The organism is Pseudomonas sp. KH_027 (assembly GCF_057838565.1).
This window is the reverse complement of record NZ_CM174470.1, coordinates 969617-1027076: the sequence shown is the minus strand read 5'-3', so window position 1 is coordinate 1027076 and position 57460 is coordinate 969617. Positions and strand designations below refer to the sequence as shown.

General features: G+C 62.5%; 52 protein-coding genes, 2 tRNA genes and 1 pseudogene (2 of these 55 cut by a window edge). 28 read left to right on the top strand and 27 right to left on the bottom strand.

Annotated features, from left to right (window positions below):
* From msrP to AC3IYG_RS04700, 5 genes are all read right to left on the bottom strand, one after another.
* A protein-coding gene (msrP, locus tag AC3IYG_RS04720; protein ID WP_489312595.1) for a protein-methionine-sulfoxide reductase catalytic subunit MsrP crosses the window boundary here: on the bottom strand, window positions 1–974 show its 5' portion. Its footprint begins 34 nt before the window's first position; 974 of the gene's 1008 nt are visible here — the first part of the coding sequence; the start codon lies at window positions 972–974; its stop codon lies off the left edge, out of view.
* A 65-nt stretch (window positions 975–1039) separates the two neighbouring features.
* Window positions 1040–1855 (bottom strand): CDP-diacylglycerol--serine O-phosphatidyltransferase, encoded by an 816-nt coding sequence (gene pssA / locus AC3IYG_RS04715; RefSeq protein ID WP_489312594.1) that lies wholly within the window; start codon window positions 1853–1855, stop codon window positions 1040–1042.
* Between the two features lie 152 nt (window positions 1856–2007).
* The gene (gene ilvC, locus AC3IYG_RS04710) at window positions 2008–3024 is read right to left on the bottom strand and encodes a ketol-acid reductoisomerase (protein WP_489312592.1); all 1017 of its coding nucleotides are present in this window, start codon (window positions 3022–3024) and stop codon (window positions 2008–2010) included.
* 47 nt (window positions 3025–3071) lie between these two features.
* Window positions 3072–3563 (bottom strand): acetolactate synthase small subunit, encoded by a 492-nt coding sequence (ilvN, locus tag AC3IYG_RS04705; protein WP_108099957.1) that lies wholly within the window; start codon window positions 3561–3563, stop codon window positions 3072–3074.
* Window positions 3564–3565: 2 nt separating this feature from the next.
* Window positions 3566–5290 carry an acetolactate synthase 3 large subunit gene (locus tag AC3IYG_RS04700; RefSeq protein ID WP_489312591.1) on the bottom strand — a complete coding sequence of 575 codons (1725 nt, stop codon included), beginning with the start codon at window positions 5288–5290 and terminating at the stop codon, window positions 3566–3568.
* 404 nt (window positions 5291–5694) lie between these two features.
* Between AC3IYG_RS04700 and AC3IYG_RS04695 the strand changes: the two genes are divergently transcribed.
* Window positions 5695–6129 carry a DUF4124 domain-containing protein gene (locus AC3IYG_RS04695; RefSeq protein ID WP_489312590.1) on the top strand — a complete coding sequence of 145 codons (435 nt, stop codon included), beginning with the start codon at window positions 5695–5697 and terminating at the stop codon, window positions 6127–6129.
* 60 nt (window positions 6130–6189) lie between these two features.
* Here AC3IYG_RS04695 and AC3IYG_RS04690 read toward each other — a convergent pair whose 3' ends face one another.
* The 3 genes from AC3IYG_RS04690 to mrcB are packed head-to-tail and all read right to left on the bottom strand — an operon-like array spanning window position 6190 to window position 9587.
* Window positions 6190–6519, bottom strand: a complete 330-nt coding sequence (locus tag AC3IYG_RS04690) for a YqcC family protein (RefSeq protein ID WP_489312589.1) — start codon at window positions 6517–6519, stop codon at window positions 6190–6192.
* Window positions 6519–7244, bottom strand: a complete 726-nt coding sequence (locus tag AC3IYG_RS04685) for a tetratricopeptide repeat protein (RefSeq protein WP_489312587.1) — start codon at window positions 7242–7244, stop codon at window positions 6519–6521. The genes AC3IYG_RS04690 and AC3IYG_RS04685 overlap by 1 nt, the downstream gene beginning before the upstream one ends.
* 15 nt (window positions 7245–7259) lie before the next feature.
* Window positions 7260–9587, bottom strand: coding sequence for a penicillin-binding protein 1B (mrcB, locus tag AC3IYG_RS04680; RefSeq protein ID WP_489312586.1), 2328 nt, complete (start codon window positions 9585–9587; stop codon window positions 7260–7262).
* A 118-nt stretch (window positions 9588–9705) separates the two neighbouring features.
* Between mrcB and AC3IYG_RS04675 the strand changes: the two genes are divergently transcribed.
* The 5 genes from AC3IYG_RS04675 to AC3IYG_RS04655 all read left to right on the top strand — a co-directional run bounded on the left by AC3IYG_RS04675 (window position 9706) and on the right by AC3IYG_RS04655 (window position 13674).
* The gene (locus tag AC3IYG_RS04675; protein WP_489312585.1) at window positions 9706–11268 is read left to right on the top strand and encodes a bifunctional aminoglycoside phosphotransferase/ATP-binding protein; all 1563 of its coding nucleotides are present in this window, start codon (window positions 9706–9708) and stop codon (window positions 11266–11268) included.
* 89 nt (window positions 11269–11357) lie between these two features.
* Complete coding sequence (locus AC3IYG_RS04670; protein WP_489312584.1) at window positions 11358–11702, top strand: pentapeptide repeat-containing protein; 345 nt, start codon at window positions 11358–11360, stop codon at window positions 11700–11702.
* Window positions 11703–11706: 4 nt separating this feature from the next.
* On the top strand, window positions 11707–12459 hold the full coding sequence (locus tag AC3IYG_RS04665; RefSeq protein ID WP_489312583.1) for a class I SAM-dependent methyltransferase: 753 nt from the start codon (window positions 11707–11709) through the stop codon (window positions 12457–12459).
* Between the two features lie 36 nt (window positions 12460–12495).
* Window positions 12496–12768 (top strand): TfoX/Sxy family protein, encoded by a 273-nt coding sequence (locus AC3IYG_RS04660; protein WP_489312582.1) that lies wholly within the window; start codon window positions 12496–12498, stop codon window positions 12766–12768.
* Between the two features lie 105 nt (window positions 12769–12873).
* Entirely contained in the window at window positions 12874–13674 is an 801-nt protein-coding gene (locus AC3IYG_RS04655) for a Crp/Fnr family transcriptional regulator (protein ID WP_489312581.1), read from the top strand.
* A gap of 385 nt (window positions 13675–14059) precedes the next feature.
* On the opposite strand, the gene AC3IYG_RS04650 is transcribed toward AC3IYG_RS04655, so the two are convergent.
* The 4 genes and pseudogenes from AC3IYG_RS04650 to AC3IYG_RS04635 all read right to left on the bottom strand — a co-directional run.
* Entirely contained in the window at window positions 14060–14938 is an 879-nt protein-coding gene (locus tag AC3IYG_RS04650; protein ID WP_489312580.1) for a ChaN family lipoprotein, read from the bottom strand.
* A gap of 9 nt (window positions 14939–14947) precedes the next feature.
* Window positions 14948–15715: a heme ABC transporter ATP-binding protein gene (locus AC3IYG_RS04645; protein WP_489312579.1), complete on the bottom strand. Its 768-nt coding sequence runs from the start codon at window positions 15713–15715 to the stop codon at window positions 14948–14950.
* Window positions 15715–16698, bottom strand: coding sequence for a FecCD family ABC transporter permease (locus tag AC3IYG_RS04640; protein WP_489313838.1), 984 nt, complete (start codon window positions 16696–16698; stop codon window positions 15715–15717). Before AC3IYG_RS04640 ends, AC3IYG_RS04645 begins: the two co-directional genes overlap by 1 nt.
* Before the next feature lie 50 nt (window positions 16699–16748).
* Window positions 16749–16955 (bottom strand): annotated as a pseudogene (locus AC3IYG_RS04635) (hemin ABC transporter substrate-binding protein); the annotation flags it as partial.
* Between AC3IYG_RS04635 and AC3IYG_RS04630 the strand changes: the two are divergent.
* Together AC3IYG_RS04630 and AC3IYG_RS04625 are read left to right on the top strand one after the other, a co-directional pair.
* Complete coding sequence (locus tag AC3IYG_RS04630; RefSeq protein ID WP_489312578.1) at window positions 16927–17589, top strand: hypothetical protein; 663 nt, start codon at window positions 16927–16929, stop codon at window positions 17587–17589. The pseudogene AC3IYG_RS04635 and the gene AC3IYG_RS04630 overlap by 29 nt on opposite strands.
* A gap of 53 nt (window positions 17590–17642) precedes the next feature.
* Window positions 17643–17966: a Rieske (2Fe-2S) protein gene (locus tag AC3IYG_RS04625; RefSeq protein WP_489312576.1), complete on the top strand. Its 324-nt coding sequence runs from the start codon at window positions 17643–17645 to the stop codon at window positions 17964–17966.
* Window positions 17967–17970: 4 nt separating this feature from the next.
* Here AC3IYG_RS04625 and sfsA read toward each other — a convergent pair whose 3' ends face one another.
* The gene (sfsA, locus tag AC3IYG_RS04620) at window positions 17971–18687 is read right to left on the bottom strand and encodes a DNA/RNA nuclease SfsA (protein WP_489312575.1); all 717 of its coding nucleotides are present in this window, start codon (window positions 18685–18687) and stop codon (window positions 17971–17973) included.
* On the bottom strand, window positions 18687–19859 hold the full coding sequence (locus AC3IYG_RS04615) for a pyridoxal phosphate-dependent aminotransferase (protein WP_489312574.1): 1173 nt from the start codon (window positions 19857–19859) through the stop codon (window positions 18687–18689). Before AC3IYG_RS04615 ends, sfsA begins: the two co-directional genes overlap by 1 nt.
* Window positions 19860–20055: 196 nt before the next feature.
* On the opposite strand from AC3IYG_RS04615, the gene dksA reads away from it, so the two are divergent.
* The 11 genes from dksA (at window position 20056) to pgi (ending at window position 32916) form a co-directional block, all read left to right on the top strand.
* Entirely contained in the window at window positions 20056–20499 is a 444-nt protein-coding gene (gene dksA / locus AC3IYG_RS04610) for an RNA polymerase-binding protein DksA (protein WP_489312573.1), read from the top strand.
* Window positions 20500–20685: 186 nt separating this feature from the next.
* Window positions 20686–21570, top strand: coding sequence for a tRNA glutamyl-Q(34) synthetase GluQRS (gluQRS, locus tag AC3IYG_RS04605; RefSeq protein ID WP_489312572.1), 885 nt, complete (start codon window positions 20686–20688; stop codon window positions 21568–21570).
* A gap of 117 nt (window positions 21571–21687) precedes the next feature.
* Complete coding sequence (locus AC3IYG_RS04600; RefSeq protein WP_010796831.1) at window positions 21688–21864, top strand: hypothetical protein; 177 nt, start codon at window positions 21688–21690, stop codon at window positions 21862–21864.
* Window positions 21848–24820 (top strand): sensor histidine kinase, encoded by a 2973-nt coding sequence (locus AC3IYG_RS04595; RefSeq protein ID WP_489312571.1) that lies wholly within the window; start codon window positions 21848–21850, stop codon window positions 24818–24820. Before AC3IYG_RS04600 ends, AC3IYG_RS04595 begins: the two co-directional genes overlap by 17 nt.
* A 4-nt stretch (window positions 24821–24824) precedes the next feature.
* Window positions 24825–26255 carry a sigma-54-dependent transcriptional regulator gene (locus AC3IYG_RS04590; RefSeq protein ID WP_489312569.1) on the top strand — a complete coding sequence of 477 codons (1431 nt, stop codon included), beginning with the start codon at window positions 24825–24827 and terminating at the stop codon, window positions 26253–26255.
* A gap of 710 nt (window positions 26256–26965) precedes the next feature.
* Complete coding sequence (locus AC3IYG_RS04585; RefSeq protein ID WP_489312568.1) at window positions 26966–28372, top strand: polynucleotide adenylyltransferase PcnB; 1407 nt, start codon at window positions 26966–26968, stop codon at window positions 28370–28372.
* Complete coding sequence (gene folK, locus AC3IYG_RS04580) at window positions 28369–28851, top strand: 2-amino-4-hydroxy-6-hydroxymethyldihydropteridine diphosphokinase (RefSeq protein WP_489312567.1); 483 nt, start codon at window positions 28369–28371, stop codon at window positions 28849–28851. The genes AC3IYG_RS04585 and folK overlap by 4 nt, the downstream gene beginning before the upstream one ends.
* A 134-nt stretch (window positions 28852–28985) precedes the next feature.
* Window positions 28986–29786 (top strand): 3-methyl-2-oxobutanoate hydroxymethyltransferase, encoded by an 801-nt coding sequence (gene panB, locus AC3IYG_RS04575; protein WP_489313837.1) that lies wholly within the window; start codon window positions 28986–28988, stop codon window positions 29784–29786.
* Window positions 29783–30643, top strand: a complete 861-nt coding sequence (panC, locus tag AC3IYG_RS04570; protein ID WP_489312566.1) for a pantoate--beta-alanine ligase — start codon at window positions 29783–29785, stop codon at window positions 30641–30643. The genes panB and panC overlap by 4 nt, the downstream gene beginning before the upstream one ends.
* Before the next feature lie 83 nt (window positions 30644–30726).
* On the top strand, window positions 30727–31107 hold the full coding sequence (gene panD, locus AC3IYG_RS04565) for an aspartate 1-decarboxylase (protein WP_489312565.1): 381 nt from the start codon (window positions 30727–30729) through the stop codon (window positions 31105–31107).
* 144 nt (window positions 31108–31251) lie between these two features.
* A complete protein-coding gene (pgi, locus tag AC3IYG_RS04560; RefSeq protein WP_489312564.1) occupies window positions 31252–32916 on the top strand; it encodes a glucose-6-phosphate isomerase in 1665 nt (554 codons plus the stop codon).
* Window positions 32917–32998: 82 nt separating this feature from the next.
* Here pgi and AC3IYG_RS04555 read toward each other — a convergent pair whose 3' ends face one another.
* The gene (locus AC3IYG_RS04555; RefSeq protein ID WP_489312563.1) at window positions 32999–34003 is read right to left on the bottom strand and encodes a GlxA family transcriptional regulator; all 1005 of its coding nucleotides are present in this window, start codon (window positions 34001–34003) and stop codon (window positions 32999–33001) included.
* Window positions 34004–34140: 137 nt separating this feature from the next.
* Between AC3IYG_RS04555 and AC3IYG_RS04550 the strand changes: the two genes are divergently transcribed.
* The 9 genes from AC3IYG_RS04550 (at window position 34141) to AC3IYG_RS04510 (ending at window position 46034) form a co-directional block, all read left to right on the top strand.
* Window positions 34141–35295: a DJ-1/PfpI family protein gene (locus tag AC3IYG_RS04550; RefSeq protein ID WP_489312562.1), complete on the top strand. Its 1155-nt coding sequence runs from the start codon at window positions 34141–34143 to the stop codon at window positions 35293–35295.
* A gap of 86 nt (window positions 35296–35381) precedes the next feature.
* Window positions 35382–37319, top strand: coding sequence for an acetate--CoA ligase (gene acs, locus AC3IYG_RS04545; RefSeq protein WP_489312561.1), 1938 nt, complete (start codon window positions 35382–35384; stop codon window positions 37317–37319).
* 84 nt (window positions 37320–37403) lie between these two features.
* On the top strand, window positions 37404–38282 hold the full coding sequence (locus AC3IYG_RS04540) for an oxygenase MpaB family protein (RefSeq protein WP_489312560.1): 879 nt from the start codon (window positions 37404–37406) through the stop codon (window positions 38280–38282).
* 100 nt (window positions 38283–38382) lie between these two features.
* Complete coding sequence (locus AC3IYG_RS04535; protein WP_489312440.1) at window positions 38383–39564, top strand: acetyl-CoA C-acetyltransferase; 1182 nt, start codon at window positions 38383–38385, stop codon at window positions 39562–39564.
* A 96-nt stretch (window positions 39565–39660) separates the two neighbouring features.
* Entirely contained in the window at window positions 39661–40677 is a 1017-nt protein-coding gene (locus tag AC3IYG_RS04530; protein ID WP_489312559.1) for a class I SAM-dependent rRNA methyltransferase, read from the top strand.
* A 95-nt stretch (window positions 40678–40772) separates the two neighbouring features.
* Complete coding sequence (locus AC3IYG_RS04525) at window positions 40773–43724, top strand: DUF748 domain-containing protein (protein WP_489312558.1); 2952 nt, start codon at window positions 40773–40775, stop codon at window positions 43722–43724.
* 155 nt (window positions 43725–43879) lie between these two features.
* A complete protein-coding gene (locus AC3IYG_RS04520; RefSeq protein WP_489312557.1) occupies window positions 43880–44185 on the top strand; it encodes a DUF2845 domain-containing protein in 306 nt (101 codons plus the stop codon).
* Between the two features lie 61 nt (window positions 44186–44246).
* Window positions 44247–44549, top strand: a complete 303-nt coding sequence (locus AC3IYG_RS04515) for a DUF2845 domain-containing protein (RefSeq protein ID WP_489312555.1) — start codon at window positions 44247–44249, stop codon at window positions 44547–44549.
* Window positions 44550–44579: 30 nt separating this feature from the next.
* Window positions 44580–46034, top strand: coding sequence for a rhomboid family intramembrane serine protease (locus AC3IYG_RS04510; RefSeq protein ID WP_489312554.1), 1455 nt, complete (start codon window positions 44580–44582; stop codon window positions 46032–46034).
* A gap of 88 nt (window positions 46035–46122) precedes the next feature.
* Here the strand turns inward: AC3IYG_RS04510 and AC3IYG_RS04505 are convergent, their stop codons facing one another.
* From AC3IYG_RS04505 to AC3IYG_RS04450, 12 genes are all read right to left on the bottom strand, one after another.
* Complete coding sequence (locus AC3IYG_RS04505) at window positions 46123–46320, bottom strand: CsbD family protein (RefSeq protein WP_489312553.1); 198 nt, start codon at window positions 46318–46320, stop codon at window positions 46123–46125.
* Between the two features lie 69 nt (window positions 46321–46389).
* Window positions 46390–46755, bottom strand: coding sequence for a BON domain-containing protein (locus tag AC3IYG_RS04500; RefSeq protein WP_489312551.1), 366 nt, complete (start codon window positions 46753–46755; stop codon window positions 46390–46392).
* Window positions 46756–46970: 215 nt separating this feature from the next.
* The gene (locus tag AC3IYG_RS04495) at window positions 46971–48389 is read right to left on the bottom strand and encodes a hypothetical protein (protein WP_489312549.1); all 1419 of its coding nucleotides are present in this window, start codon (window positions 48387–48389) and stop codon (window positions 46971–46973) included.
* A 99-nt stretch (window positions 48390–48488) separates the two neighbouring features.
* Window positions 48489–50594 (bottom strand): polyribonucleotide nucleotidyltransferase, encoded by a 2106-nt coding sequence (pnp, locus tag AC3IYG_RS04490; protein WP_489312547.1) that lies wholly within the window; start codon window positions 50592–50594, stop codon window positions 48489–48491.
* A gap of 176 nt (window positions 50595–50770) precedes the next feature.
* Window positions 50771–51040, bottom strand: a complete 270-nt coding sequence (gene rpsO / locus AC3IYG_RS04485; RefSeq protein ID WP_137820289.1) for a 30S ribosomal protein S15 — start codon at window positions 51038–51040, stop codon at window positions 50771–50773.
* A 117-nt stretch (window positions 51041–51157) separates the two neighbouring features.
* On the bottom strand, window positions 51158–52075 hold the full coding sequence (gene truB / locus AC3IYG_RS04480) for a tRNA pseudouridine(55) synthase TruB (RefSeq protein ID WP_489312545.1): 918 nt from the start codon (window positions 52073–52075) through the stop codon (window positions 51158–51160).
* Window positions 52076–52078: 3 nt separating this feature from the next.
* A complete protein-coding gene (rbfA, locus tag AC3IYG_RS04475) occupies window positions 52079–52495 on the bottom strand; it encodes a 30S ribosome-binding factor RbfA (protein ID WP_489312543.1) in 417 nt (138 codons plus the stop codon).
* Window positions 52496–52604: 109 nt separating this feature from the next.
* Window positions 52605–55118, bottom strand: coding sequence for a translation initiation factor IF-2 (gene infB, locus AC3IYG_RS04470; protein ID WP_489312542.1), 2514 nt, complete (start codon window positions 55116–55118; stop codon window positions 52605–52607).
* 25 nt (window positions 55119–55143) lie between these two features.
* On the bottom strand, window positions 55144–56625 hold the full coding sequence (nusA, locus tag AC3IYG_RS04465; RefSeq protein WP_489312540.1) for a transcription termination factor NusA: 1482 nt from the start codon (window positions 56623–56625) through the stop codon (window positions 55144–55146).
* A gap of 47 nt (window positions 56626–56672) precedes the next feature.
* On the bottom strand, window positions 56673–57131 hold the full coding sequence (rimP, locus tag AC3IYG_RS04460; RefSeq protein ID WP_489312538.1) for a ribosome maturation factor RimP: 459 nt from the start codon (window positions 57129–57131) through the stop codon (window positions 56673–56675).
* Between the two features lie 130 nt (window positions 57132–57261).
* Window positions 57262–57337 (bottom strand) — tRNA-Met (locus AC3IYG_RS04455).
* Window positions 57338–57436: 99 nt separating this feature from the next.
* Window positions 57437–57460, bottom strand: a tRNA-Leu gene (locus AC3IYG_RS04450); it runs 62 nt beyond the window's last position.

Here is a 57460-nt window from a genome sequence, read left to right as displayed (position 1 = left end):
AGACTTGCGACTTCGTCATAGCCATTGAACAGGCGCGTAGGCATGACATTGGGGCTGAACAGGCTGCTGGGCAGACGGCGCTCATGGGCCTGGGTCCAACGCGGGTGATCCACGGCCGGATTGACGTTGGCATAGAAGCCATACTCATCTGGCGCCAAGGCTTGCCAGGTGTTCTTCGGCTGCTCGCTGGTCAGGCTGATACGGACAATCGACTTGATGCTCTTGAAGCCGTACTTCCAAGGCACCACCAGACGCAAGGGCGCACCGTTCTGGTTAGGCAATACCCGCCCATACATGCCCACGGCAAGAATGGCCAAGGGATGCATCGCCTCATCCAGACGCAGCCCTTCCACATAAGGCCAGTCGATCAGCGAAAAGCTCGAGCGCTGTCCTACCATGCGCTCCTTATCGACAATGGTTTCAAAGCGCACGAACCTGGCCTGACTGGTGGGTTCGACCTGCTTGAGCAGATCCCCCAAGGAAAAGCCCAGCCACGGGATGACCATGGACCAGGCCTCGACACAGCGCAGCCGATAAATACGCTCTTCGAGTTGTAGCGGCTTGAACAGATCATCCAGCGAGTAGCGACCTGGCTTCGCCACCTCACCATCGACCATCACAGTCCAGGGTTCAGGCTTGAATTGCCCGGCATTGCGCGCTGGGTCACCCTTATCGGGCCCGAACTCGTAGAAGTTGTTGTAGTGGGTGGCGTCTTGGAATGGCGTCAGCGCCTCATCTGCGGCGGTGACCGCTTGCCAGTGAGTACCCGCCAGCTTCTGCTCGAACCAGGCCGGTGCGGTTGCAGACTCGACATTGGCATAGCGGGACACTTCGGCCCGGGCACTGCCAGGCAAGGCAAAGGTAGCGGCCAGGCCACCCGCGGCAGCCATGAGACTGCGGCGCGACAGATAGACCGATTCGGGCGTGATCTCGGATTCACGAGACGAGGAAGCGGGAGGGATCTTGATCAGCATGCTGGCTCCGCGGCTATTTAGGTGACTGATGCGCCAATAGACCGCGGAGCCAGGAGGAAATTACATCAGTCGACGGTTTTGCGGCGACGCAATTGCAACAGATATTGCACCGGCCCAGAAGCCGCATAGGCGAGGAAGATCAGCAGCAGGATACGCGGCGGGTCACTGAAAACCACCGCAAACACCAGCACCACCGCGAGGATCGCCACGAACGGCACGCGCCCCTTGAGATCGAGATCCTTGAAGCTGTGGTACTTGATGTTGCTGACCATCAACATGCCAGCACCCGCGACCAACAAGGCGATCACAAAGGACATGTTGGAGCCTTTGATCCCGAAGTCGCTGAACGCCCAGACGGTTCCCGCCACTACGCCCGCAGCAGCCGGACTCGCCAAACCGATGAAGAAACGCTTGTCGGCCGTGCCCACCTGAGTATTGAAGCGTGCGAGGCGCAAGGCCGCACCGGCGACATAGATGAACGCCACCATCCAGCCAACCTTGCCCATGCTGCCCAGCGCCCACTCGAACGCCAGCAATGCCGGCGCCACACCGAACGCCACCATGTCCGACAACGAATCGTACTCGGCGCCAAAGGCGCTCTGGGTATTGGTCAGGCGCGCGACCCGGCCATCCAGGCTATCGAGCACCATGGCGACGAAAACCGTAGCCGCGGCCACATAGAAATTGCCGTTCACGGCATTGATGATGGAGTAGAAGCCGGCGAACAGATTGGCGGTGGTAAACAGGTTGGGCAGCAGATAGATTCCGCGATGCCGGACCTTGCGACCTTCGGCATCATGCCCTTCTTCAACATGCTCATCGATTGGCAGCATGCTCTCTGCATCGGAGGCCGTATTCGGCTCCTCGGGACGTTCGTTCATGAACAATACCTTGCAACGGTTCGGATAGATTTCGACAAAGTTGGCGATTGGGGGTTCATTACCCTCCCCCAGCCATACTGGCTTTATACCAGAAGCACTGGCGCAGAATGAAAAAACGCGGCCGTGGCCGCGTTTTTCTCACATCGCAGACCTTAGTTCTTGGTCTTGTCGACGATCTTGTTGGCGGCGATCCACGGCATCATGGAACGCAGCTGCTCACCAATCACTTCGATGCCGTGGGCGGCGTTGTTACGGCGCTTGGCGGTCATCGATGGGTAGTTGGTCGCGCCTTCGCTGATGAACATCTTGGCGTACTCGCCGTCCTGGATGCGCTTGAGTGCATTGCGCATGGCCTGACGGGATTCGGCGTTGATGATTTCCGGACCGGTCACGTATTCGCCGTATTCGGCGTTGTTGGAGATCGAGTAGTTCATGTTGGCGATACCGCCTTCGTACATGAGGTCAACGATCAGCTTCAGTTCGTGCAGGCACTCGAAGTAGGCCATTTCCGGCGCATAGCCAGCTTCAACCAGGGTATCGAAACCGGCCTTGACCAGTTCAACGGTACCGCCACACAAAACGGCCTGTTCGCCGAACAGGTCGGTTTCGGTCTCGTCCTTGAACGTGGTTTCGATGATACCGGTACGGCCGCCGCCAACGCCCGAAGCGTAGGACAGGGCAACGTTCTTGGCGTTGCCGGAAGCATCCTGGTAGATCGCGATCAGGTCAGGGATACCGCCGCCTTTGACGAACTCGGAACGCACGGTGTGACCCGGCGCTTTCGGCGCGATCATGATCACGTCGAGGTCGGCACGCGGCACGACTTGGTTGTAGTGGATCGCGAAACCGTGGGAGAAGGCCAGGGTGGCGCCCTTCTTCAGGTTCGGCTCGACTTCGTTCTTGTACAGCTGCGACTGGAACTCGTCCGGAGTCAGGATCATGACCAGGTCGGCGGCAGCAACGGCGGATGGCACGTCAGTCACTTTCAGGCCATGGGCTTGGGCCTTGGCGACAGTGGCCGAACCCGGGCGCAGACCAACGGTCACGTCGACACCGGAATCTTTCAGGTTGCAGGCCTGGGCGTGACCCTGGGAGCCGTAACCGATGATGGCGACTTTTTTGCCCTGGATGATCGAAAGGTCGCAATCTTTATCGTAAAAAACTTTCATGAATTTCCCCTGTTTACTGAGGCCGCTCGGGCCGCTCGCTAAATGTTTTAGATGCTCAGCACTTTGTCGCCACGGGCGATACCGGTGACGCCACTGCGTACGGTTTCCAGGATCGAGCTGGTGCCCACGGCCTGGATGAAACTGTCCAGCTTATCGCTGGTTCCCGCGAGCTGGATGGTATAGACGCTACTGGTAACGTCGACGATCTGCCCACGGAAGATGTCGGTGGTGCGCTTGATCTCGGCGCGCTGGGCACCGGTGGCCTTGACCTTGACCAGCATCAACTCACGCTCGATGTGCGCACTTTCCGACAGGTTCACCAGCTTGACCACTTCGATCAGCTTGTTGAGGTTCTTGGTGATCTGCTCGATCACCTCATCGTGACCCACGGTGGTCAACGTCAGGCGCGACAGGGTCGGGTCTTCGGTCGGTGCCACGGTCAGGCTTTCGATGTTGTAGTTGCGCTGCGAGAACAGACCGACCACACGGGACAATGCGCCTGGCTCGTTTTCCAGCAGCAGGGAGATGATATGTCGCATGTTCAGGTCCGCTCCGTCTTGCTCAGCCACATGTCACGCATGGCGCCATCTTTGATCTGCATCGGGTAAACGTGCTCGCTGGTGTCTACCTGAATATCGAGGAATACCAGGCGATCTTTCATTGCGAAGGCTTCTTCCAGCTTCGGCTTCAGATCTTTCAGCTCGGTGATGCGCATGCCGACATGGCCATAGGCTTCAGCCAATTTAACGAAATCCGGTAGCGACTCCATATAGGAATGCGAGTGACGGCTGCCGTAGTTCATGTCCTGCCACTGGCGAACCATGCCCAAGGCACCGTTGTTGAGGTTGACGATCTTCACCGGCAGGTCGTACTGCAGGCAGGTCGACAACTCCTGGATGTTCATCTGGATGCTGCCCTCGCCCGTCACACAGGCAACGTCGGCATCCGGGAAATTCAACTTGACGCCCATGGCCGCCGGGAAACCGAAGCCCATGGTGCCCAGGCCGCCGGAGTTGATCCAACGATTAGGTTTGTTGAAGCGGTAGTACTGCGCCGCGAACATCTGGTGCTGGCCCACATCGGAAGTGACGAAGGCATCGCCATGGGTCACTTCGCTGAGGGTTTCGATTACCGTCTGCGGCTTGATGATGCTGCCGTCGCCCTTGTCATAAGGGAAGGTGCCGCGTCCGGTGCGCCACTCATCGACTTGTTTCCACCAACTGGCCACGGCCTCCTTGTTCGGGGTTTCGCCGATTTCCTTGAGGATCGCGACCATCTCGGTCAACACGCTCTCCACCGGGCCCACGATCGGCACGTCGGCTTTGATGGTCTTGGAGATCGAGGCCGGGTCGATATCGATATGGATGATCTTGGCGTTCGGGCAGAACTTGGTGGCGCCGTTGATGACACGGTCATCGAAGCGCGCGCCGACGGCGAGAATCACATCGGCATGGTGCATCGCCAGGTTGGCGGTATAGCTGCCGTGCATGCCGAGCATGCCGAGGAACTGGCGATCGGTGCCTGGATAGCCACCGAGGCCCATCAGGGTGTTGGTCACAGGCAGATTCAGCATCTGCGCCAACTCGGTCAGCGGCGCCGCAGCACCACCCATGATCACACCGCCACCCGAATACATGATCGGGCGCTTGGCCGCCAGCAGCATCTCGGCCGCCTTGCGGATCTGCCCCGAATGGCCGCGCAAGGCTGGGCTGTAAGAGCGCAGCTTGGCTTTCTTCGGGTAGACGTATTCGAACTTCTCGGCCGGGTTGGTCATGTCCTTCGGAATATCGACCACTACCGGGCCTGGACGGCCGGACTGGGCGATATAAAAGGCTTTTTTCAGGACTTCCGGAATTTCCGACGGATGCTTGATCATGAAGCTGTGCTTCACGATAGGCCGGGAGATGCCGATCATGTCGGTCTCCTGGAACGCATCGGTGCCGACCATATTGCTTGGTACCTGACCCGAGAGCACGACCATCGGGATCGAGTCCATGTAAGCGGTGGCAATCCCGGTAATGGCGTTGGTCGCACCAGGACCGGAGGTCACCAGCACGACGCCGGCTTTACCGGTGGCGCGGGCATAACCGTCAGCCATATGGGTCGCGGCCTGTTCGTGACGAACCAGGATGTGGGTCACTTCCGGCTCTTTGAACAAGGCATCGTAAATATGCAGGAGGGCACCACCCGGGTACCCGTAGATATGCTTAACGCCTTCGTCACGCAAAAAGCGGACGACCATTTCAGCGCCAGATAAAAGCTCCACGTTGTTCACCTCTAAAACGCCAGATAACCGCCCACAGCGGGACGGTCTGAATAGGTTTACTGCCAAGCAGAGCATGAGCGACGGTGGTCGCCGACTACGTCAGCTACTACTGAGCAAGTATTGGGAACGCCCCAAAGTGTTGCGGAGCTTTCCCACCCAGCGCGAGGTAACGCGTTGCGGGTGAAACAGGTCGGCGCGGGTATGCGCCTCATGTCTACTGAGCTAAAGCCTGCTTGCGGCGGACTCCACTACAGCGAACGTTGAATTGTTCGGATTAGGCGCCTGCAAGTCAAGTCATCCGTAGCGGATTCTTCAATCTGTTGCTGTGATGCAGCGCAGGATGACGAGTGGCGACTTTTGGTTATAGTAGTGTCAGGTTCAGCAGCTAACAGAAAGGACACAGCATGCGACGCATGATTCTTACGGGCAGTTTGTTGCTCGCCCTGAGCGCCACCGCCATGGCGAGCCAAGTCTACAAATGGGTCGACGCACAAGGCATTACCCACTTCGGTGCGCAACCACCGCAGGGCCAGGAGGCCACCTCGATCAACACCGTCACCGCACCGCCAAAAGCGCCCGCACCGACAGCCATGCCCACGCCCGACAGCAGCGGCGACGCGGCACAGAAGGCGATCGATGAGAAAGTCAAAAAGGATGTGGCCACCCAGGAAGCCGAGCGCAATAAGTATTGCGAGGGCGTGCGCACGAACCTGGCTCAGCTGCAGAACAATCCGCGGCTACGCACAGAGGTCGATGGCGAAACCCGTCGGCTGAGCGAAGAAGAGCGCCAGAGCCGGATCACCGAAAGTGAAAAGGCCATCACCGAAAACTGCCTGTAATCCGCTCGCGGTACAACCCCGAGCCGCACCGCCTCAGCGACACGGCCTGGGCAGCCCCACCTAGGCCGCCCCGCCGATCAGGCGATCGAAATCTCCCAGTAGTTGCAACAAGGTCTTGGCCTGCACCGCGCGGGTGCTGTAGACCACCTCGGCCATCGCCTGGATACCCGAGGCATTGGGCAGCGGCAAGCCATGCTCCACGATCGCTTTCATTCGCGGCAGAAACACCCACTGCAGCCATTCCTCGAACTCCAGGCTATCGACGCAGAACGGTTGCTCACTGGCCAAGGCTTCAGCACCGGGCGGTGTGGTCGCCCACCAACCTTGCAGGCGCAGTTCGCGCTCGATCAGCAGCAACTGCTCGGCCAGTAATGGCAGGCGCTCGTCCATCAGAGATTGACCCGGGCTCGCTCGCGAGCCTGCGTCGCACCCACCGTATTGCCCTGCCGCTCACGCGCTTGGGCAATCAGCCCCCACAGGCTCGCCTGCAAGGCTGGACGACCGTTGGCATAAGTCAGACCGCGCTGGGCGAACTGCTCCGCTTGCGCGGCGTCGCCTTGAGCCAGCCGCACCTCTGCCAAGCGGTAGAGCACCTGCGGTTCGCGAGGAGCTATGCGTTGCGCGCGCTCCAAGCTGGAGGAGGCGCCGTTCAAGTCACCATTGGTCTGCTGCTGCTGAGCGGTAGTGAGCAGTGCCAAGACCGGCCCATCGAGCTGCTCATCCGCCGCCAAACCGCCAGCGGAAGGAATCCCGCTGGGCAGCACCGGGGTTGGCGCCGTATAACCACCACTGCTCATCGGCGCGGTACTGATGGGCCCGGAAGTAATAGGCGCACTGGCACTGGAACCACTCAACGGCGCGCCGGCTGCCGGGAAGGTCTGAAGTGGCGCAGAGCTGCGGCCGCCCCCTGGCACCATCACCACCACGCCCGAGTCCTGAGGCACCGCCTGGGTTTGCACAGGGCTTGGGCGGTAAGTACCGTTGCCACCGGCTGCCGGTCTGGCGGCCGACAGCGGCGCACCGGAGTCAACGACCGGAATATCGCCGCGCGGCACACTGGCACAACCCGTCAGCAGGGTTGTAGCCACTAACGCTGGAATCAACCACTTATTCACTGAGCACCTCTTCACTTAATTCATCCAGCCACGTACCCAATCCATCACCTCGTCCACCGGGGCCTGCACACCGCAGGTGGTGCCCGGAGGCGGCTCACTGCCACGAATATACGGCATCTGCACGGCATTCGGGCAGCTCGCATCGGAGCCCTGGCCGCTGTTGGCATCGATCCAGGCCTGCACCACATTATCCGGCAACGGCATGTTCAACGGCAGCGGGTCGGCTTGCCGCATGAAACCGGTCCAGACCTGCAAGGCACCGGTGGCACCGGTCAGTGGCGTCGAGCCGTTATCGTCACGGCCGAGCCAGACCACGGCAAGCAGGTCCTGGCTGAAGCCGGCGAACCAGCTGTCCCGCGAGTCGTTACTGGTACCGGTCTTGCCGGCCAGATTCAACGAACCGGGCAACTGGTTGTAGACCGAGCGCCCGGTGCCCTCGCGCATCACGCGCTGCATGGCGTTTTGCACCAGGTAAATAGCGCCCGGATCGAAACGCTGCTGAATCTGGAACGGGTAACGCTTCAACGGCTCCCCTTCGGCGGTCAAAACGCTGCGAATGCCACGCAACGGGGTGTTGAAGCCGCCGTTGGCCAGGGTCTGATACATGGTCGCCACTTCGATCGGGCTCAGCCCGCCTGCGCCCAGCAGCATCGAGGGGAAGGCCGGCCAATCGGGTGACACGCCAAGCCGCTCCAGGGTTTTCAGCACTGTCGGCACGCCCAGCTCCAAGCCGAGCTTGGCGGTCGACAAGTTGTAGGAGTTGGCCAAGCCCTGATACAGATAAATGGTGCCGTGCGCCTTGCGATCATAGTTTTGCGGGCGCCAGACCTGACCGTCCTGGCCCTTTATCGAGAACGGCTCATCGGCCAGCCAACTGGTCAGGGTGTACTGACTCGGACGCTCCAAGGCGCTCAGGTAAACCGCCGGTTTGATCAGCGAGCCAATCGGCCGCACCGCATCCAGCGCCCGGTTGAACCCGGCGAAGCGCGGTTGTCGGCTGCCGATCATCGCCTGGATTTCACCGCTCTCCGGGTTGGTCACGACCATAGCCGCCTCCACCTGATCGACACCCTTGCGCCCGGACAGCCCCTTGAGCGTCGAACCCAGCGCACCTTCGGCTTTCTGCTGCAGGATCGGATCGAAGCTGGTGAAAATGCGCAGGCCTTCCTCGGTCAAGTCTTCGTCGCGATAGTCCTGGCGCAACTGGCGTTTGACCAGATCGAGGAACGCCGGGTAGGAACTGTCGGCCAGGCTGCCGCGCTTGGTCACCCCCAACGGCATCTTCTTCGCGGCCTCAGCCACCTCCGGCGTCACCACGTTCTGCGCTGCCAGCAGGTCAATCACCAGGTTGCGACGCTCCAGCGCCCGCTCCGGGAAGCGGCGCGGATTGTAGTAGGACGGGCCCTTGACGATGCCGACCAACAGCGCGATTTGATGCAATTTGAGCTCAGCCATCGGCTGACTGAAGAAATACTGGCTGGCCAGGCCGAAACCATGCACCGCGCGCTGGCCATCCTGGCCGAGGAAGACCTCGTTGAGGTACGCCTCGAGAATTTCCTGCTTGTTGTAATGCAGCTCCAGCAACAGCGCCATCATCGCCTCGGTGGCTTTGCGGCTGAGGCTGCGCTCGCTGGTCAGGTAGAAGTTCTTCACCAACTGCTGGGTCAGCGTACTGCCGCCCTGACGCATCTGCCCGGCACTGGCATTGACCCAGAACGCCCGGGCGATGGATTTCGGCGAGACCCCCAAGTGGTTGAAGAACTCCCGATCCTCGACCGCCACCAGGGTTTCGACCAGATAGGGTGGCGCCTGATCCAGCTTGATTAGGATGCGATCCTCATGGTGCGCCGGATAGAGGCCGCCGATCAGCAACGGCTCCAGCCGCGCCACGGCAAGCTCCTGGCCGCTGGCCTGGGTAAGCCCGGCAACGTAGTCCCCGGAGAACTTCACCCGGATGCGCTGGGCAGGCTCGGCACCTTCATAGAACTGGAAGCCGCGCGTATTCAGCTCGACATTGTTGCCCGCCACCGATGCCGCGCCGGGGCCGTTGGCGGCGCTTTCACGTCGGTAGCCGAGGGCGTCCAGCTCCGTGAGGAAGTCGCTCTTGGCCAATTTCTGGCCGACGAACAGTTCCAGCGGACGGGCGTAAACCTTGGCGGGCACCGTCCAGCGCTTGCCGGAGAATTTCTCCTGCACCACGGCATCCAGGTAAACGGCGAAACCGGCCAACACCACCAGCCCCACCAGACTGAGCTTGAGCAGCCAGCCAAACCAGGGGCGCATGCCGCCGGAACGGCGTTTGGGTTGCGAACGAGAAGAACGAGAAGATCGGGTACGAGTCATGGCGGCGCATTATACGCACTTTGCCTGGTGCAGACAGACGCCTCCTGGCGGTTTGCACAGCCGCGCACAGTCGCCATAATGACGACCTTATAACCATCCCGAAATTCAAGGATAGACCGTGACCCAGCCCCTGATTGCCGCCCTGCAGAACCCGGCCCTTTACCCACACCCGGTGGACGGCTTCCAGGTCATCGAGACGCACATCTCCTGGGTGCTGCTGACCGGCCCCTTTGCCTACAAGATCAAAAAACCGGTGAATTTCGGCTTTCTCGACTTCACCGAACTGGCCGCGCGCCAGCACTTCTGCAACGAAGAGCTGCGCCTCAATCAGCGCCTGACCCAGGATCTGTACCTGGAAGTCCTGCCAATCACCGGCAGCCTCGAAGCGCCACAGCTCGGCGGTGCGGGCCCGGCCATCGAATACGCCCTGAAGATGCGCCAGTTCCCGCAGAGCCAGCTGCTCGGCGAAGTTCAGGCCCGTGGCGAGTTGAGCAGCGTGCATATCGACGCCCTCGCCCAGCAGATCGCCAACTTCCATCTGGTCGCGCCACGGGTCGCCCTCGAGCATCCGCTCGGCACCCCGGCCGCGATCATGGAGCCGGTCACCCAGAACTTCGAACAGATTCGTCCGATGCTCTCGGAGAAAGCTGACCTGCTGCAGCTGGATGCCCTGCAAGCCTGGGCGGATGCCAGCTTCGCGCGGCTCGAACCCCTGCTTGCCCAGCGCAAGGCCGAAGGCTTTATCCGCGAATGCCATGGCGACATCCACCTGGGCAATGTCACCCTGCTCGACGGCGAAGTGGTGCTGTTCGACTGCATCGAGTTCAACGAACCGTTCCGCCTGATCGATATCGCCTCGGATGCCGCCTTTCTCGCCATGGACCTGGAAGACCGCGGCCTCAAGCCGTTCGCCCGGCGCTTCATCAGTGCCTGGCTGGAACAGACCGGCGACTACGCCGCGCTGGAACTGCTGAACTTCTACAAAGCCTACCGCGCCATGGTGCGCGGCAAGGTCAGCCTGTTCCGCCTCGGCCAGGAGCAGGATGCGCTGCAGCGCGCGGTAATCCTGCGGCAATACCGCAGCTATGCCGCCCTGGCGGAAAGCTACAGCGCTATCCCTTCACGCCTGCTCGCCATCACCCACGGCGTATCCGCTGTCGGCAAAAGCCATGTGGCCATGCGCCTGGTCGAAGCGCTCGGCGCCATCCGCCTGCGCTCGGATGTGGAGCGCAAGCGCTTGTTCGGTGAACAAAGCAGTGCCGAACAGGGCCAACTGGCGGCTGGCATCTACAACCAGGACGCCAGTGCGGCAACTTACCAGCGCCTGCACCAACTGGCCGATGCCGCCCTGCATGCCGGCTTCCCGGTGGTGATCGATGCCACCTACCTCAAACGCGACCAACGCGAAGCCGCCGCGCATGTGGCGGAAGAAACCGGCGCGCCCTTCCTGATCCTCGACTGCCAGGCTCCGGACAGTGTCATCGCCAGCTGGCTGGCGAAGCGCCAGAGCGCCGCCCAGGACCCCTCCGATGCCACCTTGGAAGTCATCCAGGCCCAGCAAGCCGGGCGCGAGGCGCTCGACACGCAAGAGCTGGCCCACAGCAAGCGGGTCGACACCCATGAGAGCGCCAGCCTGGACAGCTTGATCGCGCGTATTCGTCACCGCCTGCCAGGGTTGTAATAGCGCGCCCAGGCCGGCCAGAGAATCGCGGCGAGCAGAGCACGCCGCGAGCTCTATACTGCCGATGAACCCTTCATCGGAAACACCCTATGAGCCAGCCGCGCCAGCTTGACCACTCGCTATACCGTCTCCTGCATAACGAAGACATCCCCGGTTTCAATGCGCAAAAGCCCCAGAGCGGCGAAATCGACTTCGCCGATGGCGACTTTCGTGGCCTCGATTTGCGCGCCCTGCATGCTGATGGCATTAATTTCACCAATGCCTACTTTCGCGGTGCCGATTTGCGCGGCCTGGACCTGCGCAAAACCTGCATGGAAGGCGCGAGCGTGGCGCATGCGCAGATCTCCGGGGCTTATTTCCCGGTGGAGCTGAGCGCCGATGAAATCCTCATGTCGCTCAACTTCGGCACCCGCATGCGCTATCGGCCGAGCTAGACGCATGAGTGATATCGCCCGGATATTCGGTGCCCGCGCCAGCACCTATGCCAGCTTCCGCCCGCAATACCCGGCCGAACTCTTCGCCTGGCTGGCCGAGCACAGCCCTGCCCGGCAGCGCGCGCTGGATATCGCCTGCGGCAACGGCCAGGCCAGCCGGCCCCTGCTCGCACATTTCGATCAGGTACTGGCCTGCGATGCCAGCATCGAACAGCTAGCGGCCAGCACGGAACTGCACGGCATCGGTTTGTTTGCCGCCGATGCCGAGGCACAGCCCCTGCCTGCCGACAGCCTTGACCTGATTGTGGTCGCCCAGGCCCTGCATTGGTTCGCCACCCCGAAGTTTTTCACCGAAGTGCAGCGCCTGCTCAAGCCCGGCGGGCTGTTCTGCGCCTGGTGCTACGGCCTGATGCAGAGCGACCCGGCAGTGGATGCCGTGATCGACGAGCTCTACCACAACACACTCGACGGCTATTGGCCGCAGGGGCGCGCCAGTGTCGATGCCGGCTACCGCGACATCCTGGCACCCTTCCCGCGCATCCAGCTGCCGTCGTTCGAGATTGTCGCGCAATGGAGTTTTGCCCACCTGACCGGCTACTTGCGCACCTGGTCCGCCGTTCAGCAATGGGAGCGCCAGCATGGCCGCGACCCGGTGGCCGACCTTGCGCCCGCCCTGCTAAATGCCTGGGGCGATGTCAATCAGCCACGCTTTGTCCGTTGGCCGCTACACTTTCTTGCAGGCTGCCCGACTCACTGAACCCTGGGTAACGATGCCCCATTGCAAGGAGGCTGGATGAACGACGAACTGCAGCATTTGAAAAACCTGGGTAAAACCTCGGCGCAGTGGTTGCACGCCGTCGGCATCCACAGCGCCACCGACCTGCGTCGACTGGGGGCGGTCGGTGCCTACCGCGCCGTACAGGCGCGGGGCTTTCGCGCGTCGAAAGTCCTGCTGTATGCGATCGAAGGTGCACTGCTCGATGTGCACTGGAATGAGTTGCCGCCCGCCCATAAAGCAGAGTTGAATGGTCAACTGGACGCAATTCAGCCACACAACAAGAGCTAGCTCACAACCTCTGCGCGCAGTGATTTACGCAAGGCCCCGCACAGCCTATTGTCCCAGGGACGTTCGTGCATTCTCGTCAGCCCAGCCAGTTCAAGGAATTACTGTATGTACCTACTCGGGGAGCAACCGGCTTACGCCGATCAGCTGATCAACCGACTGCAAGGCATCCCGACCCAGTTGCTGGAAGGATTGGAACCTTCGGGCGCCCCAGTACGGCTTGAGCGGGTCGAGGATCTGTCGGAGACGCTGCCGGGCAACCAACTGTTCATCATCGAACATGGATTGCTGCATGCGCTGGTGGACGAACGCCCGCTGTTCTACCTGCAAGAAGGCGACTTGTTCGGCCTGCGCCAGGGCATCGAACTGCCCAGTTGCCGGTACAGCAGCGAAGAACCCCTGAGCCTCATCCCCTATTCACGTTCCGACGTGTTCAAGCACATCTATACCAGCGAGTTGCGCCAAGAGCTGTTCATCCAATACCTGATCGGCCATACCGCCCTGCTCTCTGATGCACTGGCGCGCCTGAAGCAACCGGAAATACGCCCGGCTACCGGCTTCCAGCATTTTGCCTCCGGTGAAGAACTGATCCACCAGGGCGACGAGGCCGATCACGTCTTCATCATCATCGAGGGCCACGCCGAAGCCTATGTCGACGGGCATAAAGTCGGTGACGTTCAGAAGGATGAGATCTTCGGCGCCATGGCCGTGTTCACCCGCGAGAAGCGCAGCGCCACGGTACTGGCCAGTGAACCCTGCACGGTGATGGTGATCCCCAAAGAACAATTCCTCAGCCTGACCCAGAGCAACCCGCGAATCGCCCACAGCCTGATCGAGAGCATGGCGCGCCGGATCGACCTGCTGAACAAGGAAGTTACCCAGCTCCGGCTACCGCACAGCATGGCATAAAGCCCGCGGCGCCCCACAGAGCCCGGCCTTGCGCCGGGTTTTTTGCTTTCTGCGCAGCGGTTTTTTGAACGCCATGCGGTCGAATTCAAAAAGTTGGAAAGCAGGCATTGACATAGAAATGAGAATTGTTATTATTATCACAACTGGTCGCGAGATCAGTCGGTAAGCTGAGAGACCATTCAGTCGGACTTTTCAGATTATCTCCTCATCAGGCTAATCACGGTTTTTGACCCGGCTCTTGCCGGGTCTTTTTTTTGCCCGCCATAAAGTAACGCCCACGCGCCAGCACATCGGCTTCGCCCTCTGTGCGAAGCCTGCTGACCCGGAAGATCGAAGTGGTGGTTGTTTAATTGCGCAAAGCGCGCAACCTCAGGCGGTTAAAGCGCTAGCGCCGCAGGTTGGCGCAATGGTCCTGTTCCGGCAGCGCAGGGCCGTACCAGACAAAATCAGCCGACTCGGCAGCCACCGGCTTGCCCACCTCAGCCAGAATCAGCACTAGACTCCCCGGCTCGTCCCCCAGGTCGGCCACATGCAACGGCACCCCGAGATCACGCCGCACATGGAAGGCACCGGCGAACAAGATCGCCGGTTGCGGCGCGGCCAGCAAGCGTTCGGCCATGCGCCGATCACGCTGTTGCTGCACGGCGAGCATGGCCGGTAACTGATCCTCGGGCAGTAGCCCGCAATGCGACTGGCGAATTTGCTCCAGCAAGGGCCCGCGCACCGACGCAGCGGTAGAGGCCGCGCCACTGAGCGCCGGCCGCGCGGCATAGATGCGCATGACTTCACTGCGATCCAGATTGGCCGCCAGCACGGGATAAGGCTGAACCAGGGCATAGCGTAGGATCGGGCCGTACATCGCCCAGTCCCAGCCCTTCTGCCAGGCCAGTGCGTCCGGCAGATCGGCCAACGACTGGCCGCCCGTCATGGCCGCCCGCGCCTGCTCGACCTTGGCCTGCTGTTCCGGGTTGAGCATTTCCAACAGCAGGCTGCCTTGTGCCCGCTGCGCCGCCAGCGCTTGCAGCAGCCACAGTTGCAAAGCGTGCTGATCTGGATTGTCGTGCTGCTCGCCGACCAGCACCTGTGGTGCCACTGCCAGGCGCTCGACCAGTTGTTGGGCGGTCAGTCGCTCGCCACTGCGCAGATCGCGGATCACACCCAAGTCAGTATGTTCGCGCCCCAGCGGACTCTGCCAGGCCGGTAACGGCGGCAGCGCCTGGCAAGCCGCTAACAGCAGCGCAGAAAACAGTACAAGCAAACGCATGGGCTTTCCTTAACGGGCAATGATCAACGGATGACCGCGTTCCGGGTGTGGCTGCACCAGCACCTGTAAGCCGAACACCGCCTGCAGCGGCTCGGCTCGCAGCACCTGATCCGGGCTGCCCAGCGCATGCGGGCGACCGCGATCCAACAGCAGCACGCGGTCGCAATAGCGCGCCGCCAGATTCAGGTCGTGCAGGATCACCAGCACCGCCGCACCGCGCTCGGCAAAAGTGCGCGTCGCTTGCAGGGTGGTGTGCTGATGCAAGGGGTCGAGCATCGAGGTCGGCTCATCCAGCAACAGGCTCTGTCCTGCCGCACCGGGCCACAGTTGCGCCAGGACCCGGGCCAAATGCACACGCTGGCGTTCACCGCCGGAAAGCTCCAGGTAGCTGCGCCCGGCCAGGTGCATGGCATCCGCGGCGAGCAGGGCGGCCTGGATGATTTCCGTATCCCGCACACGGCCGCTGGCGTGTGGCAAACGGCCCATGCCGACCACCTCCTCGACCCGGAAGGCAAAGTTCAAGGTCGACGTTTGCGGTAGCACGGCCAGGCGTTGAGCGCGCTCGGGCCCCGCCCACCCGGCGAGCGGGCGCTGATCGAGCAAGACCAGCCCATGGCCAGGGCTCAACTCGCCGCACAGCGCGGCAAGCAAGGTGCTCTTGCCCGCGCCGTTGGGGCCGAGCACGCCGAGCACTTCGCCCGGGACCAGTTCCAGGTCGATATCGCTCAGCACCCACTTGCCGCCACGACGCACGGCCAGATTTTCAGCACGCAGCATCAGGCACGCCCTCGCAGTAACAGATAAAGGAAGAACGGCGCCCCCAGCAACGCGGTGACAATTCCGATCGGCAACTCCGCAGGCGCCAAGGTCAGGCGCGCCAGCACATCGGCAAACAACAACAGGCTCGCCCCCGCCAACGCTGAAGCGGGCAGCAGCACGCGGTGATCCGGTCCGACCAGCAGACGCACCAGATGCGGCACCACCAGGCCGATAAAGCCGATCATGCCGGCTGCAGCGACTGCCGCACCAACTCCCAAGGCGGTGCAGAACACCAGTTCGCGCTTCAAGCGCTCGACCTCAAAACCCAGATGACGCGCCTCAGACTCCCCCAACAACAAGGCATTCAGGGCCCTGGCCCGGCGCGGCAGCCACAGCCCGACGCCGACCGTGACCAGCAACAATGGCCATAGCCGTGCGTAGCTGGCACCGTTGAGGCTGCCGAGGTTCCAGAAGGTCAGGGTACGCAGCGTCGCGTCATCGGCCAGGTAGGTGAACAGGCCGATGACCGCACCCGCCAAGGCTGTGAGGGCGATACCGGCCAGCAACATGGTCGAGACGCTGGTCTGGCCATCCCGGCGGCCGATACGGTAGACCAGCGCCGTCACGCCCAAACCGCCGGCGAACGCGCAGAACGACAGCAGATACGGTGCAAAAATTTCCGGCAGACCGCCAAACGCGGTACCACCGACGATGGCAACTGCCGCACCGAGCGCCGCGCCACTGGAGACACCGACCAGCCCGGGATCCGCCAGGGGGTTGCGGAACAGCCCCTGCATCGCCACCCCGGACAGCGCCAGCACCGCACCAACCGTCAGGCCGAGCAACGTTCTGGGCATGCGGATTTGGCCAAGGATCAACTCCGCCTGTTCCAGCCCCAGGCCAGCCAGCGGCAGGCCGAGCAAACGCAACGCGGCGCGCAGGGTGTCGGCCAGCGGCAAGCTGACCGGGCCCAAGGCCAGCGACAGCCAGAGCGCGAGCAGCAGCAACAAGCCCAGTGCGATAAACAGTGAGCGCGGTTTGACGACAGAATTCATGGTTGTGGTTTGGCTTCAACGGTCAGGGCTTGCGCGGCAGGATAGAAGGCTGCGCTCAGCACTGCCAGCTCATCGGGAATCCGCGGGCCCAGGCCACCGACCAGCAGGGTCGGGTCCAGCACCAGCAAACGGTCGGCACGCGCCGCGCGGGTCGCGGCCAACACCGGGTTCTGCTTGAGCAGCACCCGCGAGGAGGCCAACCCGCTCGACTACAGCACCGACAGCTTGCTGGGCAAGATCGGCTGGGACTACGCCAAAGGCGCGCGTCTGCAACTGACCTACGAACGCTACCAGGATGAAGTCGACACCAAGGTGCTGAGCACTTACCGCCCCAGTGCCACCATCCGCCCCCAGGACGCCAGGGATAGCGTCGACCGCGAGCGCTACTCGCTCAACAACAGCCTGCAGTTCGACGGCGCACTGGCCGACCGGCTGCAAACCCTGCTCAGCTACCAAGACAGCCAGGCGACGGATGCCAGCCCCTGCGACTTCTGCGACTCGGCCATCTCGCCGAAACTCGGTGCGACCTACCTGCTCGACGACGCCCACAGCCGCTACGGCGGCGACCTGAGCCGGACGCTGGTGGCGGCCAAGGAGCGGCTGGACGAGACCCAGACCGTCAATCAGTACGAGCCGTCCGGCTACGGCCTGCTGGGCCTCAATGGCTGGTGGCAGGTCACCGATGAGTTTTCGCTCAACGCCGGCCTGTTCAACCTGACCGACAAGGAGTACTGGCAGTGGGGCGATGTGCGCGGCCTGACCTCGCTCAATCCGGGCATCAGCCGCTACTCGCAACCCGGTCGCCACGCGGCGATCAACCTGATCTGGGAAATCTGACTTTCGCCCAGGCCTCGGGAGCGGGATAATCCGCCGCTCACGTGGAGGCGACCATGACATTTCTCTGCGCCCCGGACTATCTGGCTGAAGGCCAGAGCCGGGGCTTTTCACTGACGGGACTGAAACTCATGGCGGTGCGCAAGGACGGCCAGGTGTATGCCTACCAGAATCGCTGCCCGCACCGCGGGGTGCCGCTGGAATGGCTGGAGGATCAATTCCTCGACCACAGCGCCAGCCTGATCCAATGCGCCACCCACGGCGCACTCTTTCTGATCGACAGCGGGGAATGCGTCGCCGGCCCCTGCGCCGGGCAAACGCTTAGCCCCATCGCCTGCCGTGAGGATGCCGCCGGTATCTGGGTCGAACTGCCGGCCTGAGCCTTTAGCAACCCTGGAGCTGCACCTCAAGCCGCCGCGTCAGACGTATCGCCTGCGGCGATAGCTCTGCCGCATAAGCCAGCACTTCGACGCCCGCCGCCTGCGCTTCGCGTAACGCGGCAGCGTACGCCGGGTCGATTTCCGCCGCCGGGCGCAGCGCCTCGACCCCCGACAGGTTCACGCAATACAATTGCACCGCGCGCACGCCCTGACGCGCCAGGGTCGCCAGTTCACGCAGGTGCTTGGCGCCGCGTTCGGTACGCGCATCCGGGAATGCCGCAATCGCTGAACCCTCGAAGCCGAGGGTAACGCTCTTCACTTCGACAAAGGCCTGGCCGCCCGGGTACTCCAGGCGGAAATCGATGCGGCTGTTTTCCTGGCCGTATGCCACTTCGCGCCTGAGTGCCGTGAAACCGGCCAGTTCGGCGATTACCCCAGCGTTCAGGGCTTCCTCGACCAAGGGGTTGGCCCGCGCGGTATTCACGCAGGCCAACCTCCCCTGCGGCGTTTCGCTCAGCTCCCAAGTGCCCGGCAGCTTGCGCTTGGGGTCATTCGAGCGGCTGAACCAGACTGCGCCGCCTTCGACCATGCAATTGAGCATCGAGCCGGTATTCGGGCAGTGGATGGTCAACGGCTCACCGCTGCTGGTTTCGATATCGGCAAGGAAACGCTTATAGCGGCGCAACAGCCGGCCTTGCTCCAACGCCGGAACAAAGCGCATCAGGCTTGCCAGCTTTTCAGGCCGCGGGCAATTCGTTCGACCGCCTCCTGCAGCCGCGGCAGGCTCTGGGTGTAGGCGAAACGCACGTGATGAGCGGCCTGGTAACGGCCGAAATCCAGACCCGGGGTAAAGGCCACATGTTCGGTTTCCAGAAAGTGCCGGCAGAAGGCAAAAGCATCGCCGCCGAAAGCACTGATGTCGGCATATAGATAGAAAGCGCCTTCCGGCTCGACCGCGATACCGAAGCCCAGCTCACGCAAGGCCGGCAGCAGGAAGTCGCGACGCCGGGCAAACTCCCCACGGCGCTCTTCGAGGATCGCCAGGGTGGCGGGCTCGAAGCAGGCCAGCCCCGCATGCTGGGCCATGCTCGAAGCGCTGATATAGAGGTTCTGCGCCAGCTTTTCCAACTCAGGCACCGCCGCCGGCGGTGCCACCAGCCAGCCGAGGCGCCAACCGGTCATGCCGAAATACTTGGAGAAGCTGTTGAGGACGAATGCCTCGTCATCCACTTCCAGCACGCTGGCCGCCTCCACGCCATAGGTCAGGCCGTGATAGATCTCATCCACCACCAGATGGCCGCCGCGCGCTTTCAGCGCCTGGGAGAGTGCCGCCAGTTCATCGCGCGAGAGCAAGGTGCCGGTCGGGTTGGCGGGCGAGGCGACCAGCGCACCGACACTGTCGTGATCCCAATAACGCTCGACCAGCTCCGGGGTCAGTTGGTAACGCACATCGGGCCCCACCGGCACCAGCTGCGCGGCGCCTTCAACCAGGCGCAGGAAATGCCGGTTGCAGGGATAACCCGGATCGGCCAGCAACCAGTGCTTGCCGGGATCGACCAACAGGCTGGTGGCCAGCAACAAAGCGCCGGAACCGCCGGGAGTAATCAGGATGCGTTCGGGGTCTATGCTTAAGCGGTAGCGTTGCGCGTAGAAGCCGGCGATGGCTTCACGCAGCGCCGGCAGCCCGCGCGCCGCGGTGTAGCGGGTATGCCCGTCGGCCAGCGCGGCCTGGCCTGCGGCGATGATCGGCGCGGCGGTGGTGAAGTCCGGCTCGCCGATTTCCAGGTGGATGACATCATGGCCATCGGCCTGCAACTGATTGGCCCGAGCCAGCAGCGCCATCACATGAAAGGGCTCTATCGCGCGGCTGCGAGCACTGTAGGACGGAGTCATCAGCCTTCCTTTATGTAAGTTAAGGCGGTGATTCTACCCAACCAGTTGGCTAAACAGCAGCATGCATGACAACCGGGAGTGGCGCGGCCGGGGACGATCTGGTAAGTTCGCCCGCTTGCAGCCGCAGGGCCGGCAAAATGACGGCAATGGACAGTATCCTGCGCAGTGGATTAGAGAGATTAAGAGGCGGTCATCCATGCCCACCAAAGCAAAAGCAAAGAACGACCCACTGAATCGTGGTTTCGAACCCTATAAAGAAGTAAAGGGTGAGGAATACATGAGCGATCCCATGCGCGCTCACTTCACCGGCATTCTGCAAAAGTGGAAACTGGAGCTGATGCAGGAAGTCGACCGGACTGTGCATCACATGCAGGACGAAGCTGCCAACTTCCCGGACCCGGCCGACCGTGCGAGCCAGGAAGAAGAGTTCAGCCTGGAACTGCGTGCGCGCGACCGTGAACGCAAGCTGATCAAAAAGATCGACGAAACCCTGCAGCTGATCGAAGACAACGATTACGGCTGGTGCAACTCCTGCGGCGTCGAGATCGGCATCCGCCGGCTGGAAGCCCGCCCAACCGCCACGTTGTGCATCGACTGCAAGACCTTGGCGGAAATCAAAGAAAAGCAGATCGGTTCCTGATCTGAGAACGGGGCGCTTTGCAGGCCTGTGAAAACGTAGCGAGCGAAGGTTAGGCAAGGCAACAACAGGCGAGAAAGCGCAGTTTACGAGTTGTAAATGAGCATTTAGCGCCTGTTTTTAACGCCGTATAACCGAGCTCTGTAGTTTTCACACAGCCTGCTCGGCGCCCCGCTTCATTTCTAGCGCATGAATACTTCCTATATCGGGCGCTTCGCCCCGACTCCCAGCGGTTACCTGCACTTCGGCTCACTGGTCGCGGCACTGGCGTCCTATCTGGATGCCAAAGCCTGTGGCGGCACCTGGCTGCTGCGCATGGAGGATCTTGATCCGCCACGCGAAGTGCCGGGCGCACAGACAGCCATCCTCAAGACCCTGGAAAGTTACGGTTTCGAGTGGGACGGCGAGCTGATCCGTCAAAGCCAGCGGCATGCCGCCTACGCCACGGTACTCGAGCGCCTGTTCAGCCAAGGCCTGGCTTACGCCTGCACCTGCTCGCGCAAGCAGCTGGAAGCACATCAGGGCATCTACCCCGGCTCCTGCCGCAATGCCGGGCACGCCCGGCACAACGCGGCCATCCGCCTGCGCGTACCAGAGCTGGAGTATCGCTTTACCGATCGCGTGCAAGGTGAGCTTCGCCAGCACCTCGGTCGCGAGGTCGGCGACTTCGTGATCCGCCGCCGCGACGGGCTCTACGCCTATCAACTGGCGGTGGTGCTCGACGACGCCTGGCAAGGGGTGACCGATGTGGTACGCGGTGCCGATCTGCTCGACTCAACCCCGCGACAACTCTATCTGCAGGAACTGCTCGGCCTGCCACAACCGCGTTATCTGCATGTCCCGCTGATCATCCAGCCGGACGGCCACAAGCTCGGCAAGAGCTACCGCTCGCCGCCACTGCCCGCCGACCAGGCCGCACCGCTGCTGATCCGCGCCCTGCACAGCCTTGGCCAAAGCGTGCCCGCCGAGTTGCGTGACGCCCGCCCCCATGAGCTGCTGAACTGGGGCATCCAGCACTGGGACGCCAGCCGCATTCCACGCAGCCGCACCCTGGCCGAGGCGCAGTTGTACTGACGGCCGGAGGCTGCAGGCCGATCATTTGGCACGATTTACCCACCTGACTGGCGCCAATACTTCCAGCTTCCAGCGCGCTTCCGTTAACATCGCCGCACTTCCGACATGAGACACGGCATGTACATCTACCGATTGGTCTTACTTCTGGTGGTCGGGATCTATCTCTTCTCCCCCGCCATCATGGACTGGTGGATCGACCCTACCGGGGCCTGGTACCGCCCGTACCTGCTGTGGCTGATCCTTATCGTGGTGACCTTTATCCTGCAGAGCCAACGTGATGCTGACGAGCTTTAGCCTAAGTCAGCTGATTCTGATCAGCGCCGCCTACCTGTTGGTGCTGTTTGGCGTCGCCTGGGTCAGTGAGCGCGGGTTGATCCCGCGCTGGATAATCTCGCACCCGCTGACCTATACCCTTTCCCTCGGGGTGTATGCCAGTGCCTGGGCGTTTTATGGCACCGTGGGCCTGGCCTATCAGTACGGTTTCGGTTTCCTCGCCAGCTACCTCGGGGTGTCCGGTGCGTTCCTGCTGGCCCCGGTACTGCTCTACCCGATCCTGCGCATTACCCGCACCTATCAACTCTCGTCACTGGCCGACCTGTTCGCCTTTCGCTTTCGCAGCACCTGGGCCGGCGCGCTGACCACACTGTTCATGCTGATCGGCGTTCTGCCGCTACTGGCGCTGCAGTTCCAGGCGGTGGCCGACTCCATCGGCATCCTCACCCGCGAGCCGGTGCATGCGCGGGTGGCCCTGAGCTATTGCGCACTGATCACGCTATTCACCATTTTGTTCGGGGCGCGACATATCGCCACCCGTGGCAAAAACGAAGGCCTGGTCTTCGCCATCGCCTTCGAGTCGGTGGTCAAGCTGGTGGCCCTCGGCAGCATCGGCCTCTATGCGCTCTATGGCGTGTTCGGCGGCCCCCATGAGCTGGAACTCTGGCTGCTGCAGAACCAGGCGACCCTCGCCGCCCTGCACACGCCGCTGCAGGAAGGCCCCTGGCGGACCCTGCTGCTGGTGTTCTTCGCCTCCGCCATCGTCATGCCGCACATGTACCACATGACCTTCACCGAGAACCTCAACCCGCGCGCCATGGTCAGCGCCAGCTGGGGGCTACCGCTGTTCCTGCTGCTGATCAGCCTGTCGGTGCCGCTGATCCTCTGGGCCGGGCTGAAGCTCGGCGCCACCACCAACCCGGAATACTTCACCCTGGGCATCGGTATCGCGGTGAACAACGACACCCTGGCCCTGCTCGCCTATGTCGGCGGCTTGTCGGCGTCCAGCGGACTGATCATCGTCACCACCCTGGCGCTCTCCGGCATGGCCCTCAACCACCTGGTGCTGCCGCTGTATCAACCGCCCGCCGAAGGCAATATCTATCGCTGGCTGAAGTGGACGCGCCGCGCGCTGATCATTGCCATCATCGCCGCCGGTTACGGCTTCTACCTGCTGCTCGGCGCCGAGCAGGATCTGGCCAACCTCGGCATAGTCGCCTTCGTCGCCACCCTGCAGTTCCTCCCCGGCGTGCTCTCCGTGCTGTATTGGCCAACCGCCAACCGCCGCGGCTTCATCGCCGGCCTGTTGACCGGGATTGCCGTATGGCTGACCAGCATGCTGCTGCCGCTGATCGGCAACCTGCAGGGCATCTACCTGCCGCTGTTCAATGTCATCTACGTGCTCGACGACACCAGCTGGCACCTGGCAGCGATTGCCTCGCTGGCAGCAAACGTGCTGGTCTTCACCCTGGTTTCGCTGTTCACCGAAGCCAGCCCTGAAGAAGTCAGCGCCGCCGAGGCCTGCGCCGTGGATAACGTACGGCGCCCGCAGCGGCGCGAACTGCTGGCGGTGTCGCCGCAGGAGTTCGCCACCCAGTTGGCCAAACCGCTCGGAGCGAAAACCGCGCAGCGCGAAGTCGAACAGGCCTTGCGCGACCTGCACCTGCCCTTCGACGAGAACCGCCCCTATGCCCTGCGCCGCCTGCGCGACCGCATCGAGGCCAATCTCTCCGGCCTAATGGGGCCGAGCGTGGCCCAGGACATCGTAGAAACCTTCCTGCCCTATAAATCCGGCAGCGAAAGCTACGTGACCGAAGACATCCACTTCATCGAGAGCCGCCTGGAGGATTACCACTCGCGCCTCACCGGCCTGGCCGCTGAGCTGGACGCGCTGCGCCGCTACCACCGGCAAACCCTGCAGGAACTGCCGATGGGCGTGTGTTCGCTGGCCAAGGACCAGGAAATCCTTATGTGGAACCGCGCCATGGAGGATTTGACCGGAATCGCCGCGCTACGCGTGGTCGGTTCGCGCCTGTCGGCCATCGGCGAGCCGTGGAAAAACCTACTGGAAGGTTTCATCAACCTGCCGGACGAGCACCTGCACAAACAACGCCTGGCGCTCGACGGCCAGATCCGCTGGCTCAACCTGCACAAGGCCGCCATCGACGAACCGCTGGCGCCGGGTAACACCGGCTTGGTGCTGCTGGTCGAAGACCTCACGGAGACCCAGATGCTGGAAGACAAACTGGTGCACTCCGAGCGCCTGGCCAGCATCGGCCGCCTGGCTGCCGGGGTCGCCCATGAGATCGGCAACCCGATCACCGGCATCGCTTGCCTGGCGCAGAACCTGCGCGAGGAGCGCGAGGGTGACGGCGAGCTGAGCGAGATCAGCAGCCAGATCATCGAGCAGACCAAGCGCGTTTCACGCATCGTCCAATCGCTGATGAGTTTCGCCCATGCCGGCGCCCACCAACAGGCCGAGGAGCCGGTGTGCCTGGCCGAAGTGGCGCAAGATGCCATCGGCTTGCTGTCGCTCAATCGACGCAGTATCGAGGTACACTTCTTCAACCTCTGCGACCCCGAGCACTGGGCCGAAGGCGACCCGCAGCGCCTGGCGCAAGTACTGATCAACCTGCTCTCGAACGCCCGCGATGCCTCGCCGCCTGGCGGTGCCATCCGGGTCAAGAGCGAGGCCAGCGAGCATACCGTCGACCTGATAGTCGAAGACGAAGGCACGGGCATTCCGAAGGCCATCATGGATCGCCTGTTCGAGCCTTTCTTCACCACCAAGGACCCAGGCGAAGGGACGGGCCTGGGCCTCGCACTGGTCTATTCAATCGTGGAAGAGCATTATGGGCAAATCACCATCGACAGCCCGGCCGATCCCGAGCGCCAGCGCGGCACCCGTATTCGGGTAACTTTACCGCGGCATGTCGAAGCGACGTCCGCAGTGACCAGAGACCGTCGAGAGAGCTGAATTAATGCCACATATTCTGATCGTCGAAGACGAGACCATCATCCGCTCGGCCCTGCGCCGTCTGTTAGAGCGCAACCAATACGAAGTCAGCGAAGCTGGCTCGGTACAGGAAGCGCAAGAGCGGTTCAGCATCCCCAGCTTCGACTTGATCGTCAGCGACTTGCGCCTGCCCGGCGCCCCTGGTACCGAACTGATCAAGCTCGGCCAAGGCACCCCGGTGCTGATCATGACCAGCTACGCCAGCCTGCGCTCGGCGGTGGACTCGATGAAAATGGGCGCGGTGGACTACATCGCCAAGCCCTTCGACCACGACGAAATGCTCCAAGCGGTAGCCCGCATCCTGCGTGATCGCCTGGACGCGAAGAACACGCCGAGCGAACGCAGCACCGCCACCAGCAGTCGCGGCGCCGACAAAGCCGCGAACAACAGCAACGGCGAGATCGGCATCATCGGCTCCTGCACCTCGATGCAGGAGCTGTACAGCAAGATTCGCAAGGTCGCGCCAACCGACTCGACCGTGCTGATCCAGGGCGAGTCCGGCACCGGCAAGGAACTGGTCGCGCGTGCCCTGCACAATCTATCCAGGCGTGCCAAGGCACCGATGATCTCGGTCAACTGCGCGGCGATTCCGGAATCGCTGATCGAGTCTGAACTGTTCGGCCACGAAAAAGGCGCCTTCACCGGCGCCAGCGCCGGGCGAGCCGGGCTGGTGGAAGCCGCTGATGGCGGCACCTTGTTCCTCGATGAGATCGGCGAGCTGCCGCTGGAAGCCCAGGCCCGCCTGCTGCGCGTGCTGCAGGAAGGCGAGATTCGCCGCGTCGGCTCAGTGCAATCGCAAAAGGTCGATGTACGCTTGATCGCCGCCACCCACCGCGACCTGAAAACCCTGGCCAAGACCGGGCAGTTTCGTGAGGACCTGTTCTACCGCCTGCACGTCATCGCCCTAAAACTGCCGGCCCTGCGCGAGCGCGGCGCCGACGTCAGCGAAATCGCCGGACTGTTTCTCGCCCGCCAATCCGCACGCCAAGGCCGCAGCGACCTGCGCTTCGCCCATGACGCAGACCAGGCCATCCGCCATTACCCTTGGCCAGGCAACGTCCGCGAGCTGGAAAACGCCATCGAACGCGCAGTCATTCTCTGCGAGGGCTCAGAGATTTCCGCCGAGCTGCTGGGCATCGATATCGAACTGGACGACCTGGAAGATGACGACTTCCTCGGCGGCGCGCCCCTGCTGCACAACAGCAGCAACGCTCACGAGCCGACGGAAGACCTGTCCCTGGAGGACTACTTCCAGCACTTCGTCCTCGAGCATCAGGACCACATGACCGAAACCGAGCTGGCGCGCAAACTCGGCATCAGCCGCAAGTGCCTGTGGGAGCGGCGTCAACGCCTGGGCATCCCGCGCCGCAAAACCGGAGCGGTGGTCGGTAGCTGACGCGTAACAGGGGTGACGGGCGCGCGAAATTTTCGCCCCGCACACTGTTACCCCCTCAACATCTCGTAACAAAAGCCGGGTCTTATGGTAACGAGAACCCGGCTTTTTTATGCCTGCCAGCCACCCCACAAATCGCTCAAGCCCTTGTTTTTAAAGGACTCACAAAAACTGGCACGGCTCCTGCTATATGTTTAGTACAACAACAATAACAAGCACTGTTCAGGACAACAAAAATAAGACGTACCGACTCCAGCACAATAAAAACAATACCGCGGGAGGCGCAGCTAACTGATTCTTTTGGAGAGGAATTGCCTTTGGGGCTTGCCCCACGACCAGGCCGAGAACAACAAGACTGCCTCAAGGCAGAGCCTGAACTGGTTGGATCAAATGATCATGGCTACATCAGCATCCAAAGCAATCCGTTTGCTATTGACTCCCAAATTGGGGGTTTTTCCTGAAGCCACTAGGCCGACGGAACGGGTCAACAAACAAAAACAACAAGCCCGACATAATAATAAAAATAAAGCACGCACCTACTTGGGGGGGAGCCTCGGCTCCCCCAGTAGCTTTACCCTCCAAAGCATTTACAACCCCAGCTTTGGCAGTCATTCGCAGCTTCCTACACCATCCCCCGACTCAATGCTAGAATCCGCGCCTATCATGCGGTCATTTCCTATTCTGGCCGACCATTCCGTCAAACAGTGCATCCCATGCTGAAAAAGCTGTTCCAGTCTTTACGCTCCCCTCTGCGCCGCGCCAAACATCAGCGCAGCACCCCTGAAGTGCTGACCGAGCGCCAGCATCCATTGCGCCGTGGGCAGATCAGCCGCTACGCGGTCAGCATCGTCGAGCGCCTGCAAAAAGCCGGCTACCAAGCCTACCTGGTCGGCGGCTGCGTGCGCGACCTGCTGCTGGACATCGACCCGAAGGATTTCGACGTCGCCACCAGCGCCACGCCCGAGCAAGTGCGGGCCGAGTTCCGCAATGCGCGGGTGATCGGTCGACGCTTCAAGTTGGTGCATGTGCATTTCGGCCGCGAGATCATCGAAGTCGCGACCTTCCGTGCCAACCATCCGCAAAGCGACGACGACGAAGACAGCAACCTGTCTTCGCGTAACGAGAGCGGCCGCATCCTGCGTGACAATGTCTACGGCAGCCTGGAGGACGACGCCCAGCGTCGCGACTTCACCATCAATGCGCTGTACTACGACGTGACCAGCGAGCGCATCCTCGATTACGCCCGCGGCATGCACGACATCCATAACCGCCTGATCCGCCTGATTGGCGATCCCGAGCAGCGCTACCAGGAAGACCCGGTACGCATGCTGCGTGCCGTGCGCTTCGCCGCCAAGCTGGACTTCGACATCGAGAAGCACAGCGCCGCACCGATTCCGCGCCTGGCCGCGATGCTGCGGGAAATCCCCTCCGCGCGCCTGTTCGATGAAGTGCTCAAGCTGTTTCTCGCCGGCTACGCCGAACACACCTTCGAGTTGCTGCTCGAATACAACCTGTTCGAACCGCTGTTCCCGGCCAGTGCCGCCGCACTCAAGCGCAACCCCGACTATGCCCACAGCCTGATCAGCCAGGCGCTGGCCAACACCGATTTGCGTATCCAGCAAGGCAAACCGGTAACCCCGGCCTTCCTCTTCGCCGCCCTGCTCTGGCCCGCGCTACCCGCGCGCGTGGCGCAATTGCAGGCGCGTGGCATGCCACCGATCCCGGCCATGCAGGAAGCCGCCCATGAACTGATCAGCGAGCAGTGCCAGCGGATTGCCGTGCCGAAACGCTTCACCATGCCGATCCGCGAAATCTGGGACATGCAGGAGCGCCTGCCACGCCGCAGCGGCAAACGCGCCGACCTGCTGCTGGAAAATCCGCGCTTCCGTGCCGGTTACGACTTCCTCCTGCTGCGTGAAAGCGCAGGCGAGGAAACCGGCGGCCTGGGCGACTGGTGGACGGATTACCAGGACTGCAGCGACAGCGAACGCCGCGGCATGATCCGCGACCTCAGCAGCAACCCGGAAGAAAGCGGCGCAGCACCACGCAAACGCCGACGCGGCGGCAACCGCAAGCGTGGCCCGCGCACCGACGGCGCGCCCACCCCAGCGAGCGAATGATGGAGCGGGTGTATATCGGCCTGGGCAGCAACCTGGCCGAGCCGCTCGAGCAATTGCGCGCCGCCCTCGATGCGCTGGCGCAGCTACCGCAATCGCACCTGCTGGACGTGTCGTCCTTCTATGCCAGCGACCCGCTGGGGCCGCCCGAGCAGCCGCGCTATGTGAATGCCGTGGCGGCGCTGGATACCGAGCTCACGCCACTGCAACTGCTCGACGCCCTGCAAGCCATCGAGCTGAACCAGGGCCGGCAGCGCAAAGCGCAGCGCTGGGGCCCGCGCACGCTGGACCTGGACATTCTATTATTCGGTCAGCGTCTGCTCGACGAGCCCAGGCTCAAGGTGCCGCACTACCACATGCACGCCCGGCCGTTCGTCCTCTACCCCTTGGCAGAACTGGCTGCAGACCTGCAATTGCCTGACGGCCGCCCGCTCCAGGAACTGCTTGAAGCCTGCCCGTTCGAGGGCCTGGAACGCCTGTAAGTAACCGTGACCATGGCGGTAACGCCAGTAACAACTCGGTAACACCTGCAATTGACTTCGCCCCGCCCCATCAGGACTATAGGCGTCCCGTTGCCCCGCGCCGGTGCGCGCGAGGCGCCAAGAGGACGATAATGATGCCTGACGTAACCCTGAGCACCCTGCAAGAACTGAATCAGAAAGGCGAGAAAATCGCCATGCTGACGGCCTACGACGCCACCTTCGCCAGCGCTGCCGCTGAAGCCGGTGTCGAGGTTCTGCTGGTTGGGGACTCCCTCGGCATGGTCATGCAAGGCCATGACAGTACCCTGCCGGTCAGCGTCGCGGAAATGGCCTACCACACCGCCTGCGTGAAACGCGGCAACCGTGGCGCGCTGATCATCACCGACCTGCCGTTCATGTCCTACGCCACGCTCGAACAAGCCCTGAGCAACAGCGCCACGGTCATGCAGGCCGGCGCGCACATGGTCAAGCTCGAAGGCGGCGCCTCGCTGACCGAGACCGTCCGACGCCTGGCCGAGAACGGTGTACCGGTGTGCATGCACATGGGCCTCACGCCACAGTCGGTCAACGTCTTCGGCGGCTATAAAGTGCAAGGTCGCAGCGAAGCCCAGGCCCGCCAGCTGCGTTGCGACGCCATGACCCTGGAGCAAGCCGGCGCGGCCATGCTGCTGCTGGAGTGCGTGCCGAGCGAACTGGCGGCGGAAATCACCCAGGCGGTGAAGATTCCCGTCATCGGCATAGGCGCCGGTAACGCTACCGACGGCCAGGTACTGGTTCTGCACGACATGCTCGGCCTGTCCCTGACCGGCCGCACGCCCAAGTTCGTGAAGAATTTCATGGCCGGCCAGCCGAGCATCGCCGACGCCCTCGCCGCTTACGTCAAAGCCGTCAAAGACGCCTCCTTTCCCGCTGCCGAACACGGATTCTCTGCATGAACACGGTTACCACCGTCCGCGAACTACGCGCCGCGGTCGCTCAAGCCCGCGCCGAAGGCAAAGATATCGGCCTGGTGCCGACCATGGGCAATCTGCACGCCGGTCACGCCGCACTGGTGGAGAAGGCTGCCCAGCGCGCCGACTTCGTGGTCGCGAGCATCTTCGTCAACCCGCTGCAGTTCGGCCCGAAGGAAGACCTCGCCAGCTACCCGCGCACCCTCGCGGCGGATCAGGAAAAGCTGATCGAAGCCGGCTGCCACTTGCTGTTCGCCCCCAGCGTCGAGGAAATGTACCCCGACGGCATGGCCGTGCAGACGCTGGTGCACGTCTCCGGCGTGTCTGAAGGGCTCTGTGGTGGTAGCCGCCCAGGGCATTTCGACGGTGTCTCGACGGTGGTGACCAAACTGTTCCAGATCGTACAGCCGAATCTGGCGGTCTTCGGCCAGAAGGACTACCAACAACTGGCGGTGATCCGCACCTTGGTGCGTGACCTGAACATGCCGATCCAGATCATCGCCGAGCCGACCGTGCGAGCCGCTGACGGCCTGGCGCTGTCTTCGCGCAATGGCTACCTGGACGCCGTCCAGCGCGCGCAGGCTCCGGCGATTTATGCTTGCCTGAAACAAATGGCCACGGCGCTCAAGGCTGGCGAACGCGACTTCGCCTCACTGATCGCGCAGGGCAAAAGCACGCTGGAACAGGCCGGGGTCCGCCCCGACTACCTGGAAATCCGCAAAGCCGACAACCTGCGCCCAGCCGAGCCCCAGGATCGGCACCTGGTGATTCTCGCCGCGGCATTCATCGGCAGTACCCGGTTGATCGACAACCTGGCGCTGGACCTCGAAGAAGCCCTCTAAGCCCCAATAGCCCGCAGTCTTGATCGCCAATCAGGCTTCGGGCAAACTCAGCCGCCGTTTATGGCCCCGTTAAGGAAACCACCATGCACGCCATCATGCTCAAGGCCAAACTGCACCGCGCCGAAGTCACTCACGCGGTGCTGGATTACGAAGGTTCCTGTGCCATCGACGGTAAGTGGCTGGACCTTTCCGGCATCCGCGAATACGAGCAGATTCAGATCTACAACATCGACAATGGCGAGCGCTTCACCACCTACGCCATCCGTGGCGAGGAAGGTTCGCGGATCATCTCGGTGAACGGCGCGGCCGCGCACAAGGCCAAAGTCGGCGACCGTGTGATCATCTGTGCCTACGCGCACTACAGCGAAGCCGAGCTGGCCAGCTTCAAACCGCGCATGCTGTACATGGCCCCCGGCAATGAGCTCAGCCACACCAGCAATGCCATTCCGGTACAGGTCGCTTAAGGCCGCAGGCACATGGGGCCCAGCCTTTTGCCGCAAGACCGCCGCAAACCCATCAGCCGCCTTGAGCGGCTAGACTGAAAGCCCGGAACGCTCCGGGCTTTTTAGTGTTCCAAGGTTGTTCACGTTAGAAGGAAGTTGCAGGCCATGGCGTATTACCAACACCCGCTCGACGTTACCACCCTGCCCGCTTGGCAGGCGCTGAGCCAGCATCGCGAAACCATGCAGGACTTCAGCATGCGCGAGGCCTTCAATGCCGATGACCAGCGCTTCAGCCAGTTCACCCTGAGCAGCTGCGGCCTCTTCCTCGATTACTCGAAAAACCTGATCAATGCGCAGACTCGCGACCTACTGGTCAGCCTGGCGCGCGAAGTGGGTCTGCAGCAGGCCATTCGCGAGCTGTTCGACGGTGAACTGGTCAACGCCTCGGAAGGGCGTCCGGCACTGCACACGGCGCTGCGCCGCCCGGTCGGCGAACGCCTGACGGTCAAGGGCGTCAACGTGATGCCCGAAGTGCATCGCGTGCTCAACCAGATGACCGAACTGGTGGTACGCATCCACAACGGTTTGTGGCGCGGCTACACCGAGAAGCCGATCACCGACGTGGTCAACATCGGCATCGGCGGCTCCTTCCTCGGCCCGCAACTGGTCTCCGAAGCCTTGCTGCCGTTCGCGCAACAGGGCGTGCGCTGCCATTACCTGGCGAATATCGACGGCAGCGAATTCCACGAGCTGTCGGAAAGCCTGCGCGCCGAAACCACCCTGTTCATCGTCTCGTCGAAATCCTTCAACACCCTGGAAACCCTGAAGAATGCCCAAGCCGCACGCAGCTGGTACTTGGCTCAGGGCGGTTCGGAAGGCGAGCTTTATCGGCACTTCATCGCGGTGTCGAGCAACCGCGAGGCGGCGGTGGCCTTCGGTATCCGCGAAGAGAACATCTTCCCGATGTGGGACTGGGTCGGCGGCCGTTACTCGCTCTGGTCGGCGATCGGCCTGCCGATTGCCCTGGCCATCGGCATGTCCAACTTCAAGGAGCTGCTGTCCGGCGCCTACAGCATGGACCAGCACTTCCAGACCGCGCCGTTCGAACGCAACATGCCGGTGCTGCTGGCCTTGCTCGGCGTCTGGTACGGCAATTTCTGGGGCGCGCAAAGCCACGCGATCCTGCCGTACGACCATTACCTGCGCAACATCACCAAGCACCTGCAGCAGTTGGACATGGAGTCCAACGGCAAGAGCGTGCGCCAGGACGGCAGCCCCGTAACCTGCGACACCGGTCCGGTGATCTGGGGCGGCGTCGGCTGTAACGGCCAGCACGCCTATCACCAGCTGCTGCACCAGGGCACGCAGTTGATTCCGGCCGACTTCATCGTCCCGGTGGTCAGCTACAACCCGGTCGCCGACCACCATCAGTGGCTGTATGCCAACTGCCTGTCGCAGAGCCAGGCGCTGATGCTCGGCAAGACCCACGCCGAAGCCGAAAGCGAACTGCGCGCCAAGGGCCTGCCGGAAGAGGAAGTGCAGCGCCTGGCGCCGCACAAGGTGATCCCGGGCAACCGCCCGAGCAACACCCTGGCCATGGAGCGCATCAGCCCACGACGCCTGGGCGCACTGGTGGCGCTCTATGAGCACAAGGTATTCGTGCAGAGCGTGCTCTGGGGCATCAACGCCTTCGACCAATGGGGCGTTGAACTGGGCAAGGAGCTGGGCAAGGGCGTCTACCAGCGCCTGACCGGCGGCAACGAGCAGCCGGCCGAAGATGCCTCCACCCAGGGCTTGATCGACTATTTCCGCGGCCGCCATCGCGGCTGACGCACGCGCCCTGCGCAAGCACACGAAGCCGGCCAGTTGACCCTCGCCGGCTTCGTGCTTTCTGCGCCCATCATGCCCGTCGCTAGCGGCAAAAGCGCAGGCGGTACTCGCTCGGCGTGACCTTTAGGCCTAACCCGAATGCCCGCCGCAGGTTGTACTCCGAGCCGAAGCCGGTTTTCTCGGCGACCCGCTTCAAGGATGTAGCGCCCGCTTCGAGCAGCCGACATGCCGCATCGAGGCGCAGCTGGAACAGGTACTTGGCCGGGGTGCTGCCCAGCGCCTGCTTGCAGCGCCGATGCAGGGTTCTTGGCGAAACGGCCAGTGCAGCGGCCATGCTGTCGATGGAAATATCCTCATGCAACCGGAGCCCGAGCCAGCGCGTCAACTCGGCAACCAGGCCTTCCTGCACGGTGCTCTGTGCCCGTAGCGCGGCACTGAACTGCCGCTGCCCACCTGGGCGCTGCAGGTACATCACCAGGTTTTTCGCCACCTGCAGGGACACCTCGCGACCGTGATCCTCCTCCACCAGGCTGAGGCATAGATCGATGCCCGCGGTCACGCCCGCCGAGGTATAGATCGGGCCGTCTTTGATAAAGAGCGCATCGTCGAACACCCGCGCCTTCGGGAAGTAACCTTTCAGGGTCTCGACATAACGCCAGTGGGTGACCGCGCTCCGCCCATCGAGCAAGCCCGCCTGCCCCAGTAGAAAAGCCCCGGTACAGACCGAACAGCAACGCGCCACGCGCTTGGCCGCCTGCACCAGCCACGGTGCCAATACACCCTCCAGCGCCGCCCGTTGAACGCCGAAGCCACCCGCCACGATCAGCGTGCCGCCCGCCAGGCTGTCGAGTTCAGGCAACGGCTCGGTGAGCACCGTCAGGCCGGCGGAGGACGCCACCGGGCCACCCGCGATGGAGACCACCCGCAACCGATAGGCCGGGAACGCCGGCGCAGGCTGCGCGCTGACCGCCGCGAACACCTCCAGCGGGCCACTGGCATCCAGCAGTTGAAAGCCGGGAAAGACCAGCACCAGCACCGTGTGTGGAGCCCGGCTGGCAGACGGAAGCGACGACTGAGTGGTGGCCATGACAATCCTTGGCAATCAAGCTTTGGCAGATATTCATCCATTACTGTCATTTACGCCATATCGTCTGGCGTGACACTTATCCACAGCGACGACACCCCCACTCCGGTGCCGCCAACAGCACTGCTTGGAGAGCGCTAATGCGCAAACGACTGCTTACCCGCACGGCCGTTCTTTTCGGCATCTGCACCCTCGTCATCGGTGCCAGCCTGGGCAGCCCCCGCTCGGGGTCAACGCCAGCCAACTCGACACCTGATCCTGCCGCCGAGAAAATGGCCCCGTACCAGCCACGCTTCGGCCGCAGCCGCCCGCTGGTCGCGGTGATCGGCGAAAACAGCATGACCGAGCTGATCGATTACGTGATTCCTTACGCCGTGCTCAGCGAATCCGACGCCGCGCAGGTCATCGCCATCGCCACCCAGCCCGGACCACTGCAGATGATGCCAGCCCTCAAGCTCGTGCCGCAGGCCACGGTCAGCAGCTTCGACCGGCGTTTTCCCGAGGGCGCGGACTATGTGATCGTGCCGGCGGTGCATCGCAGCAGCGACCCGACCCTCACCGGTTGGGTCGCCGCACAGGCCCACAAAGGCGCCACTGTCGTCGGCATTTGCGATGGTGTGCTGGTGCTCGGCCATGCCGGCCTGCTCAATGGCCGGCGGGCGACCGGGCATTGGTATTCCGAACGCGAACGCGAGCAGTCCTTCCCCGATACGCACTGGCTGAAAAACATCCGCTATGTCGCCGACGGCAAGATTGTCACCACCTCGGGCGTCAGCGCCGCCATTCCGGCCTCCCTGGCCCTGGTCGAAGCCATCGCCGGGCAGCCGCGCGCCACCGCCGTGGCCAAGGCGCTCGGGGTTGCCGACTGGTCCGCCACTCACGACAGCGAGAAGTTTGCGTTCGGTACGCGGGGTTATTTCACCGGCGCCCGCAACCTGCTGTCGTTCTGGCGTCACGAAGAACTGGGGATTGCCGTGGCGCCAGGGGTCGACGAAATCGCCCTGGCGCTGACCGCCGATGCCTACTCGCGCACCTATCGCTCCAGCGCGTGGTCAGTCGCGCGCTCCGCCACCGCACTGCAAACCCGCCGTGGCCTGAGCCTGCTGCCGGACCGGGTCGTCGGCGCACACAACCCACCCGCGCGCATGCTGCCAGCGCTGGACCCGGCAGCGCCGGTGGCAGCCCTGGATCGCGCCCTGAGCGACATGGCCCGCGCTTACGGCAGCGACACCGCGACCTTCGTCAGCCTGCAACTGGAGTATCCACAGGCGCCCCCTCAGCCACGGCCGGACTAACAGCCGGCGGCGCAGCACTTGAACCGAGCGGCAACCTGGGTGCACCCTTATGGGTATTGCGGCACTACAACAAGAAGGGACCCGCCATGTTCGAGATCACCGCCCACCCCGTCGCCGATGCCGTGCGCAAGCGCGCCCTGCTGAACAGCGACGACTATCAACGCCTGTACCAACAGTCCATCGAGCACCCCGAGACCTTCTGGGCCGAGCAGGCCAGCGCCTTCCTCGACTGGTTCAAGCCCTGGCACAGCGTGCATCACGGCGACCTCAAGCAGGGCCAGGCCACCTGGTTCAAGGACGGCAAGCTGAACGTCAGCTACAACTGCATCGACCGCCACCTGGAACAACGTGGCGAACAGGTCGCGATCATCTGGGAAGGCGACAACCCGACCGAATCGGCCCATATCACCTACAAGAAACTCCATCACAATGTCTGCCGCCTGGCCAACGTACTGAAAAGCCGCGGCGTGCAGAAAGGCGACCGGGTCTGCATCTACATGCCGATGGTCCCGGAAGCGGCCTACGCCATGCTCGCCTGCGCCCGGATCGGCGCCGTGCACTCGGTGGTGTTCGGCGGCTTTTCTCCGGACGCCCTGCGTGACCGCATCCTCGATGCCGACTGCCGTACCGTGATCACCGCCGATGAAGGCGTGCGCGGCGGCAAGTACATCGGCCTCAAGCAGAATGTCGACAAGGCCCTGCTGAGCTGCCCGGCGGTTTCCAGCGTCATCGTGGTCGAGCGTACCCAGGGCGAGATCGACTGGGTCGAAGGCCGCGACCTCTGGTACCACGAGGCCCTGCGCGCGGCCAGTGGCGACTGCCCGCCGGAGCCGATGGACGCCGAAGACCCGCTGTTCATCCTCTACACCTCGGGCTCCACCGGCAAACCCAAGGGCGTACTGCACACCACCGGCGGCTACCTGCTGATGGCGGCCATGACCCACAAATACGTGTTCGACTACCACGACGGCGACATCTACTGGTGCACCGCCGATGTCGGCTGGGTTACCGGCCACAGTTACATCGTCTACGGCCCACTGGCCAACGGCGCGACCACCCTGATGTTCGAAGGCGTGCCGAACTACCCGGACAGCTCGCGCTTCTGGCAGGTGATCGACAAGCATCAGGTGAATATCTTCTACACCGCACCGACCGCCCTGCGCGCTTTGATGCGTGAAGGCGAAGGCCCGGTGCAGAAAACCTCGCGCAGCAGCCTGCGCCTGCTCGGCAGCGTCGGCGAGCCGATCAACCCGGAGGCCTGGGAGTGGTACTTCAACGTGATCGGCGAGCGCCGCTGCCCGATCGTCGACACCTGGTGGCAGACCGAAACCGGCAGCATCATGATCAGCCCGCTGCCCGGCGCCAGCCTGCTCAAACCTGGCTCGGCGACCAAACCGTTCTTCGGCGTGCAGCCTGCGCTGCTGGATGAGCAAGGCAAGGAAATCCAGGGCGCCGGCTCAGGCGTACTGGTGATCAAGGCCAGCTGGCCCAGCCAGATCCGCAGCGTTTACGGCGATCACCAGCGGATGCTCGAGACCTATTTCAAACCCTACCCCGGCTACTACTTCACCGGCGACGGCGCGCGCCGCGATGAGGATGGCGATTACTGGATCACCGGCCGCATCGACGACGTGATCAACGTCTCCGGCCATCGCATCGGCACCGCCGAAGTGGAAAGCGCCCTGGTGCTGCACGACGCCGTGGCCGAAGCGGCGGTGGTCGGCTACCCCCATGACCTCAAGGGCCAGGGCATCTATGCCTTCGTCACGCTGATGAAAGGCGTGGAAGCGAACGACGCCCTGAACAGGGAACTGCTCGCGCTGGTCAGCAAGGAAATCGGCGGCTTCGCCCGACCGGAACTGATCCAGTGGGCGCCGGGCCTACCGAAGACCCGCTCGGGCAAGATCATGCGGCGCATCCTGCGCAAGATCGCCTGCAACGAGCTGGACACGCTGGGCGATACCTCGACCCTGGCCGACCCGTCGGTGGTCGACAACCTGATCGACAAGCGCCTCAACCGGTAACCGGCGCATCTGCAGATCGCGCGTTTCGCAGGGGCCAGCGTGCCGGCTCCTGCGACTCCCCTCTCACCTGAACCGTAGTTACCCATGGAATTTCTCCGCCGCCGCATCGAAAGCCAGGTCCTTGGCCTGACCGGCCTGGCCTTGGGCCAGATCGACTTCGAAAAGCCCCAAGGCGACCCCGGCCTGTTCGGCCCCGACACCATCTGCTGGCAGGTGCATGGCGACTTCACCAGCATGCTGATCGGCGGCATCGGCGCCCTGATGCTGCAGGCGTTGCATCCGCTGGCATTGGCCGGCGTCTGGGACCACTCCAACTTCCGCCAGGATCTGCTCGGTCGCCTGCGCCGCACCGGGCAATTCATCTCCGGCACCACCTATGGTTCGACCCGGGACGCCAACTGGCTGATCGACAAGGTCCGCACCATTCATCTGCAGGTCACGGGCACCGCGGCCGACGGCCGGCCTTATGCGGCCAGCGACCCGGCGCTGTTGACCTGGGTGCATGTCGCCGAAGTCAGCAGCTTTCTCGCCGCCCACCTGCGCTATCGCAATCCACAACTGCCCGGCACCGACCAGGACCGCTACTACGCCGAAACCGCACTGATCGCCGAACGCCTGGGCGCGCAAGCGGTGCCGCGCTCACGCCAGGAAGTCGCCGACTACCTCGAACAGGTGCGACCGCAGCTGCTTTGCGACCAACGCAGCGAGGAGATCCTGCGCATCCTGTTCCATGCCCCGGCGCCGAGCACCCTGGCCAAGCCATTCAGCGCGCTGATGCTGCGCGCCGGCGTCGACCTGTTGCCGGCATGGGCCGCAGAGATGCTCGGCCTGCGCCTCACCCCTCTGCAACGTCGCCTGATTCGCAGCGGCGTCAAGCGCAGCGCGCCACTGCTACGCTGGGCCGTGCGCAACGGCGCCGTGCACCGCGCGCGCCGGCGCCTGGGTTTACCGCCGCTGCGCTGAACCACCGCTCGGCTCGGCATCTGGCCGGGAGCAAAGCCTCTGTGCCAACATACGTCCCCGCCGCGGCTCGCCGCGCCCACTATTCGTGAGGAACTGCGCCATGCAAGAAGTCGTTATCGTCGCCGCCACCCGTACCGCCGTCGGCAGTTTTCAAGGCTCGCTGGCGAGCATTCCCGCCGTCGACCTCGGCGCGGCAGTGATCCGTCGCCTGCTCGAACAGACCGGCCTGGATGGCGCCCAGGTCGACGAAGTGATCTTCGGCCAGGTGCTCACCGCCGGCGCCGGCCAGAACCCGGCGCGCCAGGCCGCGATCCTCGCCGGTCTGCCCCATGCGGTGCCGGCCCTGACCCTGAACAAGGTCTGCGGCTCCGGCCTCAAGGCCCTGCACCTGGGCGCCCAGGCGATCCGCTGCGGCGACGCCGAGGTGATCATCGCTGGCGGCCAGGAGAACATGAGCCTCAGCGCCTACGTCGTGCCCGGTGCGCGCAGCGGCCTGCGCATGGGCCACGCCAAGCTGATCGACACCATGATCAACGACGGCCTGTGGGACGCCTTCAACGACTACCACATGGGCATCACCGCCGAAAACCTGGTGGACCAGTACGCCATCACGCGCGCCGAGCAGGACGCCTTCGCCGCCGCCTCGCAGCAGAAAGCCGTGGCCGCCATCGAGGCCGGGCGTTTCACCGATGAAATCACCCCGATCCTGATCCCGTCGCGCAAAGGCGAGCCACTCAGCTTCGCCACCGACGAGCAGCCAAAGGCCGGGACCACGGTCGAAGCGCTGGGCAAGCTCAAGCCGGCGTTCAAGAAGGACGGCAGCGTCACCGCCGGCAACGCCTCCAGCCTCAACGACGGCGCCGCCGCCGTGCTGCTGATGAGCGCCGAGAAAGCCAAAGCCTTGGGCCTGCCGGTACTGGCGCGCATCGCCGCTTACGCCAACGCCGGCGTCGACCCGGCGATCATGGGCATCGCCCCGGTCTCGGCGACCAAGCGCTGCCTGGAAAAAGCCGGCTGGACGCTCGAACAACTCGACCTGATCGAAGCCAACGAAGCCTTCGCCGCCCAGGCGCTGGCGGTCGGCAAGGAGCTCGGCTGGGACGCCAGCACGGTCAACGTCAACGGCGGCGCCATCGCCCTCGGCCACCCCATCGGCGCCTCCGGCTGCCGCGTGCTGGTCACCCTGCTGCACGAAATGCTCAAGCGCGACGCCAAGAAAGGCCTGGCCACCCTGTGCATCGGCGGCGGTCAGGGCGTAGCCCTGGCACTCGAACGCGACTGATCCAGCGCAGGACTGGGATCACGCCAATGCAACGCCGACCCGAGGGTCGGCGTTTTTCTTGATAAACTGCGCGCTTCCTTTTTTGAGTCGTCGCGCATGCCTTCTCTCGATCAGGCGCTGCGCGCCGCCCTCGACAACCGTCAGCCGCTGTTGGCCGAACTGCATGCGCAGGGCACCGACTGCTACCGCCTGTTCCATGGCAGCCAGGAAGGCGCCTCCGGCCTGACGATCGACCGCTACGGCCCGCAACTGCTGGTACAGAGCTTCCACAGCACCTTGGCGCTCGACGCCCTGCTGCAGTTGCACGCGACCGTCGACGCCCAACTCGGCCGCGAGACCTTGCTGGTCTATAACGACCGTTCGCGCGGCAACTCGCGCATCGATCGCAGCGACCCGGTTTACCCCGCCAGCGCCGCCGCCCTGGAAGACCTGGTCGGCCATGAGTGGGGGCTGAAGTATCGCGTCCGCGCTCGCCATGCCGGTCAGGATCCGCTGCTGTTTCTCGACCTGCGCACCGCGCGGGGCTGGGTCAAGGCCCACAGCACCGGCAAAAGCCTGCTCAACCTGTTCGCCTACACCTGTGGCGTTGGCCTCTGTGGCGCAGCCGGTGGCGCCCGCGAGGTGTGGAACCTGGATTTCGCCGAGGGCAACCTGGCGGTCGGCCGCGAGAACGCCGCACTCAACCCCGAGCTGCCGGCAATGGCGTTCATCCAGTCCGACTATTTCCCCGCCATCCGCCAATTGGCTGGGCTGCCCATCGCTCAGCGGCGCGGGCAGAAACTGCCGAGCTACCTGCGCCTGGAGCAACGGCAGTTCGACCTGGTGTTGCTCGACCCGCCGGCCTGGGCGAAAAGCGCCTTCGGCACGGTCGACCTGCTGCGCGACTACCAGAGCCTGCTGAAACCCGCGCTGCTGGCCACCGCAGAAAATGGTGTGCTGATCTGCTGCAACAACCTGGCAAAAGTAGCCCTGGAGGACTGGCGTGAGCAGATGCTGCGCTGCGCCACCAAGCTCGGCCGGCCGGTGCGCGACTGCCAGGTGCTGGCGCCCGCCGCCGATTTCCCCTCGCTGGATGGCCGCGCGCCCCTGAAGACCCTTATTCTTCAGCTCTAGGAAACAGCTACAGGACGCCGCGCAGATCACGCGCTGAACCGAAAGCGCGTGCCATACTCCAACGCACTTCTAGCCAGGAAAGATGAAGTATCGCCATGCCCAAAGGATTGAAACGCGCCGCTGGCGCCCTGCTGATCGCCTTAGCCCTCTACAGCCTGCTTGGCTTCCTGATCCTCCCAGGCGTAGCCCTGCGCATCGCCAATCAACAGCTGAGCGCACTCGCCACTGTGCCGGCCAGGCTGGAGCGCCTGGAGCTCAACCCCTTCAGCCTGGAACTGACCCTCTGGGGCCTGCGCCTGGGTGAGCCGGACGCCGAACAGGTCGCCTTTGAACGCCTGTACGCCAACCTGCAACTGGACAGCTTGTGGAGCGGTGCGCTGCACCTGGCGGACGTGGGGCTGGAAAGCTCCCACACCGAGGTGCTATTCGCCAAGGACGGCACGCTCAACCTGACGCAGCTGTTCAAACTGCCGGCCAGCCCCGAGCCGCCCGCCGATCAAGCACCGAGCGAGCCTTTTCCGCTGCGTATAGACCGCTTTCAGTTGATTGAAGGCGGCCTGCATTTCACCGATCTGCGCCCCAGCGAACCAGTCGAGTTCGTCTACGACTCGATGAATCTGGAACTGAAAAACCTCAGCACCCTGCCGGACGACAACTCCGAGATGAGTCTGGTCGCCATAGGCCCGCACGGTGGACGCATCGACTGGAGCGGCCAGGTCAGCCTGACGCCCATCACCTCCAGCGGCCAACTGAAGATCACCGAGGGCAAGATGAAAGCCTTCTGGCCCTACGTGCGCGACGCCGTGCCACTGGTTCTGGAGAACGGCGTCATCAGCCTTGCCACCGATTACACGCTGGACCTGAGCAAAGGCACCGAGCTGCTGCTGAACAACACCTCCGCGAGCATCGCGCCGTTCGCCATCAAAGCACCGGATGGCCGGCCACTGGTGCGCCTGGAGCGCCTGGACATCAGCGAAACCTCGCTGGACCTGGCGAAACAGCAAGTCATAGTCGGCAAGATCCGCAGCCAGAACCTGGAAACCTGGGTCGCCCGCGAGAAGGATGGCCAACTGGACTGGCAAAAACTGTTCGCCAGCCAACCCAAGCCCGCAGCCCCCCCCGCGACGGCGACAGCCAGTACGGCCGCGGCGCTGGCCACGGCCGAGAATCGGACGGATGCCAGCACACCGCCACCCGCGCCGACCGAACCGAGCAAACCCTGGCAAGTGTTGCTGCGCGATACCCAACTGCGTGGCTACAAGATCCACCTGGCAGACCGCGTCCCCAAGGAGGCCGTCGCCCTGGAACTTGGCCCGCTGAATCTCGACCTGCAGAACTTCGACAGCCTCAATCAGTCACCTTTCACCCTCAAACTCGATACCGGCCTCGGCAAACAAGGCACGCTCAGCGCCGCCGGCGAGGTCAACCTGAGCCCGATCGGCGCCAAGCTGCAGGTCGTCACCCAGGATATCGACCTGCGCGTGGCCCAGGCCTATCTGGACCCCTTCGTCCACATGGAGCTGCGCAGCGGCCTGCTCGGCAGCGACCTCGCTGTCGAACTGAAAAGTACCGAGCCCCTGGCCTTCGCGATCACCGGGCGCGCCGAGGTCAACCAACTGCACACCCTCGACACCCTGAAAGAGCGCGACTTCGTCAAATGGAAGCAGTTGCTGCTGGAGGGGCTGAACTACCAGCATGGCGACAGCCTGACGATTGCCAAGGTCAGCCTGGCGCAACCCTATGCGCGCTTCATGATCAACGAGGACCGCACCACCAACGTCAGCGACCTGCTCATTGCCCAGCCCGCCGCCCCTCAGGCCAAACCCGCACCGGCCGGCAAGCCCCTGGGTATCCGCATCGGCGAAATCAACATCGATGACGGTTCGGCCAACTTCGCCGACTTCAGCCTGACGCCCAATTTCGCCACGGCGATCCAGCAACTCAACGGCAAGATCGGCACGCTCGAGAACCGCAACCCCAAGCCGGCGTCAGTCGCGATCAAAGGCAAGGTCGACCGCTATGCCCCGGTCAGCATCCTCGGCAGCCTGAACCCCTTCCAGCCGCTGGACAGCCTGGACCTGACCACCAGCTTCAAGCATGTCGAGCTGACCACCCTGACCCCCTACTCGGGCAAGTTCGCCGGTTACCGCATCCGCAAAGGCCGGATCAACCTGGACCTGCATTACCGCATCGAGAAAGGCCAGTTGCAGGCCGAGAACAAACTGGTGCTGGAGAAACTGCAGCTTGGCGAACAGGTCGACAGCCCCGACGCCGTCGACCTGCCGATCCGCCTGGCCGTCGCCTTGCTGAAGGACACCGAAGGCAAGATCGAGATCGAGCTGCCGGTCTCCGGCGACCTCAACAACCCACAGTTCAGCGTCATGCCGATTGTCTGGCAGACCCTGCGCAACCTGGTACTGCGTGCGGCGCAGGCGCCCTTCAAGTTCATCGGCGGCCTGGTCGGCGGCGGCAGCGATGTCGACCTCAGCACCGTGCAATTCGCTGCCGGCAGTGACGAGCTGGACAGCAACGCCCAGGGCGCCCTGAGCACCCTCTCGGCGGCCCTCAAGGAACGTCCGGCCCTGCGCCTGGAAGTAGAAGGCATGAGCGCCACCAAGAGTGACGGACCGCTGCTGGCACAGCAGCGGCTGGAGCGCGAATACCAGTACATCTACTACAAGATTCTGCAACGGCGCGGCGACAAGGTGCCGGCCAAGGCCCTGCAAGTTGAAGTGCCGGAAGATGAACAGACGCCCATGCTGGAAGGCATCTACCGCACCCGGCTGAAACAGCAACCGCCAGCCGAGTGGGCAGAGCTGGACGACGACGAGCGCAGCGCCAAACTGCGCGAAGGCGTGCTCAATTATTGGAGCCAGAGCGACCTGCTGCTGCGCCAACTGGGCCAGGCGCGGGCAGCCAGCATCAAGGACTATCTGGTGAGCCAGGGCGGGCTGGCGGACGAGCGTATTTATCTGCTCGACGTCAGCCTCGGCGAGCCAGAAACCGACGGACGCGTGGCCTCGCCGCTGCACCTCGATAGTGAATAAGCCCGCCAGCTGCCTGCACCGCCGGCACGCTGCAGGTCAGTCGGCTGGGCTTATTTACTCAATACGCAAACCGGACCCGCTCCATGGCAGGCGCCACTGACAGCCCTGCCACAGGGGTGTAGGCTGGCGTTATCGCCTCTGCTCCGGATCGCTCCGTGAAAGTCACCGCCCTGCTCGGCCTGTCATTGCTGCTCCTGAGCGGGCCGGCCACTGCCTCATCCACGCTGCGCTGCGGCAGCGCCTTGGTCAGCCTCGACGACCGGACCAGCGAGGTGCGAGACAAATGCGGCGACCCTATCAGCCGCGACTTCCTCGGCACCCGAGTGGTCTACGGCTACTACGGCCAACGCAGCGAAGTGGAGGTCGAGGAATGGGCCTACGGCCCGCGTAACGGCATGTATCACTACCTGCGCTTCGAAGCCAATCGCCTGGTCAAGATCGAGAGCAAACGCGGCAACTGACAGGCCTTGGTTGCCGGTGCTAGGCTGCCATCTTTCCCCTTCGGACAGGATGCCCGCGACGATGAAAACCGCTCTTTCCCTGCTGGGCCTGCCACTGCTTTTGCTGGCTGGCGAAAGCTTCGCCTCGTTGCGCTGTGACAAGGGCATCGCCAGTGAAGGCGACCGCAGCATAGAAGTGCAGACCAAATGCGGCGAGCCGGTCAGCCGTGAAGTCATCGGCTATTCGAAAACCCGCTCCGGTAACCGCAGCGAGGAAGTCGAAGTGCAGGAGTGGGTCTACGGTCCGCAAAGTGGCGGCATGATGTACTTCCTCAGGTTTGAAGGCGGCCGCCTGAAGCGCATCGACAGCAAGCGCGGCAACTAAGCCGCCCCCCGTGCCCAAGGAAGGCTGTAGATGCTGATTCTCCCCGCCGAACACCCGCTGGACTGGAAAAAGCCACCGATCATTACCCTGCTGCTGATTCTGCTCAACGTGCTGATTTACTTCGGCTACCAGGGTGGTGATAGCGCGCGCGAAGCCGCTGCGGTGCAGACCTACCTCGATGGTGGCCTGCTCAACCGCGAACGCAGCCTGTTTATCGAGGCGTTCAGCGCCCGCCACGAACTCGACAGCGAGCAGCAAAAAACCCTCGGCGCCATGCCCCGGCCGCAACTCGCCGAATTGATCCTCGGCGACTTGCAGTTCGAAGACCGCCTGCATCACAACCCTACCTACCAGGCCGATGCCACCTGGCAGGCAGGACGAGAGAAGGCCGAGGCGGCACGCAATCAACTGAGCAACATGCGCTTCGGCTTCATCCCGGCCAAGTTCAGCGTCCAGGGCCTGTTCGGGGCGATGTTCCTGCACGCCGACTTCAGCCACCTGGCCGGCAACATGCTGTTCCTGTTCATCTTCGGCTTCGCCCTGGAAATCGCTCTGGGCCGCTGGGTCTACCTGGGGCTGTATCTGCTCAGCGGTGTGGCCTCGCACCTGCTGTGGTGGATCATGGACCCGGTATGGGTCACCGGGATCGGCGCCTCAGGAGCGATCTCCGGGCTGATGGGCATGTACCTGGGCATTTATGGGTTGCGGCGCATCAACTTCTTCTACTGGCTGGGGCCGCTGTTCGGCTACTTCCGCGCACCGGCGCTGTGGATTCTGCCGGTGTGGATAGGCAAGGAGCTGTATGGCCTGCTACTGGCCGACGACCATGTGAACTACTACGCCCACCTCGGCGGCATGGGCGCCGGTTTTCTCGCCGTCTGGCTGCCACGCCTGGGCGGTAGGTTGAAGGTCGACGAAGCCTATCTGCACAAGGAAGACCCGGATGCAGCGTTCAAGCGCGAACTGGCAGCGCTGGAGCAATTGATCAGCCGTTTCGCCCTGGAGCAAGTCGCACCGCGCGGGCTGGACCTGCTGAACCGCTACCCGGGCCGACTGCTCCTGCTGGAGCGCCTCTACCCAGTGGCGAAGAGCCGCCAGGACGACGCCCTGATGAGCGCCCTGCTCAAGCAACTCTTCCTCCTACCGGAACAACCTGCCGCGCTGCCACTGCTGCAGCGCCTGGCCGACGACAGTAACGATCCACAGCAACGGCTGCTGCAACACCCGGCCGTGCAGTTACACCTGCTGCAACGTCTGCTGCGGGCAACCGAGGGTCCACGCGCGCTGGCCGCCTGGCGCAAGCTGTGCCTGGGCAAAGCCCACCCGCCGCAACTGCCGGCGCTGACCCTGCAACTGGCCAAACAGCTCGGTCAGCGCCAGGATCTACGCGGCGTCGGCGAACTCAACCAGTTCCTGCGCCAGACCTATCCCGAAGCCGAACAGACCCGTCAGTTGGCTCTGTACCAGCAACATTTGGCTGGCTGACAAACCCAGCAAAAACCTGCTTGTACGAAAAAACCCCAGACGCTGGCGCCTGGGGTTTTTCTTTAGCCGGGATTAACTGGCGACCGGCTTAAAGCTTGCTGCTGAAATCGCGCAGCTCATCCTGAGCCTTTTCCTTGCTCCAGCCATACCGCTCCTGCAGCTTGCCGGCCAGGTATTCACTGTGGCCTTGGACGACATCCAGGTCGTCATCGCTCAGGTTGCCCCAACGCTCCTTGATCCGGCCATTGAGCTGCTTCCACTTGCCTTTGATAATGTCGAAATTCATCCTCTATCCCTCCTTCTGGTCGCTCTGGCCAAGCCTGAAACTTGGCCTGGCGCAATGCTTGCGGACTCACTAGTCGGCGGATTTCAGGCCATCGGCCGATACGGCTTTAACGCCCTTGATGGCTTTGGCGGTCGTCACAGCCAAGTCACGCTCGGCATCGCTGGCCACCACACCCGACAGGGAAACCACACCCTTGTTGGTTTCGACCTTGATATCCAAAGCGCTCAGGCTTTGGTCGGCGACAAAGCTGGATTTGACCTTGCTGGTGATCCAGGTGTCGGTAACGACTTCTTCGGCGTTATCCACGGTGGTGGCCGCAACCACCAACGGGGCTTGCGTGCCGAGCGCGTCGGCGAATGCCAGTGGCGTCATGCACAGGCTGAACGCACTGGCCGTGGCGGCGGCAATCACGAGTTTGTTGAATGACTTTTTCATAACCTCTCACTCCTGTTCTTTTGAAAATTCTGCAGCCTGTCCTGGCTGCAGCTTCAAAAGTACTTTCGCAAGCCCTATGCCACTTTCCCTACAGATAAAAAACATTAAATTTCAATACGTTACGAATTAACAATACAGCCATTGATCGTGCAGTTTGCATGTTCGGCCAGCTCCTCACATGCAACTTGCATGACCTGCCACAGCCGGCAACGTCCTCAGCCTCTGGCTACAACCAGTCGCGCAAGGGTCGCATCGAGACTGGCCACTTCCGCCAGCAGCGGCGATTGCGGATAACGCGTGCGCACGAACGCCAGCAGTTTCTGCGCCGGCTCCAACTGCCCCAGGCCCTCGGCAAAGCCGCGCGCCGCCAGCAGGTAAGCCCGTGGAATGTGCGGGTAGTCGGGAAAACGCTGATGCAAATTGCGCAGCAGGCTCAGGCCCTCGCGGGTCTTATGCCGATCCAGCAGCGCGGCGGCCAGCCGCTCGCACACCAACGCATCCTCGGGCATGAAGTCCGCCTGCAACTGCCGCGCATTGAGCAGCGCCGTAGCCGCTTGCGCCGGGTTCAGCCGTACCGCCAGCGGCAGGTAGTGCGCCAGGTGGCGCAGGCAGCGCTCGCGGACATTCAAGCCATACAGCAACTGATGGAAACACTCATTCAGCTTGAGGTCGTCCGGGTCCCGCTGCAGAGCGCTGGCAAGCGCCTCCAGGGCCTGCTCGCTCTGGCCTTCCTTCAGGCGTATCTCGGCCTCGGCCAACGCCCGGCGGCGCAGATACTGCGCAGCCGGCAAACCGGCATGGCCGTCTTCCTCGGCAATCACATAGCCGAGTGCGCCCTGATACTGGAACACCGCATAACCCATGATGGCGCACATCACCACGCCGAAATAACCGAAGAGGAAAGCCGCCACCGGCACCAGCACCACCCGTGGCAGGCCATGGGAAAGCATGTAGGTCACCCAGCTCGGCGATTGCCAGAGGATGAACAGGAATGCGCAGAGGATCAGGTAACGCCAACCCATGGCTTTGATCACCTGCCCCACCTCATCGGGGCTCAGGGCCGCACTCAGGGTCTTATCCAGCGCCAGGCGAATGATGCTGGCCGGCAGTACCAGCAGCAAGCCGACATTCACCGCCCAATACAGCGCCTCGCTGTCGAAATCGGCCGCCAGCCAGAGTGCCGCGAACGACAGGACGAACACCACCAGCTGCTTGAAGAACAGCCCGAACCCCTCGCCGACAAAGGCGCTGAGCAAGGGCGGCGCCTCCTTCAACGCCTGGCTGTTGGCCTCGATCACGCTGTAGAAGTATTTGGTGGCGATGCTGAACAGCACGAACCAGAGCAGTAGCGAACGCGGCATGAACAGACTGGCCAGGGCCAATAGCGCACTGAATGCCAGCGGGCCTGCGTGCAAGCCATAGGCGAAGAAACGTGGAATCCGCTCCCAGAAGGGTTGTGCGCTGTTGGCTGCACCGAGGAAGTCGAGCTTGCTGCGGCACAGGGGGCAGGTCGGCGGCTCATCCGCGGCATCGGCATTTAGCGGGATGCAGCAGTCGCCGTAATGCCGCTGACAGGGTACACAGTGCCAGGTCGCGGGTTGCGCCGGGTGATAGTGGCAGAGGGTCTTATCCATAACGGGTGCAGTCCTTGTCGAGCCGAGCGATGCCTATTCTCCAGGCAAAAAAAGAGGGCCCGCAAGGGCCCTCTTTCTCAGCAGTCGCGAAGTCCGGGATTAAACCCCCGAAGCCTCGGCAGCCGCTACGTCTTTGATCGACAGTTTGATACGGCCGCGGTTGTCCACGTCCAGTACCAGCACTTTGACTTCCTGACCTTCTTTCAAGATGTCGGTGACTTTCTCGACCCGCTGATCGCTCAGCATCGAGATGTGCACCAAACCGTCTTTGCCCGGCAGGATGTTGACGAATGCGCCGAAATCGACGATGCGCTCAACGCGGCCCACGTAGATCTTGCCGACCTCGGCTTCCGCGGTGATGCCCAGTACGCGCTGACGCGCGGCCTCGGCAGCTTCCTTGGTTTCGCCGAAGATCTTGATCGAACCGTCGTCTTCGATATCGATCGAAGCCTTGGTTTCTTCGCAGATGGCGCGGATGGTGGCGCCACCCTTGCCGATCACGTCGCGGATTTTGTCCGTGTCGATCTTCATCGCGATCATGGTCGGCGCATTGGCTGACAGCTCGGTGCGCGAGGTGGCAATGATCTGGTTCATCTGACCGAGGATGTTCAGGCGCGCTTCCAGGGCTTGGCCCAGTGCGATCTCCATGATTTCTTCGGTGATGCCGTTGATCTTGATGTCCATCTGCAGCGCGGTAACGCCTTTGGCGGTACCGGCCACCTTGAAGTCCATGTCGCCGAGGTGGTCTTCGTCACCGAGGATGTCGGTGAGGATGGCGAACTTCTCGCCTTCCTTGACCAGGCCCATCGCGATACCGGCAACCGGTGCCTTCATCGGCACGCCAGCGTCCATCAAGGCCAGGGAAGCACCGCAAACCGAAGCCATGGAGCTGGAGCCGTTGGACTCGGTGATTTCCGAGACGACACGGATGGTGTAAGGGAACACGTCAGCGGCCGGCAACATGGCCGAGATGCTGCGACGGGCCAGACGGCCGTGGCCGATTTCACGGCGACCGGCACCACCCATGCGACCGCACTCGCCCACCGAGTAGGGAGGGAAGTTGTAGTGCAGCATGAAGGGGTCTTTGCGCTCGCCTTCGAGGGTGTCGAGCAGCTGTGCGTCACGGGCGGTACCGAGGGTCGCAACCACCAGCGCCTGGGTTTCACCACGGGTGAACAGTGCCGAACCGTGGGTCTTGCTCAGCACGCCGACTTCGATGGCCAGCGGGCGCACGGTACGGGTGTCACGGCCATCGATACGCGGCTTGCCGTTGACGATGTTCTCGCGCACGGTGCGGTATTCGATTTCGCCGAAGGCTTCTTTCACTTCACCGGCAGAAGGTTGACCTTCAGCGCCAGAGAACTTGGCTACGATCTGGTCACGCAACTCGCCCAGACGGCCATAACGCTCATGCTTGATGGTGATGGTGTAAGCCTGGGAAATCGCGTCACCGAACTCGCTGCGAATGGCGCCCAGCAGCGCGGTGTTTTCCGGCTTGGCTTTCCAGTCCCAGGTCGGCTTGCCCACTTCGGCAGCCAGTTCGGTAACGGCCTTGATCACGGCCTGGAATTCATCTTGGGCGAACAGTACGGCGCCAAGCATCTGGTCTTCGGTCAGCTCTTTGGCTTCCGATTCAACCATCAGCACGGCGTCTGCGGTACCGGCCACGACCATGTCCAGGCTGGAAGCCTTGAGCTGCTCGTAAGTCGGGTTCAGCAGGTAACCGGTGCTTTCATGGAAAGCTACGCGCGCAGCACCGATCGGCCCGGCGAACGGAATGCCGGAGATCGCCAGAGCGGCCGAGGTGCCGATCATGGCAGCTACGTCCGGATCGGTTTTCTTGCTGGTCGACACGACGGTGCAGATGACCTGCACTTCGTTCATGAAGCCTTCCGGGAACAGCGGGCGGATCGGGCGATCGATCAGGCGAGAGGTCAGCGTCTCTTTCTCGGACGGACGCGCTTCACGCTTGAAGAAGCCGCCAGGGATCTTGCCGGCAGCGTAGGTTTTTTCTTGGTAATGCACGGAAAGCGGGAAGAAGCCCTTGCTCGGATCAGCCTGCTTGGCGCCAACCACGGTCACCAACACGGTGACGTCGTCGTCAACGGTGACCAATACTGCGCCGGAGGCCTGACGGGCGATACGGCCGGTCTCGAGGGTTACGGTCGATTGACCGAACTGGAATTTCTTGATTACCGGGTTCACGGTGTTGTTACCTTCTTTTTGCCTTGGGGAAATCTGTTTCTTGCGAAATTCGTGGGCAACGGCGGGATTCGGACCCGAGGGTTGTCCAGATAAAACTTGAGGCTGGAAGCCTGCCACGCCCCATCAGGAAACCCCGACAAGCCGCAACAGACAACCAACCTCTAGCAACGTCGCTATTAGCGACGCAGACCCAGGCGCCCGATCAGGGTGCTGTAACGAGTGGCGTCCTTACCTTTCAGGTAATCCAGCAGCTTACGACGCTGGTTTACCATACGGATCAGGCCACGACGCGAGTGGTGGTCTTTACCGTTGGCCTTGAAGTGGCCTTGCAGCTTGTTGATGTTGGCGGTCAGCAGTGCAACTTGCACTTCCGGAGAACCGGTGTCGCCTACAGCTTGCTGGTAGTCGGTTACGATCTGAGCTTTTTCTTCAACGCTGAGTGCCATGTGGGCTTCCTCTCAGTTAGGAAACTGCGAAACCACGCAGTTCCAATAGGCCGAGGACAAATCCTCGTATCTTAAAGTGAGATGTGACCGTGCCTATTAACAGCCACCCTCGTTCGGTCATTCTGACCGAATCAATCGACGCGGCGCGATCCGCCCGTCTTCGCTCACTTCACCGATACCGATGAAGTGACCATTGTGATCTTGCACCCGCACCATGCCGAACTTCGGCGCATCCGGAGCGCGTACCGGCTGACCATGCAGCCAATAGAACGCACTGTGCTCGGAGAACTGCAACAGTGGCCAGTGCTCGAGCCCGCTGTCCGACGGTAGCAGGAACTGATCGACTGCCTCGTTACCGCCTTCGGCATGTACCTGCTCCAGCGCTTCCAGGCTCACCGTCTGCGCCAGGCTGAAGGGCCCGGCCTGGGTCCGACGCAGTTCCGCAACGTGGGCGCCACAACCGAGGGCCTGACCAATATCCTCGACCAGGGTCCGAATATAGGTGCCCTTGCTGCAGTCCACTGCGAGGCGCGCTTGCTCCGCCTCGCAGGTCAATAATTCCAGGCGCGCAATAGTAACAGAACGCGCTTCGCGCTCCACTACCTGGCCAGCCCTTGCCAGCTTGTAGAGCGGCTGGCCATCACGCTTGAGGGCCGAATACATCGGCGGTATCTGACTGATTTCACCACGAAAACGGGGTAAAACAGCTTCGATATCGGCGCGACCAACGGTCACCTCGCGCTGCTCCAGCACTTCGCCTTCGGCATCGGCCGTGGTAGTGGTGACGCCCAACTGCATGAGCGTTTCGTAACCCTTGTCGGCATCGAGCAGGTACTGCGAGAACTTGGTCGCCTCGCCGAAACACAAGGGCAGCACGCCGGTGGCCAGCGGATCGAGGCTGCCGGTGTGCCCGGCCTTCTCGGCATTGAGCAACCAACGCACCTTCTGCAACGCCGCGTTGGACGTAAAGCCCTTGGGCTTGTCGAGCAGGATAATGCCGCTGACGTTGCGGCGAATACGCTTAACCTGAGCCACGCCCTACTCCTTCTCGGCCTTGACCTCGGTATCCACCTCGGCTTCGCCCTCAGGGTGCTGGCCGTCCTCCGCCACTGCCCGCTCGATCAGCGCCGACAGGTGCGCACCGCGCATCACGCTTTCGTCGTAATGGAAATGCAGTTGCGGCACGCTGCGCAGCTTCATCGCCCGGGCCAACTGCATACGCAGGAAGCCAGCGGCGTCGTTGAGCACTTTGATGTTCTGCGCAATATCTTCAGCGCTGTCCTGGCCCATCACGGTGATGAAAATCTTCGCATGGCCGACATCGCGGCTCACCTCGACGGCGGTGATGGTCACCAGGCCGACGCGCGGGTCTTTGATTTCACGCCGGATGAGTTGCGCCAGCTCGCGCTGCATCTGGTCGCCGATGCGTTGGGTACGGCTATATTCTTTTGCCATGGTCACTAAACCTGTCACTACCCGCGCGGGCAAAACCCGGGCGGTCTGAAAGCGGCAAACGCCCGGTCAGGAAACCTGACCGGGCGTTGCATTAAACAGCTCGTGCTTGTTAAAGGCTGCGAGCCACTTGGATCTTCTCGAACACTTCGATCTTGTCGCCGGCCTTGACGTCGTTGTAGCTCTTCACGCCGATACCGCATTCCATGCCGGCACGGACTTCGGACATGTCGTCCTTGAAGCGACGCAGGGACTCCAACTCGCCTTCGAAGATCACCACGTCTTCACGCAGCACGCGGATCGGACGGTTACGGTGCACAACACCTTCGAGCACCATGCAACCAGCGATCGCACCGAACTTCGGCGAGCGGAACACGTCACGCACTTCGGCGATACCCAGGATGTTCTCGCGAACATCACTGCCGAGCATGCCGGTCAGGGCTTTCTTGACGTCTTCGATGATGTCGTAGATCACGTTGTAGTAACGCATATCCAGACCTTCCTGCTCGACGATCTTGCGCGCGCCAGCATCGGCACGCACGTTGAAGCCGAACAGAACCGCATTGGAGGCCAGTGCCAGGTTGGCGTCGCTCTCGGTGATACCACCGACGCCGCCGCCCACCACACGCACTTGCACTTCATCGTTACCCAGGCCGCCCAGGGCGCCCTGCAGTGCTTCCAACGAACCACGGACATCGGATTTGAGGACGATATTGAGCGTCTTCTTCTCTTCCTGCCCCATGTTCTCGAAAATATTTTCCAGCTTGCCGGCATGTGCGCGAGCCAGTTTGACTTCGCGGAACTTGCCTTGACGGAACAGAGCCACTTCACGGGCTTTCTTCTCGTCAGCCAGTACGCTCATCTCATCGCCAGCGTCCGGGGTACCGTCCAGGCCGAGAATCTCGACCGGGATAGAAGGACCGGCTTCCTTGATTGCCTTGCCGTTCTCGTCGAGCATGGCGCGGATCCGGCCATAGTTCGAGCCGACCAGGATCATGTCGCCTTGACGCAGCGTACCGTCCTGAACCAGAACGGTTGCAACCGGGCCACGACCTTTGTCGAGACGCGATTCAACCACGACGCCACGGCCAGGAGCGGACGGGGTCGCTTTCAGCTCAAGAACTTCGGCTTGCAGCAGGACGGCTTCGAGCAGCTCGTCAACGCCGGTACCTACTTTCGCCGAAACCGATACGAACGGGGTGTCGCCGCCCCACTCTTCCGAGGTCACGCCGTGAACCGACAGTTCGCTGCGGATACGATCGAGATCGGCACCCGGCTTGTCGATTTTGTTCACGGCAACGACCAGCGGAACACCGGCGGCCTTGGCATGCTGAACGGCCTCAACGGTTTGCGGCATCACGCCGTCGTCCGCCGCAACCACCAGGATCACGATATCGGTCGCCTTGGCACCACGGGCACGCATGGCGGTAAACGCGGCGTGACCAGGGGTGTCGAGGAAGGTGACCATGCCGCGTTCGGTTTCAACGTGGTACGCGCCGATATGCTGGGTGATACCGCCGGCTTCGCCAGCCGCCACCTTGGCACGACGGATGTAGTCGAGCAGCGAGGTCTTACCATGGTCAACGTGGCCCATTACGGTCACGACTGGCGCACGGGCAATGGCTTCGCCTTCAAACTTCAGGGACTCGGCCAGTTGCTCTTCCAGGGCGTTGTCGCTGACCAGCTTGACGTTGTGACCAAGCTCTTCGGCGATCAGTTGGGCAGTTTCCTGATCCAGTACCTGGTTGATGGTCACCGGGGTGCCCATCTTGAACATGAACTTGATCACTTCCGCGGCCTTGACCGACATCTGCGCCGACAACTCGCCGACAGTGATGGTCTCGCCGATCGCCACGTCACGCACCACTGGCCCGGTTGGGCTCTGGAAACCGTGGGCATTGCGCTTCTTCAACTTGGCCTTGCCACGACCGCCGCGACGGAAGCTGTCGCTTTCCTCGTCGGTGGTACGCGGAGCGACTCGCGGAGCTGGCGCCTTTTCCTTCTCTTTGACCGAAGGACGGTGTGCAGTGTTCTTGCGGTCCGCGCCACGACGATCGCTGTCGTCGTTGCGCGCCTTGTCCGGACGGCGCGGCTCGTCCCGCTTGCGCTCATCGGCCACCGGAGCGACCACCGGCGGCAACTCGACGGGCACGGAAACCGGAGCCGCTTCACGAGCGACTTCAGCCTGGCCATCGGCCTGAACTGGAGCGCTAGCCTGACGGCGCGCGTCCTCTTCAGCCTGACGCTTGGCTTCTTCGGCAGCCTTCAGGCGTGCCGCTTCTTCAGCCGCGCGCTGCTCTTCCTGCTCGCGCTTCTGTTCGGCTTCGATTTCTTCCGAGCTGCGCTTGACGAAGGTTTTCTTCTTGCGCACTTCAACGCTGATAGTCTTGCTACCGGCAACGCGCAGCGTGCTCGTGGTCTTGCGCTGCAAGGTAATCTTGCGCGGCTCTTCAACTTTTTCGCCGTGACTTCCTTTGAGATGCGCCAACAGGGCCTGCTTCTCGTTATCGGTCACAACTTGCTCGGCGCTGGTGTGCGGCAAACCCGCCTCACGCATCTGCAGCAGCAGGCGCTCTAGCGGTGTGTCGACCACTTGGGCCAGTTCTTTCACCGTGACTTGCGTCATGCACTTCTCTCCTCAGGCCGCGAACTTACTCGAACCAATGGGCTCGGGCGGCCATGATCAACTTGCCGGCACGCTCTGCGTCGATACCGTCGATGTCGAGCAGGTCGTCAATCGACTGCTCGGCCAGGTCTTCGCGGGTAATCACGCCGCGCACTGCCAGTTCATGCGCAAGCGCCTTGTCCATACCCTCAAGCGAGAGCAGGTCTTCGGCGGGATGAGCGTCTGCCAGCTTTTCTTCTGTAGCGATGGCTTTAGTCAGCAAGCGGTCTTTGGCGCGAGCACGAAGCTCGGTGACGATCTCTTCGTCAAAACCCTCGATGCTGAGCATTTCTTCCATCGGCACATAGGCGATTTCTTCCAGGCTGGTGAAGCCTTCTTCTACCAACACCTGAGCCAACTCTTCATCGACTTCCAACTCATCGATAAAACGCTGCAGGATGTCGCCAGTTTCGGCTTGCTGCTTCGCCTGAATATCCGCTTCGGTCATCACGTTCAGCGTCCAGCCGGTCAACTGACTGGCCAAGCGCACGTTCTGACCGCCACGACCGATAGCCTGAGCCAGATTGTCTTCGCCAACGGCGATGTCCATGGCATGGGCATCCTCGTCGACGATAATGGCTGCGACTTCGGCCGGTGACATGGCGTTGATCACGAACTGAGCAGGATTGTCATCCCACAGCACGATATCGACACGCTCGCCGCCCAACTCACCCGACACGGCTTGCACTCGCGAACCGCGCATACCGATGCAGGCGCCTTGCGGGTCAATGCGTTTGTCTTTGGAGCGCACGGCAATTTTGGCCCGCGAACCCGGATCCCGAGAGGCGGCCATCACTTCGATCAATTCTTCTGCAATTTCCGGTACTTCAATGCGGAACAACTCGATCAGCATTTCCGGCGCGGTACGCGACAGAATCAACTGCGGGCCGCGGTTCTCGGTGCGAATTTCCTTCAGCAGGGCGCGCACACGGGCACCCACGCGGAAAGTTTCGCGCGAGATGATGTCTTCACGGGCCAGCAACGCTTCAGCGTTATTGCCCAGGTCGACGATGACATTGTCACGGGTCACTTTCTTCACGGTACCGGCGATGATCTCGCCGAGTCGCTCACGATACGCTTCGACTACTTGTGCGCGTTCCGCCTCGCGAACCTTCTGCACGATCACCTGTTTGGCGGTCTGTGCAGCGATACGGCCGAACTCGATCGACTCGATCTTCTCTTCGATCAGATCGCCGATCTTGGCATCCGGCTTTTGCTCACGCGCTTCATCGAGCGTCAGTTCAGATGCCAGGTTCAGCAGCGACTCGTCGTCGACCACAGTCCAGCAACGGAAGGTCTCGTAGTTACCCGTCTGGCGATTGATCTCCACACGCAACTCGACCTCAACGTCAAAACGCTTTTTGGTCGCAGTGGCCAGGGCCAACTCCAGCGCTTCAAAAATAACGCCGGCCGGTACGCCCTTTTCGTTGGATACCGACTCAACAACCAGCAATACTTCTTTGCTCATCGTACGCCTCGCCTTTCGCAATCCATTGGATCCGCGGGATCCGCGTCTCAGTCAAAACTGGGAACAATGTTGGCCTTGTCGATCGAGTCGATCGGCAACAGATATTCGTGATCATCTACCAGCACCACGACGTCCTGCTCCTCTACTCCGCGGAGGAGGCCCTGGAAATTGCGCCGCCCATCGAAAGGCGAACGCAGCTTGATCTTCACTTGCTCGCCGGCATGCGCAGCGAACTGTTCGATAGTGAACAGCGGCCGATCCATACCCGGAGAGGACACCTCGAGGGTGTATTCGTTACTGACTGGGTCCTCGACATCGAGAACGCCACTCAACTGACGGCTGACCTTCTCGCAGTCTTCAACGAGAATGCCATTGGCATGATCGATATAGATCCGCAGCAGAGAATGCCGCCCCTGAGACAGGAACTCGATACCCCAGCATTGATAGCCAAGGGCCTCGACTACCGGGGCCAACAAGGCCTGCAACTCTTCTAGCTTGCTCGACACCTGAACCCCTCGTGCGTGCTGTGCAAATAAAAAATGGGCGAAACGCCCATCCCTTTGAAACCGCCTGTAAATACAGCGGATCTGACTGTCCAGCTAGCAAAAAGCCCCTGAAAAGGGGCTCCGCTACAACTGGTTGCGGGGGCTGGAATAAACCAACGACCATCGGACCATGGGCCCGACGAGCTACCAGACTGCTCAACCCCACGTCAAAGCTGGGGCCGAATTATACGGCTGAACATGGTCAAGGGTCAATCCAACCCCTACCAACAAGAAGGCCCGCTTACAGCGGGCCTTCTTGTTAAATATGGTACCGAGGAGGGGACTCGAAC

Coding starts and splice junctions, on each gene's coding strand:
- pssA (WP_489312594.1), bottom strand. CDS start 1,855: ATGAACGAACGTCCCGAGGAGCCGAATACGGCCTCCGATGCAGAGAGC.
- ilvC (WP_489312592.1), bottom strand. CDS start 3,024: ATGAAAGTTTTTTACGATAAAGATTGCGACCTTTCGATCATCCAGGGC.
- ilvN (WP_108099957.1), bottom strand. CDS start 3,563: ATGCGACATATCATCTCCCTGCTGCTGGAAAACGAGCCAGGCGCATTG.
- AC3IYG_RS04695 (WP_489312590.1), top strand. CDS start 5,695: ATGCGACGCATGATTCTTACGGGCAGTTTGTTGCTCGCCCTGAGCGCC.
- AC3IYG_RS04690 (WP_489312589.1), bottom strand. CDS start 6,519: ATGGACGAGCGCCTGCCATTACTGGCCGAGCAGTTGCTGCTGATCGAG.
- mrcB (WP_489312586.1), bottom strand. CDS start 9,587: ATGACTCGTACCCGATCTTCTCGTTCTTCTCGTTCGCAACCCAAACGC.
- AC3IYG_RS04670 (WP_489312584.1), top strand. CDS start 11,358: ATGAGCCAGCCGCGCCAGCTTGACCACTCGCTATACCGTCTCCTGCAT.
- AC3IYG_RS04665 (WP_489312583.1), top strand. CDS start 11,707: ATGAGTGATATCGCCCGGATATTCGGTGCCCGCGCCAGCACCTATGCC.
- AC3IYG_RS04660 (WP_489312582.1), top strand. CDS start 12,496: ATGAACGACGAACTGCAGCATTTGAAAAACCTGGGTAAAACCTCGGCG.
- AC3IYG_RS04655 (WP_489312581.1), top strand. CDS start 12,874: ATGTACCTACTCGGGGAGCAACCGGCTTACGCCGATCAGCTGATCAAC.
- AC3IYG_RS04650 (WP_489312580.1), bottom strand. CDS start 14,938: ATGCGTTTGCTTGTACTGTTTTCTGCGCTGCTGTTAGCGGCTTGCCAG.
- AC3IYG_RS04645 (WP_489312579.1), bottom strand. CDS start 15,715: ATGCTGCGTGCTGAAAATCTGGCCGTGCGTCGTGGCGGCAAGTGGGTG.
- AC3IYG_RS04625 (WP_489312576.1), top strand. CDS start 17,643: ATGACATTTCTCTGCGCCCCGGACTATCTGGCTGAAGGCCAGAGCCGG.
- sfsA (WP_489312575.1), bottom strand. CDS start 18,687: ATGCGCTTTGTTCCGGCGTTGGAGCAAGGCCGGCTGTTGCGCCGCTAT.
- AC3IYG_RS04615 (WP_489312574.1), bottom strand. CDS start 19,859: ATGACTCCGTCCTACAGTGCTCGCAGCCGCGCGATAGAGCCCTTTCAT.
- dksA (WP_489312573.1), top strand. CDS start 20,056: ATGCCCACCAAAGCAAAAGCAAAGAACGACCCACTGAATCGTGGTTTC.
- gluQRS (WP_489312572.1), top strand. CDS start 20,686: ATGAATACTTCCTATATCGGGCGCTTCGCCCCGACTCCCAGCGGTTAC.
- AC3IYG_RS04600 (WP_010796831.1), top strand. CDS start 21,688: ATGTACATCTACCGATTGGTCTTACTTCTGGTGGTCGGGATCTATCTC.
- AC3IYG_RS04595 (WP_489312571.1), top strand. CDS start 21,848: ATGCTGACGAGCTTTAGCCTAAGTCAGCTGATTCTGATCAGCGCCGCC.
- AC3IYG_RS04590 (WP_489312569.1), top strand. CDS start 24,825: ATGCCACATATTCTGATCGTCGAAGACGAGACCATCATCCGCTCGGCC.
- AC3IYG_RS04585 (WP_489312568.1), top strand. CDS start 26,966: ATGCTGAAAAAGCTGTTCCAGTCTTTACGCTCCCCTCTGCGCCGCGCC.
- folK (WP_489312567.1), top strand. CDS start 28,369: ATGATGGAGCGGGTGTATATCGGCCTGGGCAGCAACCTGGCCGAGCCG.
- panB (WP_489313837.1), top strand. CDS start 28,986: ATGCCTGACGTAACCCTGAGCACCCTGCAAGAACTGAATCAGAAAGGC.
- panC (WP_489312566.1), top strand. CDS start 29,783: ATGAACACGGTTACCACCGTCCGCGAACTACGCGCCGCGGTCGCTCAA.
- panD (WP_489312565.1), top strand. CDS start 30,727: ATGCACGCCATCATGCTCAAGGCCAAACTGCACCGCGCCGAAGTCACT.
- pgi (WP_489312564.1), top strand. CDS start 31,252: ATGGCGTATTACCAACACCCGCTCGACGTTACCACCCTGCCCGCTTGG.
- AC3IYG_RS04555 (WP_489312563.1), bottom strand. CDS start 34,003: ATGGCCACCACTCAGTCGTCGCTTCCGTCTGCCAGCCGGGCTCCACAC.
- AC3IYG_RS04550 (WP_489312562.1), top strand. CDS start 34,141: ATGCGCAAACGACTGCTTACCCGCACGGCCGTTCTTTTCGGCATCTGC.
- acs (WP_489312561.1), top strand. CDS start 35,382: ATGTTCGAGATCACCGCCCACCCCGTCGCCGATGCCGTGCGCAAGCGC.
- AC3IYG_RS04540 (WP_489312560.1), top strand. CDS start 37,404: ATGGAATTTCTCCGCCGCCGCATCGAAAGCCAGGTCCTTGGCCTGACC.
- AC3IYG_RS04535 (WP_489312440.1), top strand. CDS start 38,383: ATGCAAGAAGTCGTTATCGTCGCCGCCACCCGTACCGCCGTCGGCAGT.
- AC3IYG_RS04530 (WP_489312559.1), top strand. CDS start 39,661: ATGCCTTCTCTCGATCAGGCGCTGCGCGCCGCCCTCGACAACCGTCAG.
- AC3IYG_RS04525 (WP_489312558.1), top strand. CDS start 40,773: ATGCCCAAAGGATTGAAACGCGCCGCTGGCGCCCTGCTGATCGCCTTA.
- AC3IYG_RS04515 (WP_489312555.1), top strand. CDS start 44,247: ATGAAAACCGCTCTTTCCCTGCTGGGCCTGCCACTGCTTTTGCTGGCT.
- AC3IYG_RS04510 (WP_489312554.1), top strand. CDS start 44,580: ATGCTGATTCTCCCCGCCGAACACCCGCTGGACTGGAAAAAGCCACCG.
- AC3IYG_RS04505 (WP_489312553.1), bottom strand. CDS start 46,320: ATGAATTTCGACATTATCAAAGGCAAGTGGAAGCAGCTCAATGGCCGG.
- AC3IYG_RS04500 (WP_489312551.1), bottom strand. CDS start 46,755: ATGAAAAAGTCATTCAACAAACTCGTGATTGCCGCCGCCACGGCCAGT.
- AC3IYG_RS04495 (WP_489312549.1), bottom strand. CDS start 48,389: ATGGATAAGACCCTCTGCCACTATCACCCGGCGCAACCCGCGACCTGG.
- rpsO (WP_137820289.1), bottom strand. CDS start 51,040: ATGGCACTCAGCGTTGAAGAAAAAGCTCAGATCGTAACCGACTACCAG.
- rbfA (WP_489312543.1), bottom strand. CDS start 52,495: ATGGCAAAAGAATATAGCCGTACCCAACGCATCGGCGACCAGATGCAG.
- infB (WP_489312542.1), bottom strand. CDS start 55,118: ATGACGCAAGTCACGGTGAAAGAACTGGCCCAAGTGGTCGACACACCG.
- nusA (WP_489312540.1), bottom strand. CDS start 56,625: ATGAGCAAAGAAGTATTGCTGGTTGTTGAGTCGGTATCCAACGAAAAG.